At 65.8% G+C, this 57,671-nt stretch carries 49 protein-coding genes and 1 pseudogene (1 of these 50 running past the window's edge); 32 read left to right on the top strand and 18 right to left on the bottom strand.

Translation table 11 applies throughout. The features are described 5' to 3' along the window. On the top strand, positions 1-1,127 hold the 3' portion of the coding sequence (locus A5753_RS03050; protein ID WP_067123286.1) for a cytochrome P450. 37 nt of this gene lie to the left of the window's left edge; only the last 1,127 of its 1,164 coding nucleotides appear in the window; the start codon falls outside the window, past its left edge; the stop codon is at positions 1,125-1,127. Between the two features lie 41 nt (positions 1,128-1,168). Here A5753_RS03050 and eccCa read toward each other — a convergent pair whose 3' ends face one another. Together eccCa and eccB are read right to left on the bottom strand one after the other, a co-directional pair. Next, complete coding sequence (gene eccCa / locus A5753_RS03045; protein ID WP_067123284.1) at positions 1,169-5,335, bottom strand: type VII secretion protein EccCa; 4,167 nt, start codon at positions 5,333-5,335, stop codon at positions 1,169-1,171. Beyond that, positions 5,332-6,849, bottom strand: coding sequence for a type VII secretion protein EccB (gene eccB, locus A5753_RS03040; protein ID WP_067123281.1), 1,518 nt, complete (start codon positions 6,847-6,849; stop codon positions 5,332-5,334). The genes eccCa and eccB overlap by 4 nt, the downstream gene beginning before the upstream one ends. Before the next feature lie 425 nt (positions 6,850-7,274). On the opposite strand from eccB, the gene malQ reads away from it, so the two are divergent. The 5 genes from malQ (at position 7,275) to A5753_RS03015 (ending at position 13,244) form a co-directional block, all read left to right on the top strand. Then, complete coding sequence (gene malQ / locus A5753_RS03035) at positions 7,275-9,431, top strand: 4-alpha-glucanotransferase (protein WP_067123279.1); 2,157 nt, start codon at positions 7,275-7,277, stop codon at positions 9,429-9,431. 35 nt (positions 9,432-9,466) lie between these two features. Continuing rightward, positions 9,467-10,348, top strand: a complete 882-nt coding sequence (locus A5753_RS03030; protein ID WP_067123276.1) for an LLM class F420-dependent oxidoreductase — start codon at positions 9,467-9,469, stop codon at positions 10,346-10,348. Continuing rightward, positions 10,345-10,815, top strand: coding sequence for a nuclear transport factor 2 family protein (locus A5753_RS03025; protein ID WP_067123273.1), 471 nt, complete (start codon positions 10,345-10,347; stop codon positions 10,813-10,815). The genes A5753_RS03030 and A5753_RS03025 overlap by 4 nt, the downstream gene beginning before the upstream one ends. Positions 10,816-11,121: 306 nt before the next feature. Further along, entirely contained in the window at positions 11,122-12,867 is a 1,746-nt protein-coding gene (locus A5753_RS03020; RefSeq protein ID WP_067123270.1) for a molybdopterin-dependent oxidoreductase, read from the top strand. 101 nt (positions 12,868-12,968) lie between these two features. Then, positions 12,969-13,244: a hypothetical protein gene (locus tag A5753_RS03015; protein ID WP_067123267.1), complete on the top strand. Its 276-nt coding sequence runs from the start codon at positions 12,969-12,971 to the stop codon at positions 13,242-13,244. A gap of 8 nt (positions 13,245-13,252) precedes the next feature. Here A5753_RS03015 and A5753_RS03010 read toward each other — a convergent pair whose 3' ends face one another. Together A5753_RS03010 and A5753_RS03005 are read right to left on the bottom strand one after the other, a co-directional pair. After that, complete coding sequence (locus A5753_RS03010) at positions 13,253-13,681, bottom strand: SRPBCC family protein (protein ID WP_082971147.1); 429 nt, start codon at positions 13,679-13,681, stop codon at positions 13,253-13,255. 81 nt (positions 13,682-13,762) lie between these two features. Further along, positions 13,763-14,320, bottom strand: coding sequence for a hypothetical protein (locus A5753_RS03005; protein ID WP_067123264.1), 558 nt, complete (start codon positions 14,318-14,320; stop codon positions 13,763-13,765). 227 nt (positions 14,321-14,547) lie between these two features. On the opposite strand from A5753_RS03005, the gene A5753_RS03000 reads away from it, so the two are divergent. Beyond that, complete coding sequence (locus A5753_RS03000; RefSeq protein WP_067123261.1) at positions 14,548-16,377, top strand: DUF4407 domain-containing protein; 1,830 nt, start codon at positions 14,548-14,550, stop codon at positions 16,375-16,377. A gap of 110 nt (positions 16,378-16,487) precedes the next feature. Here the strand turns inward: A5753_RS03000 and A5753_RS02995 are convergent, their stop codons facing one another. Together A5753_RS02995 and A5753_RS02990 are read right to left on the bottom strand one after the other, a co-directional pair. Then, positions 16,488-16,775 carry an ANTAR domain-containing protein gene (locus A5753_RS02995; protein ID WP_067123258.1) on the bottom strand — a complete coding sequence of 96 codons (288 nt, stop codon included), beginning with the start codon at positions 16,773-16,775 and terminating at the stop codon, positions 16,488-16,490. Between the two features lie 271 nt (positions 16,776-17,046). Continuing rightward, positions 17,047-18,303 carry a CaiB/BaiF CoA-transferase family protein gene (locus A5753_RS02990; protein WP_197694565.1) on the bottom strand — a complete coding sequence of 419 codons (1,257 nt, stop codon included), beginning with the start codon at positions 18,301-18,303 and terminating at the stop codon, positions 17,047-17,049. A 259-nt stretch (positions 18,304-18,562) separates the two neighbouring features. Between A5753_RS02990 and A5753_RS02985 the strand changes: the two genes are divergently transcribed. From A5753_RS02985 to A5753_RS02950, 8 genes are read left to right on the top strand one after another with little or no spacing between them, the layout of a single operon-like run. Beyond that, positions 18,563-19,426: a mycofactocin-coupled SDR family oxidoreductase gene (locus tag A5753_RS02985; protein ID WP_067123252.1), complete on the top strand. Its 864-nt coding sequence runs from the start codon at positions 18,563-18,565 to the stop codon at positions 19,424-19,426. Positions 19,427-19,469: 43 nt separating this feature from the next. Further along, entirely contained in the window at positions 19,470-20,450 is a 981-nt protein-coding gene (locus A5753_RS02980) for a thiamine pyrophosphate-dependent dehydrogenase E1 component subunit alpha (RefSeq protein WP_067123249.1), read from the top strand. 10 nt (positions 20,451-20,460) lie between these two features. Next, a complete protein-coding gene (locus tag A5753_RS02975; protein ID WP_067123245.1) occupies positions 20,461-21,459 on the top strand; it encodes an alpha-ketoacid dehydrogenase subunit beta in 999 nt (332 codons plus the stop codon). Beyond that, on the top strand, positions 21,452-21,688 hold the full coding sequence (locus A5753_RS02970) for a biotin/lipoyl-containing protein (protein WP_067123242.1): 237 nt from the start codon (positions 21,452-21,454) through the stop codon (positions 21,686-21,688). Before A5753_RS02975 ends, A5753_RS02970 begins: the two co-directional genes overlap by 8 nt. Before the next feature lie 19 nt (positions 21,689-21,707). Continuing rightward, positions 21,708-22,580 (top strand): enoyl-CoA hydratase-related protein, encoded by an 873-nt coding sequence (locus tag A5753_RS02965; protein WP_067123238.1) that lies wholly within the window; start codon positions 21,708-21,710, stop codon positions 22,578-22,580. 8 nt (positions 22,581-22,588) lie between these two features. Then, on the top strand, positions 22,589-24,118 hold the full coding sequence (locus A5753_RS02960) for an acyl-CoA synthetase (protein ID WP_067123236.1): 1,530 nt from the start codon (positions 22,589-22,591) through the stop codon (positions 24,116-24,118). A 21-nt stretch (positions 24,119-24,139) separates the two neighbouring features. After that, positions 24,140-25,546, top strand: a complete 1,407-nt coding sequence (locus A5753_RS02955) for an aromatic ring-hydroxylating dioxygenase subunit alpha (protein ID WP_369829286.1) — start codon at positions 24,140-24,142, stop codon at positions 25,544-25,546. Further along, positions 25,543-27,243: an FAD-binding protein gene (locus tag A5753_RS02950; RefSeq protein ID WP_067123230.1), complete on the top strand. Its 1,701-nt coding sequence runs from the start codon at positions 25,543-25,545 to the stop codon at positions 27,241-27,243. The genes A5753_RS02955 and A5753_RS02950 overlap by 4 nt, the downstream gene beginning before the upstream one ends. Positions 27,244-27,274: 31 nt before the next feature. On the opposite strand, the gene A5753_RS02945 is transcribed toward A5753_RS02950, so the two are convergent. Continuing rightward, complete coding sequence (locus tag A5753_RS02945) at positions 27,275-28,123, bottom strand: enoyl-CoA hydratase-related protein (protein WP_067123325.1); 849 nt, start codon at positions 28,121-28,123, stop codon at positions 27,275-27,277. A 115-nt stretch (positions 28,124-28,238) separates the two neighbouring features. Here A5753_RS02945 and A5753_RS02940 point away from each other — a divergent pair, with 115 nt between their 5' ends. The 4 genes from A5753_RS02940 (at position 28,239) to A5753_RS02925 (ending at position 31,865) form a co-directional block, all read left to right on the top strand. Further along, positions 28,239-29,072 (top strand): SH3-like domain-containing protein, encoded by an 834-nt coding sequence (locus A5753_RS02940; RefSeq protein WP_067123323.1) that lies wholly within the window; start codon positions 28,239-28,241, stop codon positions 29,070-29,072. Positions 29,073-29,091: 19 nt separating this feature from the next. Beyond that, on the top strand, positions 29,092-29,796 hold the full coding sequence (scnC, locus tag A5753_RS02935; RefSeq protein WP_067123321.1) for a thiocyanate hydrolase subunit gamma: 705 nt from the start codon (positions 29,092-29,094) through the stop codon (positions 29,794-29,796). A gap of 7 nt (positions 29,797-29,803) precedes the next feature. Beyond that, positions 29,804-30,175, top strand: a complete 372-nt coding sequence (locus A5753_RS02930; RefSeq protein ID WP_067123227.1) for a thiocyanate hydrolase — start codon at positions 29,804-29,806, stop codon at positions 30,173-30,175. Positions 30,176-30,491: 316 nt separating this feature from the next. Next, positions 30,492-31,865: a DEAD/DEAH box helicase gene (locus A5753_RS02925; protein ID WP_067123224.1), complete on the top strand. Its 1,374-nt coding sequence runs from the start codon at positions 30,492-30,494 to the stop codon at positions 31,863-31,865. 6 nt (positions 31,866-31,871) lie between these two features. Here the strand turns inward: A5753_RS02925 and A5753_RS02920 are convergent, their stop codons facing one another. Continuing rightward, positions 31,872-32,417 carry a class I SAM-dependent methyltransferase gene (locus A5753_RS02920; protein WP_067123221.1) on the bottom strand — a complete coding sequence of 182 codons (546 nt, stop codon included), beginning with the start codon at positions 32,415-32,417 and terminating at the stop codon, positions 31,872-31,874. A gap of 150 nt (positions 32,418-32,567) precedes the next feature. On the opposite strand from A5753_RS02920, the gene A5753_RS02915 reads away from it, so the two are divergent. Next, the gene (locus A5753_RS02915) at positions 32,568-33,164 is read left to right on the top strand and encodes a TetR/AcrR family transcriptional regulator (protein ID WP_067123218.1); all 597 of its coding nucleotides are present in this window, start codon (positions 32,568-32,570) and stop codon (positions 33,162-33,164) included. A gap of 31 nt (positions 33,165-33,195) precedes the next feature. Here the strand turns inward: A5753_RS02915 and A5753_RS02910 are convergent, their stop codons facing one another. Next, positions 33,196-34,962 (bottom strand): amidohydrolase family protein, encoded by a 1,767-nt coding sequence (locus A5753_RS02910; RefSeq protein WP_067123216.1) that lies wholly within the window; start codon positions 34,960-34,962, stop codon positions 33,196-33,198. Positions 34,963-35,140: 178 nt separating this feature from the next. Here A5753_RS02910 and A5753_RS02905 point away from each other — a divergent pair, with 178 nt between their 5' ends. Next, positions 35,141-35,812, top strand: a complete 672-nt coding sequence (locus tag A5753_RS02905) for a TetR/AcrR family transcriptional regulator (RefSeq protein WP_067123213.1) — start codon at positions 35,141-35,143, stop codon at positions 35,810-35,812. A 191-nt stretch (positions 35,813-36,003) separates the two neighbouring features. Continuing rightward, positions 36,004-36,639: a cutinase family protein gene (locus A5753_RS02900; RefSeq protein ID WP_082971146.1), complete on the top strand. Its 636-nt coding sequence runs from the start codon at positions 36,004-36,006 to the stop codon at positions 36,637-36,639. A 60-nt stretch (positions 36,640-36,699) separates the two neighbouring features. On the opposite strand, the gene A5753_RS02895 is transcribed toward A5753_RS02900, so the two are convergent. Beyond that, positions 36,700-37,587: an SDR family NAD(P)-dependent oxidoreductase gene (locus A5753_RS02895; RefSeq protein WP_067123317.1), complete on the bottom strand. Its 888-nt coding sequence runs from the start codon at positions 37,585-37,587 to the stop codon at positions 36,700-36,702. A 711-nt stretch (positions 37,588-38,298) separates the two neighbouring features. Between A5753_RS02895 and A5753_RS02890 the strand changes: the two genes are divergently transcribed. The 3 genes from A5753_RS02890 to A5753_RS02880 all read left to right on the top strand — a co-directional run bounded on the left by A5753_RS02890 (position 38,299) and on the right by A5753_RS02880 (position 40,362). Further along, a complete protein-coding gene (locus A5753_RS02890; protein WP_067123209.1) occupies positions 38,299-39,108 on the top strand; it encodes a SigB/SigF/SigG family RNA polymerase sigma factor in 810 nt (269 codons plus the stop codon). 116 nt (positions 39,109-39,224) lie between these two features. Beyond that, positions 39,225-39,842, top strand: coding sequence for a hypothetical protein (locus A5753_RS02885; RefSeq protein WP_067123206.1), 618 nt, complete (start codon positions 39,225-39,227; stop codon positions 39,840-39,842). A gap of 28 nt (positions 39,843-39,870) precedes the next feature. Further along, positions 39,871-40,362: a DUF2231 domain-containing protein gene (locus A5753_RS02880; RefSeq protein WP_067123203.1), complete on the top strand. Its 492-nt coding sequence runs from the start codon at positions 39,871-39,873 to the stop codon at positions 40,360-40,362. A 69-nt stretch (positions 40,363-40,431) separates the two neighbouring features. Here the strand turns inward: A5753_RS02880 and A5753_RS02875 are convergent, their stop codons facing one another. After that, positions 40,432-40,908: a nitroreductase family deazaflavin-dependent oxidoreductase gene (locus A5753_RS02875; RefSeq protein WP_067123200.1), complete on the bottom strand. Its 477-nt coding sequence runs from the start codon at positions 40,906-40,908 to the stop codon at positions 40,432-40,434. Between the two features lie 136 nt (positions 40,909-41,044). On the opposite strand from A5753_RS02875, the gene A5753_RS02870 reads away from it, so the two are divergent. The 7 genes from A5753_RS02870 to A5753_RS23565 all read left to right on the top strand — a co-directional run bounded on the left by A5753_RS02870 (position 41,045) and on the right by A5753_RS23565 (position 49,062). Beyond that, a complete protein-coding gene (locus A5753_RS02870) occupies positions 41,045-41,767 on the top strand; it encodes a TetR/AcrR family transcriptional regulator (protein WP_067123196.1) in 723 nt (240 codons plus the stop codon). Next, complete coding sequence (locus A5753_RS02865) at positions 41,764-42,987, top strand: cytochrome P450 (RefSeq protein ID WP_067123194.1); 1,224 nt, start codon at positions 41,764-41,766, stop codon at positions 42,985-42,987. Before A5753_RS02870 ends, A5753_RS02865 begins: the two co-directional genes overlap by 4 nt. Continuing rightward, a complete protein-coding gene (locus A5753_RS02860) occupies positions 42,981-43,940 on the top strand; it encodes an SDR family oxidoreductase (RefSeq protein ID WP_067123193.1) in 960 nt (319 codons plus the stop codon). The genes A5753_RS02865 and A5753_RS02860 overlap by 7 nt, the downstream gene beginning before the upstream one ends. Further along, on the top strand, positions 43,940-45,112 hold the full coding sequence (locus A5753_RS02855) for an amidohydrolase family protein (protein WP_067123315.1): 1,173 nt from the start codon (positions 43,940-43,942) through the stop codon (positions 45,110-45,112). The genes A5753_RS02860 and A5753_RS02855 overlap by 1 nt, the downstream gene beginning before the upstream one ends. Further along, positions 45,109-46,344, top strand: a complete 1,236-nt coding sequence (locus A5753_RS02850) for a Xaa-Pro peptidase family protein (RefSeq protein WP_067123190.1) — start codon at positions 45,109-45,111, stop codon at positions 46,342-46,344. Before A5753_RS02855 ends, A5753_RS02850 begins: the two co-directional genes overlap by 4 nt. After that, positions 46,334-47,452, top strand: a complete 1,119-nt coding sequence (locus A5753_RS02845; protein ID WP_067123187.1) for a Xaa-Pro peptidase family protein — start codon at positions 46,334-46,336, stop codon at positions 47,450-47,452. The genes A5753_RS02850 and A5753_RS02845 overlap by 11 nt, the downstream gene beginning before the upstream one ends. Before the next feature lie 125 nt (positions 47,453-47,577). Beyond that, positions 47,578-49,062, top strand: coding sequence for an HNH endonuclease signature motif containing protein (locus tag A5753_RS23565; RefSeq protein ID WP_156655905.1), 1,485 nt, complete (start codon positions 47,578-47,580; stop codon positions 49,060-49,062). Here the strand turns inward: A5753_RS23565 and A5753_RS24700 are convergent. The 7 genes and pseudogenes from A5753_RS24700 to A5753_RS02805 form a co-directional block, all read right to left on the bottom strand. Then, positions 48,962-50,215 (bottom strand): annotated as a pseudogene (locus A5753_RS24700) (hypothetical protein); the annotation flags it as partial. The gene A5753_RS23565 and the pseudogene A5753_RS24700 sit on opposite strands and share 101 nt — an antisense overlap. A 19-nt stretch (positions 50,216-50,234) precedes the next feature. Beyond that, the gene (locus A5753_RS02830; protein ID WP_067123181.1) at positions 50,235-50,996 is read right to left on the bottom strand and encodes an SDR family NAD(P)-dependent oxidoreductase; all 762 of its coding nucleotides are present in this window, start codon (positions 50,994-50,996) and stop codon (positions 50,235-50,237) included. Then, entirely contained in the window at positions 50,993-53,344 is a 2,352-nt protein-coding gene (locus A5753_RS02825) for a CaiB/BaiF CoA-transferase family protein (RefSeq protein WP_067123178.1), read from the bottom strand. The genes A5753_RS02830 and A5753_RS02825 overlap by 4 nt, the downstream gene beginning before the upstream one ends. Positions 53,345-53,363: 19 nt before the next feature. Continuing rightward, positions 53,364-54,332 (bottom strand): enoyl-CoA hydratase/isomerase family protein, encoded by a 969-nt coding sequence (locus tag A5753_RS02820; RefSeq protein WP_067123175.1) that lies wholly within the window; start codon positions 54,330-54,332, stop codon positions 53,364-53,366. A 34-nt stretch (positions 54,333-54,366) separates the two neighbouring features. After that, positions 54,367-55,203, bottom strand: coding sequence for a mycofactocin-coupled SDR family oxidoreductase (locus A5753_RS02815; RefSeq protein ID WP_067123173.1), 837 nt, complete (start codon positions 55,201-55,203; stop codon positions 54,367-54,369). Next, a complete protein-coding gene (locus tag A5753_RS02810) occupies positions 55,200-56,405 on the bottom strand; it encodes a cytochrome P450 (protein ID WP_067123170.1) in 1,206 nt (401 codons plus the stop codon). The genes A5753_RS02815 and A5753_RS02810 overlap by 4 nt, the downstream gene beginning before the upstream one ends. A gap of 243 nt (positions 56,406-56,648) precedes the next feature. Further along, a complete protein-coding gene (locus A5753_RS02805; protein WP_067123167.1) occupies positions 56,649-57,329 on the bottom strand; it encodes a TetR/AcrR family transcriptional regulator in 681 nt (226 codons plus the stop codon). Positions 57,330-57,671: the final 342 nt, after the last annotated feature.

Genomic DNA, 57,671 nt, shown 5'->3' with positions numbered 1-57,671 from the left:
GGCTTGATTTCGCGACGCTACCGATGACCGCTGACCGGGGGCTCGGGTGGAAGACGCTGCGCGACGCCGGACCGGTGGTGTTCATGAACGGCCACTACTACATAACCCGGCGTGAAGATGTGCTGGCCGCGCTGCGCAACACCAAGGCGTTCTCATCGACGGTGCTGCAGCCCCCCGGCCACCCACTGCCGGTGCTGCCATTGGCTTTTGATCCGCCGCAGCACACCCGCTATCGCCAGATCCTGCAGCCGTACTTCAGCCCGCACGCGTTGAGCAAGTCGCGTCCGGTGCTGGTGCGCCACGCCAGTGACATGATCGCGGCGCTGGCCGGCCGGGGCGAGTGCGAGGTGATGGCGGACTTCGCCAACCTCTACCCCTTCCAGGTGTTCCTGGACCTTTACGGTCTGCCACTGGAAGATCGGGATCGTCTCATCGATTGGAAAGACGCCGTCGTCAGCGACAAACCGTTCATCACCCGGACCGACATCGAGAAGTCCGAGCAGTTGCTGGCGTACTTGGCCGACGCCATCGCGCAGCGCCGGCAGAACCCGGGGTCTGACATGTTGTCGCAAGTGATGACCGGCGCGGGTAGCTTCACCGACGTCGAATTGCTGGGCATGAGTCACCTGCTGATCCTGGCGGGCCTGGACACGGTGACGGCGGCCATCGGATTCTCGTTGTATGAATTGGCGCGCAGACCGCAGCTGCGCAAGGAACTGCGCGACAACCCGAAGCAGATCAGGGTTTTCATCGAGGAGATCGTCCGGCTCGAACCGTCGGCGCCGGTGGCACCGCGGATCACCACCGAATTCGTCGAGGTCGGCGGCATGACGCTGCCGCCGGGCACCTCGGTGCGGCTGTGCATGGCCGCGGTCAACCGCGACGACAGTGACCCGATGTCCAGCAACGAACTCAACATGGATGGAAAAGTCCACCGGCACTGGGGTTTTGGCGGTGGGCCACACCGCTGCCTGGGTTCTCACCTGGCGCGCATCGAACTGACTGTGGTCGTCGAGGAATGGCTGACCCAGATCCCGGACTTCGAACTGCCCGAGGACTACTCCCCCGTGATCAATTACCCCTCAAAGAGTTTCGCGCTCAAGGAATTGCCGCTGCGCTGGGACTGAATCCCGGTCTACCCGGTCAGCCCGGCGCAGCGGCTCTAGCCCTACTTGCGCAATTCGGTCGCCGCGACCTGAACGAACACGCCGGTGTCCTCGGCCATCAGCAGGCCTCGACCGCGAGGCAGCGGACCACCCTTCATCTTGCCGCGGATGAATCCCTCGTCGGGGTCGGCGTCCATCACCAGCAGCGGTGCGTTCGCCTGCGCCAGCGCCCGCAACATCGGATCGCTGCCGGCCGAAGACCAACCCCCGAACGTGCGCGTGACGATCACGTGCAGGCCGACGTCGGCGGCCCGCGTCACCCAGGGCGCGGCCTTGTGCAGCGGCGAGTCGAAGCCTGCCGGCAGCTGCTGGATGTCGTCGACGATCAAGAAGATCTCCGGCCCGCTCCACCAGTTCCGCGCCAACAACTCCTCGGCGGACAACCCGGGCGGCGGCTCGCGGCCGGCCAGAACGGCGGCCAGCTCGCCCATCATCGCCTGCACACCGTCGAGGTTGTAGGCGAACTTCTCCACGTAGTCGGAGCCAAGCGTGGTCAACAGCTGGCGACGCGGGTCCACCAGCCACACCTGGGCCGAGGGTTGCCCCGCCGCAGGCGTCGGTGCGCTGGTCGCCCCGGGCGCGTATAGCCGCCCGATCTCGGACATGATGGTGGCCAATGTCGTGGTACGCCCACATTCGCGACGCCCGGTCACCATCAGGTGCGCGTTCTCGGCAAAGTTGAGATAGACGGGCGACAGGTCCAATTCCGAGATGGCCCAAGCGATTCCGCCCGCGCCGACGCCCTGGCGGGTGTCCTGCGCGGCGAGCTCGCGAAGCTGTTCCACCCCGAACCTCGCCGGCAGCCGGCGCACCGGTGGTGCCTGACCGCTCGTGATCCGGCTGACGGCTTCCACGACGCTGTCGGATTCGAACCGGTTCTCAGGCGTGCCGGCCAGCGCGGGACGCGCGACGAGGGTGTGCAGACCGGATTGGGGGTCGGCGTCGAGGCGGACGTAGTTGACCGCGACCATGCCGCGACCGGGTTTGACCGGAACGTCTTTGGCGAACCGGGACCGCACCAGCTTGGCGTCTTCCACGGCGGCCAGCCGCAGCTCGACCCGGGAGCCGAAACCGCTGCGCACCGGTGGCCGCAGCTCCGATTCGCGATCGGCGGTGACCACCACGTGCACCCCGAACGAGGGGCCCTGGTTGATGATCACGTTCACCTGCTCGATCAGCACCTCGTTTTCCTCGGCCAGCGCCCGGTAGTTGTCGACCACCAGGTAGACATCGCCGAACCCGTCGTTGGGGACCGGACCGGGCTCGTTTCCGAACTTGCGCCGGCGGAACACCTCCATCGAGGCGATCCCGTACTCGAGGAAGCTGCGCTTGCGCTCCCGCACCAGGGCCAGCAATTCGGCCACCGTGCGGCGAACGCCGTAGGGGTCGGTCGGACCGGCCACCTCACCGACGTGGGGCAGGCGGGCGACCGTGGTCAGCGCGGTGCTGCTGTAGGCCAGGCAGTAGAACTGGATCTGCTCGGGAGTGTGGGTCAGCGCCGCCGAACAGATCAGCGTCTGCAGCGCGGTGGTTTTACCGGAACCACCGGCACCCAGAATCAGCACGTTGGCACCGGGCCCAGACGTGTCGACCGTCCACGGCGGCTGGTCGTGCTTGAAGGGGCGGTCGATGATGCCGATCGGGAAAACCAGGTCCCGCGCGGTGCCGTAGTCCTGCTGCCAGGGGCGGCCGAGGAACCGGTTGACCAGTTCGTCGATTGCGACGGGCTGGTTCAGCGGCGGCTGCCACAGCCGGTACGGCTGGAAGTCGATCTTGCGCAGCTGGTCGATGATGACCGTACCCACCTTGGGCGTCCGGATCCCTTCGGCGTCCTCGTCCTCGGCCGCCTCGATCGGAAGCGGCTCGCCGTCGGCTTCGATGGCGGGAACGGCGACATCTGGCCCCCCGACGCTGACTTCCAGCGGGGTGAACGAGGTGGTGAATAGTTGCGGACGGATGTAGTCGATGCTGTGCACCAGCGCTGGCGCTTCCTCTCCGTCGTCGGTGAGGCCGCGCGGAAAGTAGTCCCGCCACAGGAATTCGGCCTGGAATCGGGTGATGTCTTCCAGGCTGCGGCGAAAGTAGCCCAGACCGGCTTGGGCGGGCAGGTTCACCGCGTTCGGCACACCCGCCGCCTGGGCGGCACCGGCGGTACGCGCCTTCAGCACCAGCCGGTAACCCATGTTCTCCATGAGCTTTTCGGCGCGGCTTTCGATGGTCTGCGACGCCATCATCAGGTGGATCCAGTAGGCGCGGCCCTGACGGCCGATCGAGTCGAGGACGTCGACCGCCGTCGGCATGATGCGGAACCATTCGTAGAACTCGTCGATGACGACCACCAGCATCGGCAGCGGCGCCATGTCCTGACCGCGCGCCCGCATCCGGCTGCGCACCGAGTTGTATTCCTTGGCGTCGTCGACGCCGGCGCTGTCGCAGATCGCCTTACGACGGGCGATCTCACCCCACAGCGCGTCCAGGAAGCGCTCCATCAGCGCCTGGTCTTCTTCCAGGTCGGTGATGATCCGGGACACGTGCGGAACCCCGGCGAACGGCTTGACCGCCGATCCACCTTTGAGGTCGGCCAGCACGAACTGCAGCTCTTCTGGCGGGTGGCTGAGCATCAACGATTCGATCACCGTCCGCACCAGGGTCGATTTACCCGAACCCGTCGTACCGGACATGACGCCGTGCGGGCCATCGCCGCCCTCGTCCAGCGACTTCATGTCCAAGAACAGCAGCTCGCCGTTATCGGAGCGAACACCGAACGGCGCCCGCAGCCGCGACCTGCCCATCGAGTCGTTGCGGCTACCCCACAGCGCCTCGAAGTCGATGCGGCCCGGATCGTCAATTCCGTAGTAAGCCATGATGTCTCGGGCGCCGATGTGCGCCACCCGCTGGCCGATTTCCTCGTACGCCTCGGCGAGCCGCCAGCGCGCCAGCTTCTGCGAGAACTCTTCCGCCTCGGCGGTGCTGATGTGGTCGGTGAGGGCGAAGAACCAGGGCTTCTCGTCGATGACCATCCAGGTGTCACGGTCGCGGGGCAGCGCCTCGATCACACCCTTCTTGTCGAACCGCAGCGTGCGCTCCGGGACGGCGGTCCACATCGCCGAGCCGGTGAGGTCGAAGAACGTCACGCCGTCGACGCCTTCGCCGCTGATCACGTACTCCCATTGCGGGTCAACGACATCGGCGATGATCACGGTGTGCGGCGTCGGAGTCTGCGCCGACGAACTGGCGTGCCGGGGCGTGAAAGAGCCACGGCCAGCGAACAATTCGGCCTGCTCGGCGGCGAACTCGCGCACCGAGCTGTAGACCATCCGCGCGTTGCCCGCGGCGTCCTGGCGGCGGGGGTCACCGAAGTGCGGCAGCCACTTCACCCAATCCCATTCGTCCAGGTTCGAACTCACCACGATCATGCGCATGTGGTCGGGCCCGTGCGAGAACGCCAGCTGACAGATGATCGCCCGCATCAGTCCCGCCGCCTGCTCGCGATCTCCGGCCAGCGAGTACCAGGGCTCGACCAGCACCGAGATCATCTTCGGCAGGTTGTAGACGACGCTTTGATAGCGACCGAACTCCTGAAGCGCCTTACCGGTCACCGGCTCGAGCTCGATGTCGGTCGGCATATTCTGCGGCTCACCCCAGGTCACCTCGGGCCGCGTCATACCGACGCCGACGCGGACCACACCGAAGTTCAAGTCTTTGCCGTCGGGCTTGCGTTCCCACATCCGCGACGACCCGACCGCGGCGGCCAAGGTGGTGGGCGCCGGGTGGAACCAGCGGTAGTTGGCGTCCATGCTGTCGGCCGACTCGTGCGCGGTCTCCCGCAGCATGTCCAGCATCAGCATGAACTGGGCGCGCATCGAGTCCAGCTTGGGCCGGCTCATCTGCTGCTGGCCGCCGAACCGGCCGCCGAACATCATCATCGCGACGCCGCCGATCATGAAGATCGGGAAGATCGATCCCGCGCCACCGAACACGTGGGAGCCGCTGGCAAAGGTCATGCCGACCATGCCGATCAGCAGGCCGACCACCACGACGCCGACAACCACGATCCACCACGGCTTGCCCTCCGGTGGCGGGATGCTCAGCGGCGTCGGAAGGACGATGTTCTCCGGCTTGATTACCGGAGGCTTCTCCGGCGTCGGCCGGGCAAATCCACGTTTCACTTCGGTACCGCCAACTCTCCTGGGGACATATCCATCGGTAGCGTGTCGTGCTCCACCAGCGCATCCGCTCGCGACAACGTCGGCCCCTGCGGAAGCAGCCGCAGCGCCACCCACGGCGCCAGGCCCGGTTTCGTCTTCAAGCCCAACGCTTCTCGGACCTCACGGGTGTCGTCGACCCCGAAGCGGGCACCGGCATCCGTGAGCCACCACAGCGATTCGGTCGTCTTGGCGCCGGGGTCGTTCCCGGTGACCGCCACGAAGTTCGCATAGTCGGGTCCAAAGAAGACCTGGTCCGCTTCGCGTCCGGTGGTGTCCGCCTTGACCAGCGACACCACCCTGTTGGCGTCCTTCGACACGACCGGGATGGTCGCGCCGGAGATGACCTGGACGCGGGCCCGGTTTTCACCGGAGGTCTTCTGCCACCACCAGCAGGTCGCCGGGTTCTCGCGGATGTCCATCACATTCAGCGGCGCGTCGGGGTAGGACGACAAATCCAGCTTGTTGACCACCGGCATCTTCGCCAGCGCGGACGGTTCGACGGTCACCGGCTTGGTGTTGCCTGGTCCGGCGTTCTGCAGGATCTGGGCCACCAGCGGCGGCAGCGTCTGCACACCGTCGGCCAACACCAATGAATACTGTTGCGGCCCACTGATTTGCGGGGTGACGATCACCGTCCCGATCGGACCGGGCGCGTTCGGGAACGATGCCCCGGCGCCGGCATTCTGGATCTGCGGCACCGTCAGTTCCGGACCCACCGGCAGCGCGTCGTACAGGGCGCGGCTCATCGGCTTCGCCATGCTGACCTGCTCCGGGGTGAGTCCCAGCGGCAGCAGCACCGATCGGTTCGACCCGTCGATGCGTGAGCGCCGTCCGTCCCGGATCACCCAGGCGTCACCGCCGTAATTCAGCACCACCGCGTCCGACCCGGTCAGCACCCGCCGGTGGTTGCCCAGATCGGGATTGCCGTCGATCACCGTCACCGTCACACCCGATGGTGCCCCGGCGCCGGTCGAATTTGCCACGGTGTCGCAGACCAACCAGGACGACGCGGCGGGAGTGCTCGGGTGGAAGCTCGACGGTGCGCCCGGAATGCCCACCATCGGACCGCGCGGCAGCGTGGCGATCTGGTTGTGCTTGACCAGATGCGGGTTGTCGGGGCGACCGGTGATCAGGCGGGCCGACGCCAAATTCAAGGCCGGGTACAACTTCTCGCCCACGCGGACGTAGAGCGCGCCCGAGTCGCGGTCGGCGATGATCGGCGACTCGTTGATCTGGCCGGCCGGGCTGATGAACGAGTAAAGCAGCGCGCCCAGGCAGATCACCAGCGCGGCCGAGATCGATGCCACGATGGCCAGGTTCTGACGCCGGCCGGGCTCGACCTCCATGCGGACGCGCCACCGGGTCAGTGCCATCGCGGTCCGGCGCGCAAGGAACTGGTAGCCGGTCACCTGGGTCCGGGTCGACAACCCGAGGCCGTACCCCGACCCGCGCTGCCCGCGACTCTCTTCCGCCACTTAGATTCACCATCCGGTCTGCTGATGCGTCTGAATACTGTCCCTGCTGAACTGATCCAGCGCGAATTACATGACAACGGTAAGGCACCTGCACGGACCTCGCCACGCGGCGCCGAAGCCATCCCCTTCTACATCTCTTTATGCACCCGTATCCGGCGGCGCCCACCGCGCCGGAGCCCCAGCGAGGGAGGCCGCGCCATACGCCGCTGAGCTGGCAGTTTCTTCTCCCCCGGAAAGCTCACCGGATCCTTTTCGGTCTCCTCGGAGCATCGTAGTGGCCACGCGGCCTCTCGTCCTGTCGAGCGCGGGGCGCCGTTGCCCGCAGAAGACATTTATGAACTCCAGGCCACCGCCCAGCAAAGATTGCGCTGACTTGCGCCGGGTCCGAGTCGCCGGCTCGCGAATCCTGGCAGCAAGATGACGCTATGACTGAACTCGCGCCGTCGCTGATCGAACTCGCCCGGAGATACGGCATCGCGACGGATTACGAGGACTGGACGGGCCGCCGCGTGCGGGTTTCCGAGACCACGTTGAAAGCCGTTTTGGGTTCCCTCGGCGTCGCGGCCGATACCGAGCAGGAGCGCAACGTCGCGCTGACCGCGAAATTGCGGTCGCACTGGGCGCGCCGGCTGCCGGCGACCATCGTCGGGCGTACCGGTGAGCCGATCCGGTTCTGGGCGCATGTCACCCACGGCGAGCCCGCCGTGGTGTGGCTGCAGCTCGAAGACGGCACGGTGCGCGCCGATGTCGAACAGGTCGACAACTTCACCCCGCCGTTCGACCTGGACGGCCTTTGGGTCGGCGAGGCCAGTTTCCTGCTGCCCACCCATCTGCCGCTGGGCTATCACCGGGTACACCTGCGTTCCGGCGACTCCGAGACCAGCACCGCGCTGATCGTGACGCCGGACTGGCTCGGGCTGCCCGACCGGCTCGGCGCCCGCCGCGCGTGGGGCCTGGCCGCCCAGCTCTACAGCGTGCGGTCGCGGCAGTCGTGGGGGGTCGGTGATCTGACCGATCTGACCGACCTGGCGGTGTGGTCGGCATCGCGCCACGGCGCCGACTATCTCTTGGTCAATCCCCTGCATGCGGCCGCCCCGACCAAGCCGATGGAACCTTCGCCGTACCTGCCGACCTCGCGGCGCTTCGTCAATCCGATTTATCTTCACGTTGAGGCGATCCCCGAATTCGGCGGCCTGACGAAGCGCAGCCGGGTCCGCCGCCTGCGCTCCGAGGTCCAACAGCACGCCGGCCGCGCCGATGCCATCGACCGCGACAGCTCGTGGGCCGCGAAGCGGGCGGCACTCAAGCTGCTGCACTCAGAACCGCGGTCGGCAGGGCGGGAGCTGTCCTACGCCGCGTTCCGCGACCGGGAGGGCCGCCCGCTGGACGACTTCGCCACCTGGTGCGCGCTGGCCGAAAAGTACGGCGCCGACTGGCATTCCTGGCCCGAGGCGCTACAGCACCCGGACGCGTCCGGTGTCGCGGACTTCGTCAAAAAGCATTCGGACACAATCGATTTCCACCGATGGCTGCAATGGCAACTCGACGAGCAGCTTGCCGCGGCGCAGTCGCAGGCGATCCGGGCCGGCATGTCGTTAGGCATCATGCACGACCTGGCCGTCGGCGTGCACCCCAATGGCGCAGACGCCTGGGCGCTGCAGGACGTGATGGCGCTGGGCGTGACCGCTGGCGCGCCACCGGATGAGTTCAACCAGCTCGGCCAGGACTGGTCCCAGCCGCCGTGGCGCCCAGACCGGTTGGACGAGCATGAATATCGGCCTTTTCGCGCGCTGATCCGTGCCGTGTTGCGGCATGCCGGCGGGGTGCGCATCGACCACATCATCGGATTGTTCCGGCTCTGGTGGATCCCGCGAGGCAGCTCACCCACCGAAGGCACCTACGTTCGGTACGACCACGAAGCAATGATCGGCATCGTCGCATTGGAAGCGCACCGGGCCGGCGCGGTCGTCGTCGGCGAGGATCTCGGCACCGTCGAGCCGTGGGTGCGCGACTATCTTTTGCTACGGGGGTTGCTGGGCACCTCGATCCTCTGGTTCGAGTTGGACCGCGACGGTAACGGCGGCCCGCTTCCGGCCGAGCGTTGGCGCGAGTACTGCCTGTCCTCGGTCACCACGCACGATCTGCCTCCGACCGCCGGCTATCTGGCGGGTGATCATGTGCGACTGCGTGATTCGCTGGGACTGTTGACCCGTCCGGTGGAAGAGGAGCTCGAGTCCGACCGGACCGAGCTGGCGGCGTGGATGGCCGAGCTGCGGCGGGTGGGGTTGCTCGAGGATGGCGAAGACGAACCCGAGCAGGTCGTGGTGGCCCTGTACCGCTATCTGGGCAGGACGCCGTCGCGGCTGCTGGGCGTGGCACTGACCGACGCCGTTGGTGACCGCCGGACCCAGAACCAGCCCGGCACCACCGACGAATACCCCAACTGGCGGGTGCCGCTGACCGGTCCCGACGGGCGCGCGGTGATGCTCGAGGACGTGTTCAGCGATCGCCGCACCGCCACGCTCGCCGAAGCGGTGCGGGGCGCGATCGCGCCCGTCGCCGCGGAAAGCGCGGCCCGCTAGCCGTCCCGGCTGGGCCCTTGTTAGCTTCGAAAACCATGAAGGTCTCAGTCGTGGCCCCGGTCGGCGACGGTGTCACCGCGGACCCCGACTGGATGGTGGCCTTCGCGCGCCAGCTGGAAGCGTGCGGGTTCGAATCGATCGTCGCTGTCGAGCACACCGTGTTGCTCACCCGCTACGACAGCGTCTACCCCTACGACAATTCGGGTCGTGTCGGCTTGGCGCCGGACTGCCCCATCCCGGATCCGCTTGACCTGCTTGCGTTTCTGGCCGGCCACACCAGTCGCCTGGGACTGGCCACCGGCGTGCTGGTGCTGCCCAACCACCACCCGGTGGTGCTGGCCAAGCGGGCCGCCACGGTCGACGCCTTGTCGGGTGGCAGGCTGCGCCTATGTGTGGGTGTGGGCTGGCTGAAGGAGGAGCTGGCCGCCTGCGACGTGGACTTCGAGAGCCGGGGCCGGCGGGCGGACGAGCAGCTGGCCGTCCTGCGGGAGTTGTGGGCGCAGCGACCCGGCGGAGCGTCCTTCAGGGGCGAGTTCTTCGACTTCGAGAATGTCATGTGCTACCCGAAACCCGTTGCAGCGGACCGTTTCCCGATTCACGTCGGTGGGCACAGCCGAGCCGCCGCGCGCCGCGCCGGACGCCTTGGCGACGGCTTTCAGCCGCTGGGGGTGAGCGGGCCCCGGCTCGCGTCGCTGATCGCGCTCATGCGTGACGAGGCATCGTCGGCCCACCGTGATCCGGCGGCGCTCGAGGTGTCGTTGGGCCACGCGGTCACCAAGATCGACGCCGAGCGCGCGGCCGCCCTCGTCGAACAGGGTGCCGACCGTCTGGTGCTGGCCATGCCGCCGACCACCGATATCGAGCACGCGAAGGACCTGTTGTCGGCGTGTGCGCAACGGCTGTCCTTGAGCGCATGACACTTTCGGCCGAACAGCGGGCCGCGCTGAGCGATCTGGTGCACCGGTACGCCGCCTACGTCGATGACCACGAATTCACCGCTGTTGCAGGGCTTTTCACTGACGATGCCGATCTGATGCTGCCCGCGCCGCCGACCGACCTGCGGCCGATCCAGTCGCACCGCGGCCGCCAACCCATCACCATTGCGGTCGCGGCCGTCGCCGCGGTCGTCCGCACCGAGCACGCGATCATCGGTGAGGTGTACGACGCGGTCGCGCGGCCCGGCGCCGCCCGCGGGCGGATCGCGGCCGTCGCGCACCACTGGAACGAGCGTGACGGTGAACTGGTGGACGTGGCGTGGCACCTGCGCTATGACGACGAGTATTTGCTGACCGACGCGGGCTGGCGGATCAGCCGCAGGGCATTGACGGTCAACGCCATCGAGACCCGCCCGGTGCGCCGGCTGCTGCCGCACGACCCTGCCTAGCGTGTTGGCAGCAAGTTATGCGCACACTCACAGCAAAACTCACCGGTGCGTATCTGCGGCGCAAATCGCCGTTTTCTTTGGGTAGGTGCGGCAAGCGCCGCCGAGAGCCCGCGGGATTCTGAGCGCGCCGCGCGCTACCTGGCCATTCCTGCCCGCACGGGCGCCGCGACCATGGCCTGCGTTCCCGACCTACTCCAATTAGTCCAGGTCGATTCGTGTAATTTCGGCCGCGTGACGAACACCGTTGATTCCGCGGGGACCGGTGGAGGGCGGGCAGCGCAGGGCGGCTCGGTATCGGCCCTGGCAGTGGGCACGCCGCTGACGTCCATCCCGGACTACCGCAACGAGATACACACCGCCGAAGACGTCATCGACGTGGAGCACTACGGTGGCGGCTTCGATCTCACCCGGCGGGCCACCGCTCCCAAGCTGCGAGTCGGCCGCGACAAGTGGTTCAACCTCCTGTGGCTCATTCCCATCGGCTTTGCGCTCCTGGTTGCGGCGGTGGCCATCGGCAAAGGGCTGTACAACATGCCCTCGGTGCAGGAGTTCATTCATCGTTATCCCGGGGCTGACATCCCCGCGAAGGTGCCGGGCGTGCCGGCCTGGCTGGGCTGGACGCACTTTTTCAACCTGTTCATGATGATGTTCATCATCAGGACCGGCATCCAGATCCTGTGTGACCACCCTCGGCTGTACTTCAGCCGCAACGCCACCCCCGGCAAGGACGAGTGGCTGCGCGTGGGGCCTCCGGTGCCGGACGACGAGCTGTGGACCGCCAACGCCGACACCGTCGCCCTGCCCCCGCAATTGGGATTGCCCGGGTTCCGGCACTCCATCGGCCTGGCCCGCTGGTGGCATCTCGGCATGGACGTGCTGTGGCTGGTCAACGGCCTGGTCTTCTACGTTTTGTTGTTCGTCACCGGGCAGTGGCGGCACATCGTGCCGACCAGCTGGGACGTGTTCCCCAATGCGCTTTCGGTGGCGATTCAATACCTATCCGTGGAGCACTGGCCCGCTGACAACGGCTGGGTCGCCTACAACGGCATGCAGGTGCTGGCGTACTTCACCACCGTTTTCATCGCCGCGCCGGCCGCGCTGATCACCGGCCTGGGCATGTCGCCAGCGCTGTCGCAGCGCGTCCATTGGCTCAGCAAGCGGTTGAGCATTCAGCACGCGCGTTCGCTGCATTTCCTGGTGCTGGTGTACTTCTTGTTCTTCATCATCGTGCACGTCACGCTGGTGTTCGCGACCAGCGCCCTGAAGAACCTCAACCACATGTTCGCCGCCCGCGACGACAACAGCTGGATGGGCTTTTGGATCTTCGCGGCGGCCATGGTGGTGACGGCCGTCGCCTGGGTGTGGGCAACTCCGTTCACCATCAAGCACCCCCGGGTGGTTCAGCGGGTCGGATACGCACTCGTGGGACCGTTCCAGCGGGTGCTCGAGCGGCTGGATCCCAAGCCCGGCGCCTTCACCGAAAAAGACATCTCGCCGCACCACTGGCGCAACGGCCGCCTGCCGGAGACCGTCGAGTACAAGGAACTCGAGCGGGATGACTTCAAGGACTGGCGGCTGAAGGTCTACGGTCTGGTCGAGCACCCGATGGAATTCTCGCTCGAGGATTTGATGGCGCTGCCCTACCACGAACAGATCAGCCAGCACTTCTGCATCCAGGCGTGGTCAGGCGTCGCCAAATGGGGTGGCGTGCAGATGAAGACGATCATGGACATCGTCAAACCGCTTCCCGAAGCGAAATGGGCGGTCTTCTATTCGATGGGTCTGGGCGCCACTGGCGGCATCTACTACAACGCCCATCACATCGGCCAGATGGACCACCACATGACGATGCTGGCCTACAACATGAACGACCAGCAGCTGCCCTACATGCACGGCAGACCGCTGCGGCTGCGCAACGAATTGCAGCACGGCTTCAAATTGGTGAAGTGGATCAAAGGCATCGAGTTCGTCGCCGACTACCACGACATCGGCAGCGGTTATGGCGGCTACAGCGAAGACCACAAGTACTTCGGGCGTCACCAAACTCTCTGAGCCGCGGCTGCACTCACCTACGCCAAGTCGTTTGTCCCAACGGCCTTTCGGGTAGCTCCAACACATCGGTCGTAACGGATGTGACAGCAGAGGAGACGCCAATGAGGCACAGCCCCGTCGACCACGATCGGACCGCTGACCGCGACGTCCACCGATCGGCCGAGGCGCGGACACCCGGGCTCCTCGTCGTCGCGGCGGCCGCACTGGCGTTCGCGGTGTGCGTGACCAACTTCGCCCTTGGCGAGGCCCACGCGGGAGTTGTTTCCGCCATCATCTCCATGCTCGCGTTCGGGGCCGGCCTGTCCTGGCTTGCGATGGACGGCAGGCGAAGCCGCGATGCCGAGCGGAACTGGGTCCTCGGCCGGCGACTCCGATGACGCAGCGGCTAACGCAGTGAGGCGAGGTTGTCCACGGACTTCTGCACATCGGAGCGCAGAACGCGGGCGACCAAACCCCCGACCGGCCCACTGAGTAACCCGCCGCCGAGGTCGGCGGTGAGGCGAAACGTCGAGCCGGGGTGATCATCGGTGACCGTCATCGCCACCGTGAGGCGGATACCGCCGCGCCCGCGTCCCTGCAGCTCGATCGCTTTAGGCTCGTCGTAGCGGGTGACCTTCCAGTGGATGACGTTGCGGAAGCCCTTGACCTTGACGCATGACGAGACGCAGGTGCCCTCCTCGATCGTGTCGGGCACGGGCCCCCGCCACCCCGCGAAAATCGTCATCCACTCGTCGAATCGATCCAGGTCGGACGCCAGCTTCCAAGCGGCTTCCGGTTCCACCTGCGACGACACCGAGACATTTACGCGAGCCAACGTCTTCCTCCCTGGCGATCAGAACGCACAACCTTGGCTGGGTACCCCGACGCCGTCGCGCGTATTCCTGTGCCGGCCCGCTCAGGGCCAGACCTGCTCCAGCTGCTGGGACACGTCGATGATCTGGGCCGCCTGCGACTGCGGCGCGTCGATCTCGGTGGCGACATATTGCGCGATGAATCGCCGGATCTCGCCGTCGACGCCGGCCAGGATTCGCAGCACCTCGCCACGGATCGACTTGGACGAGACGTTGACGGTGATATCGGAAGGCCGCGGTTTGGCGACGTCGACGATCAGCAACAGGGGTTCGGCCGCTCGCGCGGTCGCGCGCAATTGAATATCCCCGGAGACCATGAAGCGCTGCTTGTCGAGCCATAGGTCGACCAGCAGGTCGATGGAGAGCGGAATGTGGATGACGAAGGTGATGCTGTCGCCCAGCCGGCGCGTCACCCGGGGCTCTTGAATTTTGACGTTGGCACTGACTTTGGCGATCCGTCCCGGCCCCTGCGCGATCGGCTCCATGGCGAACTCGGTGCCGGCGATGTCGGCGAGTGCGGCGGCGACCCGCTCCGGAGTAACGGCGACCTCGAAGAACCTGCGGCCAAACTCTTCGTAGGTGACATAATCGTGATTCGTCATAGGCTTATACCGTCTCATGTCGCCTGCCGGAACGGTCGTTGATCTGCTCGCGTCGCTCGAATCCCGCGTCAGATGCCCTCTTCCAGGACCAGCAAAGCCGATCGACGCCCGGTGGGGCGATCTGCGTAATCCCGCAGGTTTGTGAAGCGCATCACAGGCGGGGCGCTTCGATTCGAAGTGTCGGGCGGTCGCCTGCGAGGCTTGATGGTGGAGGTGTTTTCAGTCTCATGCCCCAGGAAGTAAATGAACGGCGCACCGGCCTGGCCCAGGTGTCGGAGATCCTCATCTGGCTCGGCGGCGGACAGCGGCGCGAGCTGGGCGAGCGCCACGAGCGGTCTGCCCACGCCGTCGCCGGCGCGGTCGTGTTGTTGGGTGCGGTGCTGGCCTGGCTGATCGCGACCCTGGCGGTCAGCGAGTCGGCCGGCTGGCCGTTGCCGACCGTCGTGCCGCTGACCCTCGTCTTCGGCCTGCTGATCGGCGTCGTCGCCCGAGGCACGATCCCGGGGCCGCAACTGAGCCGCCCCGGTGTCGTGGGCCGCGCCGCGGTGGCGGCGACGGTAGGCGTCGTCGTCGGTGAACTTGCGGCACTGGTCATTCTGTCCAGCTCGATCGACCATCGTCTCGACGAACGAGCGTTGCGCACCGCCGAATCGGCACCCGCCGTCGCGCAGGCGTCAGCGTCCCTGCAGCAATCCAGGGCGGCCCGCTCGGAGCTCGACAACGCGGTCGTGCAGGCCCATGATCGCCAGGACAAAGCCTTGGTCGTCGCCCGCTGCGAATACCATCCCACGCCCGGCTGCCCGCAGACGCGGATCACCGGTGATCCCGGTGCCGGGCCGGAAACACGTACGGCCAACGAGCTTCTCGCGGATGCCCAACACGAATTGGACACCGCGCTGGCGACGCGGGACAGCCGCGCACCGGACCTGGACGCCAGGATTTCACGAGAAGAGCTAGCGCTGCGCAATGCACGCGACGGTGTCGTGACTAATGCAGGCCGCGGCCTTGGCGCACGTTGGGTCGCGATGAACGACCTCAGTTCCGCCGACGCTGGCGCGATGACCCTGCGACTGGTGACGATCGTGCTGTGCGTCCTGCTCTACGTGACGCCGGTGATCCTGGGTTTGTGGCGCGGTGAGACCACCCACGATCGGCGTGCATCCTCGCGTGCCGAGCGCGAACGAGCCGAACTCGAGGCGGAGACCGCGATCGCGGTCAAGCGCGCCGAGGTGCGCCGCGAGGCCGAAATCCTTTGGGCCGAGCATCAACTGACGCAGGCTCGGCTTGCCATTGAGGCGCAGACCGAGATCGATCGCGACCGGCAACGCCGCCGGGTCTCCGAGGCTTTGGACGCTGCGCGGCATGCGCCGTCGTACCGGGCCGTCGAGCCGGGTGACGACGACGTGTATCTGCCGATCGCCGCCGAAGCCGAGGCGGCCAGCCGGGCGATCACCCCAGTGCCCGCCTCGGAACCGGCCGCAGACATTGTCCACACCCCCGCTGTTCGGGAGAACCTGCCTGCTCCCCTGTCGCCGGCCGGCGAGGTCGAAGCTCACGAGCAACGGAATGCCCCGTTGATCCCGTCGATCCCGGACGCCACCAGGGCCGCGGCCCGCTGGATTCGCCCGCTGGTGCCGCCGTTCGTGGCGAAGGTGATCGACACCACCACTGCGCCACTGCGCACCGCTCGCCAGGCGTTCGAAGGCGTCCTCGAAGAAACCGAAGAGATCACGTTCACGCTCAAGCGCTCTCGAAAGGTGGCGGTCAGCTCGGAGGCATCGGACACGCAGCTGTCCGGGCACCCCGCGAGCACTGAAACAGGCTCGGCGAAATCGGAATTCGTGTCCTCATCACGGCAATCACCCGGCGGTCGAGCACACCGAAGCCTGCCGGGTCGCGAGTTCCATTCGTCCTTGCCGCCGCGGCGGTCCGGAGATGAGGCGGGACGGCTGTCGGTGGAATCCGCTGAGGGCCGTCGGCGGGCGCTGACGAAGCGGGACGGGCCCCCCGAGTTGGATTCGCCGGACGGTCCGCGCCAACTGCCGCCGCCGAAATAGCCTGCCGCTATCCAAAACCCAAAGCGCCAGCGTCCGAACTCTGTTGAGAGTGTTCAGTTGGAGCGGCCGGGCACCCCCTCGAAGCTCGGCCGCCCCAACGTCTTGGCGCCTCAGCAGGTCAGGGCGGCGGATTTGAACAGCGCACCCCACTCATGCCGGGCCGCGGACTGCGCGTCCACGAAGCTGGGAGTCTTCTCGCCGTCGCCCGCCAGGTGGACCAGTGCCCACGCCATGGCGAATACCGGTACCTTGTGCCGTATCGCGGCGCTGTGCAATTCGTCCAGGGCGGCGTCGGAAGGACACCGGCGAAGGCCGATGAGAATGCCCCGCGCGGTGTCGAGGATGCGACCGGAATTCGGGCCACAAGAAGTTTGGGCGGGGACCCAGTTCGTCGTCATGCTGTGTGATACCTCCTGCTGCGCCCTTGCGAAACCGCTACTCGCATAGCGGCAGGAATTTGTGCGGTACACTTCGTCGCGGCCGCAATCCCCAAAAGGCGCCCTGGCCAATGATTTGCGGATCCGCCGTGTTGTGCCAGTCCACCCTTGACATTGAGACCCGGCCGTGACCGTTTCGGAATCGGTTGCTCATCAAGAAATTCGCGACACGCGGTATCGAAAAAGGCTGTGAAGCAGCGCAATTAATTGCTGGTCGGATGCATCGGGTGTGCTAGAGAATCGCCTTGGCCGCCTTGGCCTTCGCGATGTCGTCCCAATCGATGTCGAGTTCCAACAGGATCTCCTCAGTATGCTGCCCGTGCTCCGGGGCACGCGCGGGGGTCGGTGGAGTCTCGTTGAATTGCACTGGCGCGGCAACGATTCGGTACTTCTCGCCTTGGTCGTCGACGTTGGTGACCACGTACCCGTTCGGTTCGACTTGCGGGTCGTTGAGGGTTTCGCGCGGGGTGGCCAGAGCGCCCCACACACCGGGCTCGTCCTCGAGCACCGCCTGCCAATGCGCAAGGTCGTGACGCGCGAAAGTATTCGCCAGCAGCTCGGTCGCCATCGCCGCATTGGCGATCAAGTTGCCGGACGGGACGAATCGCTCATCGTCGGCCAGTTCCGCCAGGCCCATGCGCCGACAGAAGCCCGCCCAGAATTTGTCGGGCTGTAAAAACACCAGCTGGATCCACCGCCCGTCTTTGGTCTTGTACCGGTTGACGAGCGGATTGATGGCCAGGCCCGGTGGGGCACCCGGAATGCCATCGATATCGAAGAAGTCGGCGGCCGAAATCGACGGCGCTATCGACCACATCGCCTGCGCCAGCAGCGAGGAGTCGACGATGGCCGGTTCGCCGGTGCGTTCCCGATGAAACAGCGCCGCGCACACCCCACCGGCCAGCGTTGCCCCGCCCTGCAAGTCACCGAAGCCGGGCCCCTGGACCGCGGGCGTCTCGCTGCCGAACGGCGTGAGTGTGTAGGCGACCCCGCCGCGCGCCAGATACGTCGCGGCGTCGAATCCGCCGCGATCGCGATCGGGACCGCGGACCCCCAGGCCGGTCCCGCGCGCGATGATGATCTTCGGGTTGAACGAGCGGATGTCCTCGACGGTCAGCCGGGCCCGTTCGAGCGCGCCGGGCAGCCAATTGGTCAAGAACACATCCGCACTGGCCAACAGCCGGCCGAACAGCGCGCGACCCGTTTCCGATTTGATGTCGATGGCGATGCTGCGCTTGCCGCGGTTGCCCAGCTCGAGAATGAAGTCGGCATCCGGGCGGGCCGCTTCCCGGGTGAACCCGCCGACGACCAGCGAGCGCCCGGGATCGCCCGTGGCGACGCCTTCCACCTTGATGACGTCAGCACCCCAGTCCGACAGGGCGGCACCGGCAGAGGGCACGTAGGTCCACGAGGCCAATTCGACAATTCGCACACCTTGAAGGACTCCTTCGTGCACGCCAGACATCGCCAACTCCCTCGTCGGGGCCATTCCTTGCTATTTTAGATATTCTAGCTAGTCTTGGGCGTAGTGATAGCCCATCTGCAGGTCAGCGCAGTTTTTCGTGGAAGAGATGCGATGGAGCCGACGGAAGGTCTCAGCTCGACGCCCGCCGCGGTGACCGCGTGCCGTAATCCGGTGCGGAGGGGCGAGCAGTCGATTCATTCCCGCCGCAATCTCAGCCGATGCAGCGAATGGCGTTGGGCCCCAATGCGGGTCGTGGTGTAGACACACGGACGAAGGACGGGCGATGGGCAGGGTAACGGGCAAGGTGGCCGTGATCAGTGGCGCCGCGCGCGGTCAGGGCCGCTCCCACGCGCGAATGCTGGCCGCCGAAGGCGCGGACATCATTGCCGTGGACCTCTGCACGGACATCGACACCAATGAGTATCCCCTGGCCCGCCCCGAGGACCTGGATGAAACGGCGCGGCTGGTGGAAAAGGAGGGGCAGCGCGCCTACACCGCGATCGCCGACGTCCGCGACCGCGTCGCCCTGTCCGCGGCCATCGACGAAGGCGTCGCCGAGTTCGGCCACCTCGATGTCGTGGTGGCCAACGCCGGGATCTGCCCACTGACCGCGGGCCTGCCACCGAAGGCCTTCGCCGACGCGGTGGACGTGGATTTGGTCGGCGTGCTCAACCTCGTCCATGCCAGCCTCAAGCACCTCGAGGCCGGCGCGTCGATCGTGGTGATCGGTTCCAACGCCGCCTTCATGTCGTCGATGAACACCACCGGCATCGACGGCGGCCCCGGCGGAGCCGGGTATGCCTTCGCGAAACTGGCTGCCGCGCACTACGTCAACGACTTCGCCCTGGCGCTCGCCCCGTTCTCCATCCGGATGAACGCGGTGCATCCGACGAACGTCAACACCGACATGTTGCACAGCCCGCCGATGTACCGTGCCTTCCGGCCCGACCTGAAGGAGCCGACCCGCGAGGACGCCGAACCCATCTTTCCCTTCGTCCAGGCGATGCCGATCCCCTACGTCGAGCCCGAGGACATCAGCGAGGCGGTGCTGTTCCTCGCATCCGACGCCGCCCGCTATATCACCGGCCAGCAACTCCGGGTGGACGGCGGCGGTTTCCTCAAGGTCAAGCCGTGGTCGGGCGCATGACGGCAGTGTCACCGATCGGGTTGCACCACAACGGGACTGCGCGATGACCGACGAGCACTCGATGCAACGGCACCTGTACGCGCTCATGGTGCTGATGAAGGCGGCCGACGACCGGCTGTCCAAAGGGATCAGCACCGGCGAGTTCATGTGCGTGTACTGGCCGTCGCGCGGCCAGGAGGCGATCGCCGCCGCGATGGGTGTCGCGCTGCGGCCCGACGATCAGCTGGTGACCACCTATCGCGGATTGCATGACCTCATCGGCAAGGGAGTGCCGCTGGAGGAGATCTACGGTGAAATGATGGGCCGGACGGTCGGCGCGAGCCGGGGCAAGGGCGGCACCATGCATATCGCCAAACCCGAGGCCGGCGTGATGCTTTCGACCGGCATCGTCGGAGCCGGACCGCCGGTGGCCGTTGGGCTGGCGCTGGCCGCCAAGCGCAAGGGGCTCGACCGCGTCACCGTCGTCAGCTTCGGTGACGGTGCCACCAACACCGGTTCCTTCCATGAGGCGGCCAACATGGCCGCGCTCTGGGACCTGCCCATCGTTTTGGTCTGCCAGAACAACCTGTACGCCGAGATGACAGCAACCCGCGACACCATGAAACTCGAGCGGGTGGCCGACCGGGCCGCCGGTTACGGGATGCCGGGGGTGCGCGTCGACGGTAACGACCCGCTGGCGGTGAAGGCCGCACTCGACGCGGCGCTGCAGCGGGCCCGCGGCGGCACCGGGCCCACCCTCATCGAGTGCGTGACATTCCGCTTCCGCGGCCACTATTTCGGCGACCGGATGCCGTACATACCTCCCGAACAACTCGAAGCGGCGATGGCCGCAGACCCGGTGCCACGCTTCCGGCGCCACCTTGCCGGCACCGGCGTGTGTGGCGAAGACGAACTCGCCCGCATCGACGACGAGGCACTGGCGACGGTGGAATCAGCCCTGCAGGCGGTGATGAGCGCGGATCCACCGACGGCGGACGAACTCGACCGAGACGTGTACGCGACGGCAATCCGGTTCCCGGTCTGAGGATTTGGCGATGGGCGACACAGAGATGACGATGCGCGAGGCGCTGAACCTCGCGCTGGATCAGGCGCTCGCGGCCGACGAACGGGTATTCCTGCTCGGTGAAGACATCGCCGACCCCGGCGCGTCCGGTCCGACAGCGGGGCTGTCCACCAAGTACGGCCACGAACGCGTTCTCGACACCCCGATCTCGGAGGCCGCGATCCTGGGCGCGGCCATCGGTGCCGCCATCGACGGGTTGCTGCCGGTCGCCGAGATCATGATCATGGATTTCATCGGCATCGCGGCGGACCAGCTGATCAACAACGCCGCGAAACTGCGGTTCATGACCGCCGGGCGCACGTCGGCGCCGATCACCGTTCGCACCCAGGTCTACGCGGGGCTGGCCACCGGCGCGACGCATTCGCAGAGCCTGGAGGCGTGGTTCATGCACATCCCCGGCATGAAGGTGATCGTGCCGTCCACCCCGCGCGACGGGAAAGGCCTGCTGACATCGGCGATCTTCGACCCCGACCCCTGCCTGTTCGTCGAAACCATTCGGTTGCAGGGCAAGAAGGGACCCGTCCCCACCGACGCCGGCTTCTCCATCCCGCTGGGACAGGCCGACATCAAGCGGTCCGGCACCGATGTGAGTCTGATCGGCTACGGGCGCTGCGTGCACGACGCCCTCGCCGCCGCGGACACGCTGGCCGAGCGGGGCGTCAGCGCCGAGGTCATCGACCTGCGCACGCTGGTGCCACTGGACGTCGAAACGATCGTCGAGTCCGTCCGGCGGACCCGCCGAGCCGTCATCGTGCACGACGCGGTCCAATTCGCTGGTCCAGGAGCCGAAGTCGCCGCAATCCTGTCCACCGAGTTGTTCGGTGAACTCGCCGCGCCCATCGAGCGCGTCGCCGCGCGGTTCGTGCCCAACCCGGCCGCGGCGGCGCTCGAAGCACAGGTATATCCGTCGTCGGCGCGCATCGTGGAAGCGGCCCAACGCACGTGTGCAGGAGCGAACGTGCATGGCTGACTTCATCATTCGCATCCCCCGCGTCTCGGTGGCGGTCTCCGAAGCCGAACTCACCGGACTGCTCGTGGGCGCCGGTGAGCACGTCGAGGCGGGCACGCCGATCTACGTGATCGCCACCGAGAAGGTGGAACAGGAGATCGAAGCGGGAGCGTCCGGCACTGTCAGCTGGACGGGCCAGGTCGGGACCACCTACGACATCGGCGCCGAAATCGGCGTGATCACGTCATAACGAGGAGAGGTAAAGCCTGATGGATCTCAACGAGACCCGCGAGAGAATCATCTACGAGAAAGAGGGCCCGATCGCCCGCGTCACGCTGAACTGGCCGGAGAAGGCCAACGCCCAGGACCAGAAGCTGGCCGAAGAGGTCGACGCCGCGCTGTTGGACGCCGATCGCGACTACGACATCAAAGTGCTGATCATGAAGGCCAACGGCAAGGGCTTCTGCTCGGGACACGCCATCGGCAACAACGCCGTCGACTACCCGTCGTTCGTCGAGGGCGCCAAAGTGATGGGCACGCCGTGGAAACCGCAGACGGACCTCTTCGTCAAGCCGATCCTGAACCTGTGGGAATTCTCCAAACCGACCATCGCGCAGGTGCACGGGTATTGCGTGGGCGGCGGCACCCACTACGGGCTGACGACCGATATCGTCATCGCATCGGAGGATGCGTACTTCTCCTACCCGCCCCTGCAGGGTTTCGGCATGCCATCCGGTGAATGCTCCATCGAGCCTTGGGTGTTCATGAACTGGCGGCGCGCGGCGTATTACCTGTACCTCGCCGAGGTGATCGATGCCAAGAAGGCTCTCGACGTCGGGCTGGTCAATGAGGTCGTCCCACGCGACCAACTCGACGCCCGGGTCGAGGCCATCGCCCGCCACATCGCCCAGGCGCCGATGACGACCCTGCTGGCCACCAAGGCCAACCTGAAGCGCGCCTGGGAACTGATGGGCATGCGGGTGCACTGGCAGAGCTCCAACGATCTCGTCGCGCTCGCCTCCATCAGCAAGGATGTGCAGGAGCTGATCCAGACGGTGTTCAAGGACAAGGTGCTGCCCTCCGAGCAGGCCCGCCGCCAGGCCGCGGCCGCCGCCCAGACCGACGGCGCCGCAACAACTTAGGACCGCTGGTGAACATCGCCGATCACGCGATCGCAGCCGCACAGTCGCCGGCGCTGATCACCGACGGCGGCACGATCTCGTTCGGCGAACTGTATGCGCGCAGCCAACGGGTGGCCGCCGCGTTGCATGACGCGGGGCTGCGCCGCGGCGATGGCGTGGCGCTGATGCTGCCCAACCGGCCGGAGTTCTTCGAAATCACCTGGGGCGCCCAGCTTTCCGGGCTCTACTACACCGCGGTCAACACCCACTTCATCCCCGACGAAGCCAGCTACGTCATCGACGACTCGGACGCCAAGGCCGTGTTCGTCGATGCCTCGATGCCCGAACTGGCCGCGCACATCCGCGATGCCAACGCCGCCCTGGTCGCGCATCTCTGCGTCGGCGGTCCCCTGTCGGGCTGGCGATCCTACGAAGACGCTTTGGCGGCGGCGGGCGGCGCTCCACCGGTTTCGGACGGATCGGAGATGCTCTATTCGTCCGGCACCACCGGACGACCCAAGGCGGTGCGACGGCCGCTTCCCGTCGACGGCAACGGGTCCTGGGCACAGTCGGTGCTCGAGATGGCGCTGATCCACAAATACGGCATGACCTCCTCGAGTGTGTACCTGTCCCCCGCGCCGCTGTATCACGCGGCGGGGGTGAACTACACCATGGCGGCCAACCGGGTAGGCGCTGCGTCGATCCTCATGCGCAGGTTCGACGCCGAGGCCGTGTTGCGTCTGATCGAGACCCACCGGGTGACCCACGCGCAGTTCGTGCCGACGATGTTCGTGCGGATGCTCAAGTTGCCCGTGGCGGTTCGCGAACGCTACGACGTGTCCAGCCTGCGGTGCGTCATTCACGCGGCCGCGCCCTGCCCGGTCGATGTCAAGCACCGGATGATGGAGTGGTTCGGACCCATCATTCACGAATACTACGGCGGCACCGAGGGATTCGCGGGGACGACGATCGGTCCGCAGGAATGGCTCGCCCATCCTGGCTCCGTGGGGATTCCGATGGCCCCGGTGCACGTGCTCGGCGAGGACGGGCAAGAACTTCCCGTTGGCGAATGCGGCGAGCTGTACTTCGAGGGTGGGCCCGACTTCGAATACTTCAAGGACCCCGCCAAGACCGCATCGGTGTACAACGACCGCGGGTGGCGATCGCTCGGCGACATGGGCTACGTCGACCGCGACGGGTTCCTGTATCTCACCGACCGCTCGACTTTCATGATCGTCTCGGGCGGGGTCAACATCTACCCGCAAGAGGTGGAGAATCTGCTCGTCATGCATCCGAAGCTGGTCGACGCCGCGGTATTCGGGGTTCCCAACGACGAATTCGGCGAAGAGGTCAAGGCCGTGGTGCAGCCGGCCGACGGCGTGGTGCCCGGACCCGAGCTCGAGGCCGAACTCGTCGACTACTGCCGGACTCACCTGGCCGGCTACAAGTGCCCGCGCACCGTCGAATTCGACTCCCTGCCGCGCGACCCGAACGGAAAGCTGTACAAGAGACGCATCCGCGACCGCTACTGGCAGGGGCGAGTATCGCGGATCTTGTGATGTGACACAAGGGATGACGAGATGGCTATAGGAATGGGCAACGAGATCTCCAACGCGCAACCGCCGCGCCGGGCGGGGGTCAACTGGACGCCGCTACCGGTGCCGTGGGCGGTCCAGACCGTCGATCGAATCCCCAAGCAGCGCTACTACGATCCGGCGTTCTTCGCGCTGGAGGCGGAGATGTTCTGGCCACGGGTGTGGCAGATGGCCTGCCGGCTCGAGGAGATCCCCAGAGCCGGCGATTTCGTCGAATACGAAATCCTCGACGAGTCGATCATCGTCGTCCGGGTGGACGACCACAACGTGCGGGCCTACCACAACGCCTGCCGCCACCGCGGGGTGAAGTTGGTGGAAGGCAACGGGAATCGGCGAACCTTCGTGTGCCCATTTCACGGCTGGTGCTGGGGCATCGATGGCCGCAACACGTTCGTCCTGCGACCCGAAGCGTTCGCGGACGAGAACATGGGCAAAGACGACCTGGAGTTGGTCTCCGTGCGCTGTGAGCTCTGGGGTGGTTGCGCGTGGATCAATTTGGACGACGACGCACCGCCGTTGCGTGACTGGATGGAGCCGTTCGCGTCGACCTACGATGCGTGGCAGGTGGATTCGCTGCGCGTGGAGTGGTGGCAATCGTGCCGGCTGCCGGTGAATTGGAAGTTGGCGACGGCGGCGTTCATGGAGGGCTACCACGTCCCGCAGACCCACCCGCAGCTGCTGCCGTCCGCGCAGACCGGCGAGCCTTCCGCGGCAGTGCATCCCGTCGTCGCAAGCAGCCTGTATTTCATGCGCACCCTCGGCGACGGCATGGGCGGTATGACGCATGAAAACGACATCCGCATCGCCGAGGGCCTGCAGAACATCGAGTTGCCTGCCGACCCGGCCGGGGCGATGGCGGTGTGGCGCAGCGCCCTCAACGATGCCGTCGTCAACTGGCACCGCGCCCGTGGCAGCGGCATGCCCGACCTCAACGACCTGGACCGGCGCGGAATCACCGACGCGATCGGATTCGCCTTCCCGCACCACTTCATCCTGCCGACCTACAGCAGCGCATCCTCGTATCGCATTCGCCCGCTGGGTCCCGAGGAGACGCTGTTCGAGATCTGGTCGCTCACCCGTTATCCGGCGGATGCGTCGGCCGGCAAACCCATACCTCCGGAACCCATGGCTCCCGATGATCCGCGCTGGCCGCCCATCCCCGCCCAGGATTTCTCCAATCTACCGAGACAACAGAAAGGCCTGCACTCCAAGGGCTTTGAATTCATGCGGTTGTCCGACCAGATCGAGGGACTGATCTCGAACTTCGAACGGGTCATCGACGGTTTCCTGGCCGGCCTTCCGTACGACACCCTGCTGCCCGCCATCCAGAAGACGAACACCACCATCGATGTACCGATCGCCGATCTCGGGTTCGGCTCGGAGGCACCATGAGCACCCGATGGGACCGCTCCGCGGACCTGGTCATCGCGGGCAGCGGCGGGGGCGGCATGGTCGCCGGGCTGGCCGCACTGGACTGCGGACTCGAACCGCTGATCGTCGAAAAGCAGCCATTGGTCGGCGGTTCGACAGGGCTGTCGGGCGGCATCGTCTGGCTGCCGAACAACCCGCTGATGCGGGTCGACCGCATCGCGGACTCGCACGAGGACGGCCTGGCTTATCTGGCCGACGTGGTCGGTGACATCGGCGCCCCATCTTCGCCCGAGCGCCGCGAGATGTTCCTGACGGCGGGCTTCGAAATGATCAACTTCCTCACCCGCAAAGGGATCCAACTGATCCGGTGTGCGGGCTGGAGCGACTACTACCCGAACCACAAGGGCGGCAACGCCTCCGGCCGCGCCGTCGAGGGAATTCCCTTTGACGCCGCGAAGCTCGGCACCTGGAGCGACAAGGTGCAGCCGCCGCTGGCCAGGAACTACGGATACGTGGTGCTGACCAACGAGTTACGGTCCGTCCAGTATTTCAACCGCGCGCCACGCGCCTTCGCCGTCGCAGCGCAAGTATTCCTGCGCACCGCGATGGCGCGGGTCAGGCGACGTCAAATCCTCACCAACGGCGCATCGCTGATCGCACAAATGCTCAAGGCGCTGATCGATCTCAGCGACGGCAATCCCCCGCTGTGGACTGATGCGGCGATGACGGATCTGGTCGTCGATGACGGCCGAGTGGTCGGCGTGCGTCTTGTCCGCGACGGGAAGCCGTTGAATGTCGAGGCCCGCAAGGGGGTGCTGTTGGCCGCGGGCGGGTTCGGCCACAACGCAGAAATGCGCCGCCGCTACAGCGGTGACCAGCCCAACGAAGGGAAGTGGTCGATCGCCAACGCCGGCGACACCGGTGAGGTGCTCGAGGCGGCGATGCGGCTTGGCGCCAAGACTGACCTGTTGGACGAGGCCTGGTGGCTGCCTTCGGTTTTCATCGCCAACGGCGGTGCCGTCGCCGCGTCCCTGGGATCCGGGCGCCAGCGTCCGGGGGCCATCTATGTCGACTCGACCGCCCGGAGGTTCTGTAACGAGTCCAACTCCTACGTCGAGGTCGGCAAAGCGATGTATGCGAACAAGGCCGTGCCGTGCTGGATGATCTTCGACGAGGGGTATGTGCGCAGGTACGTCACGAGCGCCAATCCGCTGAAGCGAAACCAGCCGCTGCCCCCCGAGCTGATCGAGTCCGGCGCCGTCAAGCGGGCCGCCACGCTTACCGACCTCGCCCGCGAAATCGACCTTCCCGCCGACGAACTGGTGAGCACGGTCCAGCGATTCAACCGGTTCGCGACCAAGGGGCTGGATCCCGATTTCGGCCGCGGCCAGTCGGCCTACAACGACTGCCTGGGCGACCCCGGGTATCGTCCGAACGCCGCCATCGGACCCCTTGACACCGCACCGTATTACGCCACCAGGGTGCTGCCCGCCGATGTCGGGACGTGCGGCGGCGTCGTCACCAACGAGCACGCCCAGGTGCTCGACGAACAGGATCGAGTGATCGAGGGCTTGTACGCCACCGGCAACACCACCGCGACCGTGATGGGGCGGACGTATCCCGGCGCCGGGGCGAGCATCGCCAGTTCCATGGTGTTCGGTTACGTCGCCGCGCGCCATGCGGCAGGGCGCAGGATCGCGGGCGAGATGGGCCGCTAGGCGGGCACTCCCGCCGAGCATGAACCTCATTTCACGTTGGCGGGCAATCCTTCTCGTCGCGGTCGACGAAGTCCCGCGGCTTCATGCCCGACTGCATCAACTCCGCCCGGCGCGCCTGCACGTCGGACGCCGCACCGACCATGTTCGTCAAGATGTGACTGACCTGCAGATGCACCCGCATGCCCATCAATTCCCACGCGCGCTTCACGTTGTTCTTGACCGCCATCAGCGTAGTCAACGGGATTTGGGCGATCCTGCGCGCCATCTCCTCCACGGTGTCCTCGAGGTCGTCGCGCGGCACCACCTTGTTGAGCAGGCCCCAATCGAGGGCCTGCTGCGCGGACAGGGTCGGCGCCAGCAGCAGCCAGTCCATGGTGCGATGCCAATTCATCAACAGCCACGGCTCGATCATCGTGTGCCCGCCGGGCTCGCCGAGGCTTTGAGCCAGTGGCATCTGGAAATACGCGTCCTCGGAGGCGACGCAGAAGTCGGTCAGCAAGCCGAGATAGATCCCGCCACCCATGCAATAACCGTGGATTTGCGAGATCGTCGGCTTGGGGAACTCCCACAGGTACAGCGTGGGCCACAAAAACAAATCAGCGGTGCCCTTGTAAAGGTCCTCGAATGTGTCCCCGAAATCTGGGTACGGGTTTTCGTCCGGACCCCAGCGCGCCACATGGCCGCCGCAAAACCCCTTGCCGTTCGCCTTGAGAATGACGACCTTGATGTCCTTGTCACGGTCGGCCTCGTGCAGGCAGCCGTCGACCTCGCCGACCAGGACGGCGTCCTTGGTGTTGGCCTTGTCCACCCGATTCAGAATGATCCGCGCAATCGGCGGTTCGCGCTCATAAATGACCGCTTCCAGGACGCGCCGCTCCATCATGGTGACACTACCGGAGATCTATTCTCCGAATTCGCTTTGCGGTTGCGCAATGTCCGCGCGGGGAGTGAAGTGTATGGAGGCGCTGGCCCATTCCATGACGAATGGAGTTGTGATGACTACTCCGTCGGATCGAGCGGCACAGCTGGACCTGGTGGCCCGGCTGCAATCCTCCTACCCCGAACTCCCGGACGCTCCCACACCGGATCTCATTGACCACGAACGCTTCAACGCCTATGTCAAGACTCCCCACGACGTCGGCGGTGAGCCGGACGCTCCCATCGAATTCGAGAACAAGCAGTATGAGATTTGGGAGCACAACACCTACGTCATGTGTGAGGTGCTCGGCTGGCGTGGGATCTGGGTGTCCGAGGAGCGGCGGCGGATGGGCAACGTCGACCTAGGCCGCACCATCTACCTCGGACTCCCCTACTACGGCCGGTGGTTGCTGGCGGTCGCGCGCGTCCTCGCCGAAAAACATCACATCGGCCTCAGTGAATTGGCCGAACGCATGGCCGAGGTCAAGACCCGCTACGAGAAAGGCATGACACCTCTGGAGGCCAGGCCCAAGTCCGAAGGCGACCCCGCCGCGGTCACTCGCAACCGGCACCACCGGCACGCTGTCGGCAAGGGTGATCCACAGGTGTACGCCGGGCAGGCCGGCACGCCAAAATTCAACGTCGGCGACAAGGTCGTGGTGCGCGAGCTGCCCGTGTTGCTCTACACCCGCACGCAGGAGTATGTGCGCGGCGCGACGGGCGAGGTCGCGGTCGTTTCATACGAAAGCCCCGCCGCCGAGGACGAGACCTGGGACGGGGCTGACCAACAACCCGAGTGGTTCTACATCGTCCGGTTCACCCTCTCCGAGTTATGGCATGGCTACACCGGACCCGACAACGACACGTTGCAGACCGAGATCCCCGAACGGTGGCTCGCATCGGCCGAATAGCGCCGGAAAGGACATGAGCATGACGGCCCACGAGCACGACCACGAGCGCACCGCCGCCCCCATGGTGGACGAAATCACCGATTTCGAAGTCCTAGAGATCGCGCTTCGCGAATTGTGCATCGAGAAGGGCATTTTCACCGCCGAGGATCATCGCCGCTTCACGGAATTCGCCGAACAGATAGGCCCTACTCCCGCGGCGCGCCTGGTGGCCAGGGCCTGGCTCGACCCCGACTTCAAGGAGTTGGTGCGCTCGGATGCGCTCGCCGCCAGCAAGGAGGTCGGCGTCGACTGGCTGGAACCGACCGGATTCGGAACGCCGAGCGACTTCACCGCCTTGCATGTGCTGGAAGACACTCCGACGTTGCATCATGTCATCGTCTGCACGTTGTGCTCGTGCTACCCGCGCCCGATTCTGGGCAATTCGCCGGAGTGGTACCGCACGCCGAACTATCGCCGTCGCATCGTGCGCTGGCCGCGACAGGTGCTCGCGGAATTCGGCCTGATCCTTCCGGAAGACGTCGAGATCCGGGTGGAGGATTCCAACCAGAAGCATCGCTTCATGGTGATGCCCGTTCGTCCGGACGGAACGCAGGGTTGGACCGAAGACCAGCTCGTCGAGATCATCACGCGCGATTGCCTGATCGGCGTTGCGTTGCCCAAGCCGGGAGTGACGACCAACGTCATCACGCAGACGCGTCCGGCCGTCCACCCCGTAGAGCAGTGAGACACCGATGAGCACCGCGCACCCCCCGCCCCCCATCGGGGACTCCACTGTGGCACCGCTGGCGAAAATCGTTCAACGCAACCAGGTCTGGAGCCGCATGGCGGCCGAACACGGGGTCGACAACCCGGTACCGCCCTGGCAGACGAGCCTAAACGGAATTTGCGATGCAATTGACCATAGTCGGTGCGGCGCAAAGGTTCTCGGTTTCGTCGACCTGCGCGACGATGAGGACGCGCTGTCAGCGACCGTCTACTCAGAACTGCCCTATCCTGAGAACCGACTGGTTGCGTTGGCCCACTCGCTCGTTGCGCGCGGTGTCATCGCTGAATCCGAACTCGAGGATAGGCTGGCCGCCGTACGGGCCAGGCTGGAATCCTGAGCGAGCTCCACTGCGGCGCACATCACACCGGAGTTCCCGCGCGGTTTCTCGTGGTTGTGCGCGGGGTGCGCTATGCTCACAGCAACGTTGGCTTCAAAGCCTGATGTCAACTACGTCGTGGAACGCTTCTTCATCCCACTGGTGCTGCCCCGAATTCGGGCTCAACCACCACGTTCAGATGATCCGTGCACCCGCACTAGCTTGTCTCGCGGCGATCGATTTTGCCCTCCGGCAATCTCGCCAACTTGTGCCGAAAACCGCTCGCGACGACCGCGTTGCCGGTCCGGCATGACCGATGCCTGAAAGGCACCGAAAAGTGACTACCGACAAAACCTTTGCCGACCTCGGCGTGCGCGCTTCGCTGGTCGATGCGCTCGCCCAGCGCGGCATCACCCACCCGTTTCCGATCCAGGTCGAGACCCTGCCCGACACGCTCGCCGGGCGCGACGTGCTCGGTCGCGGAAAGACCGGCAGTGGCAAGACGCTAGCCTTCTCGATCCCGCTGGTCAGCCGCCTGTCGGACGCAACCCGGCGCCCCTCACGGCCATCGGGGTTGGTGCTCGCGCCGACCCGAGAGTTAGCGACGCAGATCACAGCGACGCTGGAGCCGTTGGCGACGGCCTGCGGCCTGCGGATCACCACGATCTTCGGCGGCGTATCGCAAGGCCGTCAGGTCGCCGCCCTCAAGTCCGGGGTGGACATCGTGGTCGCCTGTCCGGGCCGGCTCGAGGACCTGATGAAGCAGCGACTGGTCAGCCTCGACGCGGTCGAAATCACCGTCATCGACGAAGCCGACCACATGGCCGATCTCGGCTTCCTGCCCGGCGTCACCCGCATCCTGGCCGCCACTCCGAATGGCGGTCAGCGGCTGCTCTTTTCGGCGACCCTGGACAACGGCGTCGACAAACTCGTCAAGCGGTTCCTCCGCAACGAGGTGCTGCACTCGGTCGACGAGGCCAACTCACCGGTATCCGAGATGACCCATCACGTATTCCACGTCGCCAATGCCGATGCCAAGAAAGAGGTTGTGCACCGGCTCGCAACCGGCACTGGACGCCGGATCCTGTTCATGCGCACCAAGCATCAAGCGCGCAAGCTCGCCAGGCAGCTCACCGAATCGGGCGTTCCGTCGGTTGACTTGCACGGCAACCTGTCTCAGCCCGCGCGCGAGCGCAACCTCGCGATGTTCGCCTCTGGTGGCGCCCGGGTGCTGGTGGCAACCGACATCGCAGCGCGCGGGGTGCACGTCGACGAGGTCGAGCTAGTCGTGCACATCGACCCGCCCGCGGAGCACAAGTCCTATCTGCACCGGTCCGGGCGCACCGCGCGGGCGGGGAGCGCCGGCGACGTCGTCACCGTCGTGCTGCCCGAGCAGCGCCACGACACCCAGGCGTTGATGCGCAAGGCCGGCATCAAGGTCGCCCCTCAGCAAGTGACCGCGGCGTCGGCCGCGGTGCAAGCGCTCGTGGGCGAGGTCGCGCCCTACCAGGCCCCCGCACCCGTCCGGGCGCCCTCGCAGGCGCCTGCGCAGCATCGGGCCAACTCGGGCGGGCAGCGGCGCCGCCGGACCAGCAGGTCGCCGCGGACCAATCCCACCCCCACCGAATCGGCGATGTCGCACCGCACAGGGGCGCCTGGACGACGGCCGGATCGTCGCCGCTCGAGCCGAGCGCAAGGGAATGCCGGTTAGACCGCGTCATCGCCGGGCCAGCAGCCACGCCTGACCGCCACCTTCGTCAGCGTCGATCAAGTCCAGGCCGGCGAAGGCTGCGGGTAGCTCGCCGGCCGCGACGCGGAAGGCACCAGGGCTGGCCCCGACCTCACTGAGTGCGGTGACCGCCAGCAGCCCGCCCGGCGACAGTCGTTCGATGATCGCCCGGTCGAGGCGAGGGTCCCGGAACTTGCAGCAGACGATGACCTCGACCGGCGCCCCCGCCGGCAGGCCACCATCGAGATCGACGACGTCGAAACGACAGCGGTCGCCCACCCCGGCACATTGGGCCAGTTCGCGCGCGTGGCAGATGGCCACCGGGGAGACGTCCAGTCCCAGTACCTGCATGCCGCGCGCGGCCAGCCAGACCGCGCCGGTCCCCTGTCCGCAGGCCAGGTCGAGAGCCCTGCCGGCCGTGGGAAACAGATCCGCGTGGCCGGCAAATGCGGACGGCGGGGCAACCGAACTCAACGGTGGCGGCCCCTTCGCCGCGTACCGTTCGTCCCAGCTATGCCGGTCCGCTGCGCCCATGAGCGCCACTCTAGAACGACGCGCGTCCGATGACAGCCAGTCCCGTTTTAGACAGTTGTCTGTAAAAAGGGCACCCGCGTCCGCGCAGAGGCGGCCCGACCCGCGATGGACGCGGTTGTTGGCGCCGCGCCGCGTTCCTACACTGGACGGGTGTCTAAAGATGCGTCTTTCCCGGTCGTTGCCGGCAAATCAGCCGCGGCTCGCCGGTCGGATCGCCGACCCGGGCAGACCATTCGCAAGGTCCTCGATGCCGGATTGGCGGAGCTGCGGGAATCGTCGTACGCGAACCTCACGATGCGCGCAGTCGCGACTCGCGCCGGGGTATCGCCGGCCAGCGCCTACACCTACTTTCCCTCGAAAAGCGCGCTCGTCGCGGCCGTGTATCTGCGCTTCCTGCGCGACCTGCCACTACATACCGATGTCAACGACTCGACCAAGACCCGGGTCAGCGCCACGCTGCGGGACATGGCGGTCGTCGTCGCGGATGAGCCGGAGCTGACCGCCGCCTGTGGCGCCGCGCTGATGGCCGACGATCCGGCGGTCGCACCGCTTCGTGAACAAATCGGCGAGGAAGTGGCCAAGCGGATCGGTGCCGCGCTCGGTCCAGGCTGGCCCCGAGCCGTGAAATCCACGCTGCAGATGACCTTCTCCGGCGCGCTGATGACCGCTCGATTCATCAGCTTCGCCGAGATCTCCGGGCAACTCGACGAGGCGGTCAACCTCATCCTGGGTGCGTCAGTGGCATGAATGTCGCAGCACCCCAGCGCAATAGGTGCGGCTAACCGGTGTGGGCCGGATGTCGCGCCGGGCTGCCGGCCCGGAGGAATTCACCGAATCGCTGCCGGCCCAGCTCCGGCGATGCCTTGCCTGCGCCGAAGGCGAGTTTCCCCGACACCAGGACCGCCGTGACGGTGTCGTCGTTGCGGTTGACCATCCGCGACAACCCGCCGTAGGACTGGACCGGATGCTCGGCGTAGCGGTCGAGCGATTCGTCGAGCTTGTCGGGATTGATGACCACGATGTCGGCGCGGTCGCCGTCACGCAGCGTGCCGGCGTCGATCTCGTACCACGCACCGAGCTCACCGGTAAGCCGGTGCACGGCGCGCTCGATCGACATGAACAGCGTGCCTTGCCTCTCGGCGTCGCGCACGTGGCGCAACAGGCGCAGGCCCGAGTTGTAGAACGCCATGTTGCGCAAGTGCGCACCCGCGTCCGAGAACCCCATCTGCACGCCTGCGCTTTGGGCGAGCTTCTTGAGCATTTCGGGCCGGTGGTTGGAGATCGTGGTGCGCCAGCGCAGCTTGTCGCCGTGCTCGAGCACCAGATCGAGGAAGGCGTCGACCGGATGTAACCCGCCGCGATCCAGACCCACCTGCCCGAAGGACTTACCGACCACCGATTCGTCCGGGCACGCCACGATGTCGGCGTCGAAGAAGTCGCGATGCCACACCCTGGGTCCGTATTTCTGGTCGTAGTCCTTGCGAAACTGACGCCGGTAGTCTTCGTCGCGCATCAGCTCGTTGAGGGCGATCTCATCCTGCAGATGCAGCGCCGCTGCGCCCGAACCGAACTCTTCGAAGATCACCAGCGATATCCCGTCGGCGTAGACCTCGAACGGCACCGGCAGATGCTGCCAGCGGAAATCCGCGCCGAACGCATTGACCAAGCGGCCGAGCCACTCCATGAGGTAGATGACCGGTGGCAGCGACTTGACGTCAGCGGCCGACAGCAAGCTGGTCTTCAACCGCCGGCGTCCCGCCCCGAGCGAGGTGGCCAGTTGAGAAATTATCGACAACGGGTTCTTGATGTCGGGCCCCGACTGCAGAATCTTGTTGCGCCGCCGCAGGATTGCGTTCAGGCGCCGGAGCTCGCGCGGCTTGGCGTAGGTCGACGGCAGGGTGCGCGATCGACAGACCTCGCCGTCGAGCTTGTCGAACAGCAGTTGCTGCGATGACATGCCGACGAAGCCTTCGTCGAGAGCGTCTTCGAGCATCGCCTCCATCCGCGCCAGCTCCGCCGCCGACGGGCGGGTGTCCTTGCGCGTCGCCCGGTCCAACCCCATCGTCGCGGCGCGCATGTCGGAGTGACCGATGAACGCCGCGATGTTGGGGCCGAGGTTCAGCTGTTCGAGTGCGGCGACGTATTCCCTTGGACTGTTCCATGATCGGGCTTCGTCGAGGTGCTCGATGACATAGCGCCGCGGAATCGCCTCGACGCGGCCGAAGATGTCGCCCGCGTCGACGTTGTCCAGGTAGACAGTGGACAGCGAGCAGGAGCCCAGCATCACGGTCGTCACCCCGTGTCGCAGCGATTCGGAAAGCCCCGGCTCACAGAGTGTTTCGATGTCGTAGTGGGTGTGGATGTCGATGATGCCCGGAATGACCCACTGCCCGGTGGCGTCGATGACCTGGGCGCCCGTCGTGTCGAGTGGCCCCTGGGCGATGGTGACCACCCGCCCGTCCCGCACGCCGATGTTCCGTAGAGCCGACGGCGCGCCCGTCCCGTCGAACCAGCGCCCGTTCGCGATCACCGTGTCGTACTGCATCGGTCGGCCTCTCTGTCGCGCCGGAGCCTCCGGTTCGCGCAGTGATCATACATAGTATGCATACTGTCTGCCGGGCAACGGGCGCACGACGCGGTGGTCAGCCAGCAACGATGGCGCCGCGGAGACGATATGATCCGGCTGTGGGGTTCGCCGGCTACGGGTTTGCCACCCGGTAATCATGCGCAGTCACGGTTGGGCAGGAAACACGCCGTCATCCGATGCGGAGGCGATCGAACGCATCCTCGACGCCGCCGACAAGATCATCGACGAGCGGGGCTCGGCGATGCGGATCGCGGATGTGGCGCGGGCCCTGGGGGTCACCCGACAGACCGTCTATCGATACTTCCCCGGAACGCAGGCACTGTTAGTGGCATCGGCGATGCGCTCGGCCGACGGCTTCCTCGATCGGATGGCGGCCCACCTGCAGGGCGTCACCGACCCGGTGGTTGCCATCACCGAGGGAATGGCTTTCGCCATCGAAGAACTGGCCTCGGACAATCAGGTCGAATTCGTGCTGAACCAGCGCCACCGCGGCGGCCAGAAGGTTTCGATCATCTCCGATACCGCGCTGGCGTTCGGTCGTTCGATGCTTCATCGCTACGACATCGATTGGGAGCGCTACGGTTTCGACGAGGCGGGCCTGGATGAGCTGAACGAATTCTCGCTGCGGGTTCTGCATTCCTTCCTGGCCGACCCGGGTCGGCCGCCGCGTAGCGGCGCCGACCTGCGCCGCTACCTCACCCGGTGGATCGGGCCGGCGATCGCCTATCCGCAACTGGTCCGAGCTATGGACGCACTGGGCGCCCCCGAGCCACCGGCAACACGCCGGCGCTCTTCGAGAGCCTCCTGATCCGGGGACGCAGGACCGGCCCACCTGACCATACATAGTTGTCGATATGTCCCGGTTGTTGGCCGCGCGATTCATTGACGGAGGTCTTCGTCACATTCGGTCGGCAGGCGCCCGCACGACGCGCGCTCTCCGATGTCCTGTGGCACGATCGCGATGTGCAGGCGCATCCTCTCGCTGTATTGACTTGTGCTGTGCTGTCGCCGATTTGGGCTCAGCTCATCGGTCCGGTCGCGACGGCGTCAGCGGAACCATGCCGCGACGTCGAGGTGGTGTTCGCCCGAGGCACCACCGAACCACCCGGTGTCGGACGCATCGGGCAGAACTTCGTCGACACCTTGCGCTCGCACGTCGGCGGTAAGTCGGTAGGCGTGTATCCGGTCAACTACCCGGCCACCACCGACTTCCCCACGGCCGCCGACGGCATCAGCGACGCCGGCAATCATGTCGAGCAAATGGCGGCGAATTGCCCCCGCACCAAGATGGTGCTGGGCGGTTACTCGCAGGGCGCCGCGGTGATGGGCTTCGTCACCGAAAGCGCCGTCCCGGACGGCGTGCACCTGGTGCGGTCGCTGCAGCCGATGCCGGCCGAAGTGGCCAACCACGTGGCCGCGGTGGCGCTGTTCGGCAAGCCTTCGGGCCAGTTCATGAGCATCATCAATCAGCCACCGGTGAACATCGGACCGCTGTATTCGGCGAAAACGCTCGAATTGTGTGTCCCCGGCGATCCAGTTTGTTCCGGCGCAGGCAACCCTGCCGCGCATCGCCAATACGTCGAGGCGGGGATGGTTGACCAAGCGGCCGACTTCGCCGCCAATCGGCTCTCGTAACGCTCTGTCAGCTGACAGGCAGCCGGGCCCGCTCGGACTCGAGCTTGCACGGCCGCCTCGTCACTGGGTCGTGCCACCGATCATGTGGTGGACGTCGTGCACCGACCATGGCCCGGCGTGGTGATGGTCGCGGTAGCCCAGTAGTCGTGGCGTTTGGCGATCGAAGCTACCCACGAAACCGCCTGCGGCCACAAAGATTCGACCGGTCACCTCACGCGACAAATCGCTCGCGAGATAGGCGTAGACCGGCGCGACGAACTCGGGCGGAGCGCTGTCGAGTGACGCCCGCATGGTCACCTCGTCGAGCAGGCCGCGGCGGTGCAGGTCTTCGATGTGTTGTTCGTATTCGGCACCGGTGGACAGCCGTGTCCTGGCACCGGGACACACTATGTTGGCCCGCACGCCGTACGGCTTCAGTTCGGCGGCAATGGCCATTGTCAGGCCGTTGACGGCACCCTTACCCGCCGGATATCCCGTCCCGCCGTAGTCACCGAGAAACGCCACAGAACCGGTGTTGATGATGGTGCCGTGCCCCTGGGCGGCCAGCACCGGAGCGGCCACCCGGCAGGTGTGAAAGGCGGTGCCCAGGTGGCCATTGATCAGGCCGTCGAACTCCTCCGGGGTGATCGTGAGGATGGATGAACCCGCGGGTTCGGCGATGCCGGCGCAATTGATCAGAGCGTCCAGCCGGCCGAATGTGCTCAGACATGCGTCGACGAGCGCGCGGGCGACATGTTCTTCGTGCGCGGCTCCGACCACCGCGGTGGCCCGCCCGCCCGAGGCCGTGATCGCCGCGGCCGTCTCCTGCACGGCCTGCTCCTCACGCCCGTTGACGACCACACCGGCGCCCAGGCTGCCCAGCAGCTCGGCGACTGCCCGCCCGATGCCGCGGCTGCCGCCTGATACCACCACGCCGCGCCCGGCCAGCGGAACCTCGGTGCCGCTCATCGCCCGCTCGCGGACCGGATACGCCGAGGACCGCATAAAGCGTTGCGCGCGAATTGGTCTCGCCATCGGAGATGGCCGAACTCGCCGATCGAGGTCACGAACATTAGGCGAACAGTACCCAGCCGAATCCGAAATGAGAATCATCGCTCGCGGTGCGAGACCACGCGGACCGCAGCGCGTCGAGCAAATTTCAGCGACCAGAAAATTCGGTGAGATGCGTTTGCCACATCGCCGGCCACCTCGTCGTTGGGTGCCAGAAGGCCCCCGACGTCCCAGCTGGACGACCGTGCGGTACGTCGAAGAGGACCGTGGCTCGCGGCCCGCGGCTTGCTGGCGCCCGGCTTGTACACCGTAGAAACTGTTCAAAAAGTATCTAAATCTGTCGCCCCAAGCGATCGCCGAGCGGGGCGCAGGGGCGTATAGTCTCCAATGAAGTCCGTTATGGACGCGTCGCCGTTTAGCTAAAAGCGGTCCAGTCAGCCGCACGGCTACTGAGCTTGGTATGGCTCCGGCGGAATCAGCCTCAGCCGCCTCCCGCTCCTTCGTGCGTTGGCGATTCGACAGTCCGGCGGATCGAGATGCAGTGGGGGCGAGAAATGCGCATAGCTGCAACCTCCCAGTGCACACGACTCAGGAGAGAGTCAGCATGAAATCTTGTTCTCGCGCAACTGTTTACACGATTCGTCGAGTGACCTTGGGGTGCGCCAAGCGATGACCCATGTCATTTCTGCAACGCGTCCGGCCCCGCCACCCAGAACCAAGACCGACGATTCTTACGACGATGTCGTCGAGATGTTCTTGGTGCTGCAGCAATTGCCCGCCGAATCGCACGAGTACGCCTCCCAGCGCGAACGCATCGTGTCCCGATGCTTGCCGCTAGCGGACCACGTCGCCAGTCACTTCGCCCGTCGGGGCGAAGGTCTCGAGGACCTGATCCAGGTCGCTCGACTGGGGTTGATGAACGCCGTCAACCGATTCGACCCCGCGAAAGGACCCAGCTTCATCGGATTCGCCGTACCCACCATGATGGGCGAAGTCCGGCGTTACTTCCGCGACTACAGCTGGGGAATGCGCGTCCCGCGGCGGCTCCGCGAGCTGCACGTTCAAATCAGCAGGGCGACCGCGGACCTGTCCCAGCAACTCGGGCGCGCGCCCTCCGCCGGCGAGCTGTCGCAAATGCTCGAGGTTTCGCGCGAGGAGATCGTCGAATGCCTCGTCGCGGGCGACGCCTATCGACTCGACTCCCTCGACGCGCCGCTTGGCGCGGATAGCTCGGGAACGCCTCGTTCGGTCGCCGACTCGGTCGGCGACATCGATCCTCAGATCGAACACATCACCAACCGCGAAGCCCTCCGGGTGTTGGTTGCCACCCTCCCGCAGCGTGAACGCGAGGTGTTGCGGATGCGGTTCTTCGAATCCATGACACAGAGTCAGATCGCGGAGCGGATCGGCGTGTCGCAGATGCAGGTATCGCGCATCCTGGCGAACACGCTGAGCTCACTGCGCGATCAACTCGAATAGGCGGCAGTTCCCTCAGGCGCTGCGCGGCATACCCTGCCGCGCGGCCCTGTACTGTGCGACTGAAAAGGACAGCCCGGACTTTGTCGCCAGTAAGGCCTGGAAGGGAGCTCGATGCGATGAGGATGTCACGAACCGTGATCGCGGGTGTCGCAGCGACGACGGCACTGGCGGTGTCGATGTCCGGGTGCGGCAGCAACAAGCCGCAGTCGTCACCATCGAAGTCGGGTTCTGCCACCTCGGCAACCTCGGTCTCCGGCTCCGCGCCGGCGTCATCGGCGCAGGCGAATGAGTACGCCAAGCTGCTCATCCAGGCAAGTGACATCAACGCCCCGGTCCCCTTCACCGCTGCGCCCCCGACGGGCAATCCCAACGGCCGACCGGGCGTCGCGACCACCTTCAAAGACGACGACGGCAGCCACGCGATCAAGGTGACCATCCAGGTCTACGAAGACCCCGATGAGGCCACGAATGCGTTGAACACCGCGAAGGGCGAACAGGGCGGCGTGATCAAGGTCGACACCACGCAACCGTCGACCATCGGAAGTGGCGGAACGATGTTGATGGGCAACACCCCGGATCGCAGCAAGGGAGTGGTGTTCCTGCTGTTCACCGAGGGCAAGGCGCTCGCCACGCTGGAGTTCGACGGTCCTCCGGACACGCTGGCCCCGCCGGAGTTCGTCAATGACGTCGGCCAAAAGCAAGATGCGGCCATCAAGAAGGGGCTCGGCGGCTAGGCGTCCGCCACCACCATCGGGGGACGCTATGAACGTCATCAACGGTATGCCGGCTCACGCCCTTCTGCTGCATTTCGTATTGGTGCTGGTGCCATTGACCGCGCTGCTCGAGATCGTTTGCGGGCTGTGGCCGGCGGCCCGGCGCGGGCAACTGATGTGGCTCACGCTGCTCCTGGCCGCCGTCACCATGGTGTTGACCCCGATCACCATCAACGCCGGCGGATGGCTCTACGACTTGAAGAAAAATCCCAGCCCGATCCTGCGGGAACACGCCGAGCGGGGCAGCCTGATGTCCTATTTCTCCGCCGCGCTGCTGGTTGCCGCGGTCGTGCTGGTCATCGTGGGCGTGATCGAACGCCGATCCGGCAAGATCGGCGCCGCGACGCGGACACTCGTCGCGATTGTGGTTCTGGCGGTGGCGATCTCGTCGATGGTCCAGATCTACCGTGTGGGAGACGCCGGCGCGCAATCGGTCTGGGGCACGGCGATTGCGCACCTGACGAAGACCAACGCCGGCTGACGATTCCGTTCGCCGCAAAGCCTTCGACGGGTGCAGGGCGGCTAACGCGGCGGTTAAACGGGCGGGCCATCACGCGGTCGGCGTGAGAAGAAAGAGCCGGAACCGACGCCGGCCCGCGCATTTTTGGGCGAGCCGATAATTTGGCCAGGCCGCCATCGCCTTGTCCCACGCTTCGTCTCGCTCCGTGCCCGTGAGCAATTGCACCGTCGCCACGAACCGGTGGCCGTGACGGCGCACGGTGACCCGTTGTGCCGCTTTCAGGTTCGCCGACCAGGATGGGTGTCGCGCACGACCCCAGTTCGATCCGACCAATAGCAGGCCCTCGTCGACGGGGACATACTGCACGGTCGCGCTGCGGGCTAGACCGGTCTTGCAGCCCGAGCTGGTGATCCGCACGTTCGGCAGGCCGGCAAGATCCAACGCGCCGAGCCGTCCGCTGGTCAGGAAGCGAAGCACGGCTTCGAGCCACTCCACGACCTGGTGTCCGTTCAGAATCAGCAAGCGGTAGGCCGTCGGGTTGCGGAGCCACCGTTGCAGCGGATGCATGGGATTGACTGTATTCCCGGGGTATCGAATCAAGGCTTCACCACGATGAATTGCCGTTGACGAACCGGCGCTGCGGTGGCCACTCTTGTCCGGTCGGCGCGAGACAAATAAATTGCTTGATTTAACGCGGCTCGGGGTGTTCACTGAGGCGATGACTGCCGAGCGGGTTGCTCGTTCCGACCGGTCGACGGGCACCCGAGAGGCCATCTTGTCGGCCGCCGAAGTGCTTTTCGCCGAACGCGGAATGTACGCCGTGTCCAACCGGCAGATCAGCGAAGCCGCGGGCCAGGGCAACAACGCCGCGGCGTGTTACCACTTCGGCACCAGGGTCGACCTGCTCCGCGCGATCGAAAGCAAACATCGCGAGCCGATCGAGAAGCTACGTGCCCAGATGCTCTCCGCCATCGACGATTCGACCGAACTACGGGACTGGGTCGGCGCGTTGGTGCGCCCGTTGACCGATCATCTGTCCGCACTGGGCACACCGACCTGGTACGCGCGGTTCGCCGCGCAGGCCATGGCCGATCCGACCTACCGTGATGTGGTCACCAAAGACGCACTCGCGTCGCCGCTGCTGGTGCAGACGCTCGACGGCATCAACCGCTGCCTGCCGGAGCTGCCCAAGCGAGTGCGCGCCGAACGGATGGTGATGGTGCGCAACCTGCTCATGCACACCTGCGCGGAACATGAAGGCGCACTGGCAGAGCACGGACCGCGGTCGCGGTCGGCGTGGCCGGTGGCCGGCGAAGGGCTGATCGACGCGATCGTCGGCCTGTGGCGCGCGCCGGTCCACGTGGGCCCGGCCGCTGAGCAACCGGAACAGACAACCGCGCAGGGCAACAACCGAGGAGCACGATGACCGAAGGATCCACCGCCACCGACATCCCGGAGTTTCCCATGACACGGGCGCCTGGCTGCCCGTTCGCCCCGCCTCCGAAGGTGTTGGAGCTCAACGCAGACAAGCAGCTGAGCAGGGTCCGGATCTGGGACGACAGCACCCCATGGCTCATCCACGGCTACGAGGCGATCCGCGCGCTGTTCACCGATTCCCGCACCAGCGTCGATGACCGGTTGCCCGGCTATCCGCACTGGAATGAAGGCATGCTCGCGACGGTGCACAAGCGGCCGCGCTCGGTGTTCACCTCCGACGCCGAAGAGCACACTCGGTTCCGCCGGATGTTGTCGAAACCGTTCACATTCAAGCGGGTTGAAGCGTTGCGGCCCGCGGTGCAGCAGATCACCGACGACCACATCGACGCACTGCTGGCGGGCCCGAAGCCGGGTGACATCGTCGGCACCCTGTCGTTGCCGGTCCCCTCCCTGGTGATCAGCGAGCTGCTGGGCGTTCCCTACGAGGACGCGGAATTCTTTCAGACACAAGCCCAGCGGGGCATGGGTCGCTACGCGACCGAGGAGGACACCGCCCAGGGCGCCGCCTCGCTGGCGAAGTATCTGGCCAATCTGGTTCGGACGAAGATGCAAAACCCTTCAGAGGATTTGGTGTCCGACCTGGCCGAGCGGGTCAACGCCGAAGAGATCAGCGTGCGAGAGGCCGCGCAATTGGCCACCGGCGTGCTGATCGCGGGCCACGAGACCACCGCGAACATGATCAGCCTGAGTATCGCGGCGCTGCTCGACCATCGCGATCAGCGCGAACTGCTGCGCGCCACCGATGATCCGAAGGTCGTCGCCACCGCGGTCGAAGAGCTGATGCGCTACCTGAGCATCATCCAGACCGGTCAGCGCCGAATCGCCGTCGAGGACATCGAGATTGGTGGCGAAACGATCCGCGCTGGCGACGGCATCATCTTAGACGTCGCCCCGGCCAACTGGGATGACCGCCAGTTCCCCAACCCGGGCCGGTTGGACCTACTCCGCGACGACGGGCCGCACGTCGGATTCGGATACGGCCGCCACCAGTGTGTGGGTCAGCAGCTGGCCCGCATGGAATTGCAAATAGTCTTGCCCACCCTGCTGCAACGCGTTCCGACGCTACAGCTTGCCGTGCCCCTGGATGACCTTCCGTTCAAACATGACGCGCTGGCCTACGGCCTCTACGAGCTGCCCGTGACATGGTGAAGCCCCAACTGTCGCTGGACGTTCCAGATCTGCGTGGCAGATTGGCCGTAGTGACCGGGGCCAACAGCGGTCTGGGGTTCGGCCTGGCGAAGCGGCTATCGGGCGCGGGTGCCGATGTGGTGATGGCGGTTCGCGACCCGACCAAGGGCGAACGGGCGATCGCCGACATCCGTCGCGACACACCCCAGGCCAAGCTCAGCATCAGGCAACTCGACCTGTCCTCGCTGTCCAGCGTGGCCGCCATGGCCGAGGAATTGAGCGCAGAAGGACGCCCGATCGACATCCTGATCAACAACGCGGGCGTCATGACGCCCCCGCAACGGCAAGAGACGAACGATGGCTTCGAATTGCAGTTTGGGACAAACCATCTGGGGCATTTCGCGTTGACCGGCCGACTGCTGGGTCTGTTGCGGGCGGCGCATTCCGCGCGTGTCGTGACCGTCAGCAGCATCGCCGCGACCCAGCCCGACCTCAACTTCGGCGACGTCAACGCGCAACGCGGATATAAGCCGATGCACGCATACGGCGTCGCCAAATTGGCGCAGTTGATGTTCGCCGTCGAACTGGACCGACGCAGCCGCCTGGGCGGGTGGGGCGTGATGTCCAACGCCGCGCACCCCGGCCTTTCCAAAACAAACCTGCTCAGCGGCGCCTCGTACGGCCGCACCAAACCGACGTTGCAGGCCCGGATCACGCGGCTGACCTGGCGGCTGCTGCCATTCATGTGGCTCGACATCGACGAGGGAATCAAGCCGACCCTCTACGCCGCGGTATCCCCCGAGGCGCACGGCGCGAAATACTACGGACCTCGCGGTTTCTACGAAACGGTCAGGGGTGGAGTCACTTTCGCAGGTGTGCCGGGGCTGGCCCGCAGCGAATCCGACATGCGACAGCTGTGGCAACTCTCCGAACAACTCACCGGTGTCGGCTATCCCGAGACGAAGGGACGATGATGTCCAGCCCAGGCCAAACCCTCTACCCCGACGGCGTCATCGGTGCGCCCAAGGACCGCCGCGGTCACGCGGCGGATTTCAGCACCGGCCTTCCGGCCGGCACCGAGGTGTTCTCCGCCGACAACCACATCTCCGTGGCCGACGACATCTTCTACGAAGGCTTCCCCGCAGAGCTGAGGGATCAAGCGCCCCGGATCTGGTATGAGGACGGCGCATACCTGCTGGGGCCGCCCGGACAATCAATGGTGGTCGGCGACTTCAGCGCTGTGCTCATGCAATACGACGACCTGGCCGGTGCGGCCACCAACAGCGTCGAGGCCCGGGTTCGTGAGCTCGCCGAGGACGGTGTCGACAAGGAACTGGCCTTCCCCAACGCGGTGCTCGCGCTGTTCCACCACCCCGACCACGATATTCGCGAGCGGATCTTTCGCGTCTACAACGAGCACATCGCCGAGGTTCAGGAACGCTCGGGCGGCCACTGTTACGGGGTCGGGTTGATCAACTGGTGGGATGCAGCCGGCGCCCGACGCACGCTGACGGAGCTGAAAGCGCTGGGACTCACGACGTTTCTGATGCCGATCAGCCCGGGCAACGACCGCCACGGTCAGCCCATCGACTATTCGAGCACAGTGATGGATGCGGTGTGGGACGAGATAGAAGCAGCCGGGTTGCCCGTGACCCACCACATCGGCGAGAGTCAGCCCAAATGTCCGAGCGAGGTCAACAGTGTCGCGGTCGCCATGATGGTCAACATCGACTCGTTCCGGGAGATGTTTTCCAAGTACATCTTCGGCGGCATCCTGGACCGGCACCCGCGGCTGCGGATCGGCTGGTTCGAAGGCGGAATCGCCTGGGTGCCAACCGCGCTGCAAGACGCCGAGCACGTGCTGGCCTCCTATCGGCACATGCTGGCACACCAACCCGAGCGTGGCGTCCGCGACTACTGGGACACGCACATGTGCGCGTCGTTCATGGTCGATCCCCTGGGCCTGCGCCAGATCGACGCGATCGGAATAGACAAGGTGATGTGGTCATCCGATTACCCGCACAACGAAAGCACTTTCGGCTATTCGGAGAGGTCGCTGGCCGCGGTGGTCGACGCCGTGGGCCCCGAGGATGCCGTTCGAGTTGTCGGCGGCAACATCAAAGAGTTCCTGGGAATCAACACATGACGAACTCACTGAGTTCCCACGCGTCGGTGCTCGACATCCCCGATGAGCCGGACTGGGCCCGTATGCACATCGAGACCGGAGCGCGGCTTCGGTCCGCGATGGCCGAATACGGCGTCGACGCGCTGATTTTGCTGATGAACGGCTACGTCGGATATGCGACGGGTGCCAGCTGGCCGCTGCTGGACGCGGGGCTGTCGCACGTGGAGCGCCCGGTTGCCGTGGTGCTCGCCGAGGATGTGCATCCGCACCTGTTCATGCCGTTTCGGAGCGGGGCGTCCGCGGATTATCCCGTGCCAGACGATCATTTGCACGGCCCCGCCTATCTCGAATCCGACTATGGTGTCCGGGATTTCGCGCGGGCCCTGGCCGGTATCGTCCGGCCCGGGGCACACATTGCCGTCGATGAACTCACCGGTGCCATGCGGCGGGCAGCCACCACGCTGTTCCCCGCGGGGCCCCCGACGGATGCGGCGATCGTGCTCGGCGCCGCCCAATTGGTGAAGACCCGCGACGAGTTATCCTGTCTGCGCAGGGCGGCCCGCATCACCGAAGAGGCGATCGTCGATGTGCAGAAGGCGCTGAGGCCCGGCGTGCGACAGATCGATCTTTCGGCCACCTTCGTCCGTCACGCGTTCGAGCTTGGCGCCACCACGAACATGCTGGAGGCCATCTGGCAGGTGATGCCGACTTCCCGGGAGGCCGGGGTGTGGACGACGCACGGTGATCTCGCGCTGCCGTTGCTCCCGACCGATCGGGAACTGGCCGCCGGCGACGTGTTATGGACCGATATCAGCATCACCTATCACGGCTATTGCTCGGACTTCGGGCGCACCTGGATCGTCGGCGAATCGCCCACGCCGAGACAGCGAGACCAATTCCGGCAGTGGCGCACGATTTTGGATGCCGTGCTCGCGGTCACAAGAGCCGGCGTGACGTCAGGCGATTTGGCGCGCGCGGCGATAGCGGCCAACGGCGGCCGCAAACCGTGGTTGCCGCACTTCTACCTGGGCCACGGCATCGGCACCTATCCCGCCGAAGCTCCGATGATCGGAACGGATCTCGGCGAGGAGTTCGATGACAACTTCGTCTTTCCGCCAGGCATGGTTCTGGTGCTGGAACCCGTGGTGTGGGAGGACGGCACCGGAGGCTATCGCAGTGAGGAGATCGTGGTGATCACCGAGGACGGCTACGCGCCGATCACCGACTACCCCTATACCCCTTATGGCGACTGAAGTTCTGCCCGACGCGCCCGCGTTGCGTTCGGGCCGTCGCGAACGGGCGCTGGCACAGATGGCCGAACACCAGCTGGACATCCTGGTCCTCGGCCGGCAGGCCAACATCCGGTACGTCACCGGCGCCCCGCAGCTGTGGATCGCCGGCACCCGGCCCTTCGGGCCGATGTGTGTGCTGGTGCGCGCCACCGGAGACATCTACCTGAACAGCACCGACGACGAAGGCGTTCCGGAGGAGATCGGCCACGATCACCTGTACGGGCTGGCCTGGAACCCGATGACGCTCATCGACGTCCTGAAAAAAGTCGACGGCGCCGAGGCGGCGCGACGGGTCGGAACCGATGCGATCACACCGACTTTCGCGGCGCTGCTGCCCCAGGCGTTTCCCAATGCCGAGCTCGTCGACGCCGAGCCCGCGATGCGTGCCGCGCGGCGCATCAAGACGCCCGGTGAAATCGCGGCGATGGACCAGGCGTTGCGTGTCGCCGAGCACGGACTGGCGACAGCGCTGGGCGCATTGTCGCCGGGAGTTTCGGAGCGGACGCTCGCCGGGGTGATGATGGAGGCGATGGCCGCGGGCGGGGTAAGCACGCCGGCTACCCAGGACGCCGCGTGGGTGACGTCGCGAGAACAGCCGTGGCGGCGCGCTGCCGCGCACCAAGTCGGACCGGACGACCTCGTTGCCTTCGCCGCCGGTGCGCTGGCGAATGGCTATGTCGCCGAAGTCGGCCGATCCTGGCCGGCCGGCGATACCACCGCCGGGCAGGCCCGCGCGCTCTTCGAGCGCTCGGATGGCTTGTACGACAACATGCTTGCCGCGTGTCGCGCCGGCGTGGACACTCGCGATCTACTTGCCGCATACGACGCGTCGGGTGAACCGATCCCGCCGATGCCGGTCGCGCACGGACTGGGGTTGGGGTTCGACCCGCCCGTGGTGTCCGAAACGCTCTCGGCCGCGGGCGAACACGAACGACTCGAGGCCGGAATGGTGTTGGCGATCACCGGGTATGTGTGGCAGCAGGGCGTCGGCGCGGTGTTTCGTCGAGACACCGTGCACATCACCGACCATGGCGTCGAGGTACTCACCACCAGCCCGTCTTGGGGATAGCGCGGCTAAGCTAGCGATACTGCCGTTTCGTGAATACGTGTGCTTTGAATTCCCTTGCGCCACTGCAGTTTCAACAGTCATATCGCGTCGTTTTTTGTCGGTACGCCTTCGTAAAATCTGAAGGCATGGGTTCGACCAGTCGTGCAGAGATCGTCGAGGTATTCGACGCGCTCGAAAGTGACTTAGATCGTGCCTGCGCATTGTCGTTCGATGCTCTGACCAATCGAGAACGGCTGGCAATGTTAGAACGCTGCGAGAAGCTGCGCCGACGCATGCCGGCGGTGGAGCATCCGCTGATCAACTCTCTCGCCCGTGAGGCCACCGCACAAGAGTTGAGCGGCACGCTGCCGCATGCGATTGCAGAGGCGACACTGATCAGCCGCGCCGAGGCATCCCGCCGCGTCCGAGAAGCCGCCGACTTGGGTCCGCGAGGGGGACTGACCGGCGAAGCGCTGGCGCCGATGTTGGCCGCCACCGCGGCCGCGCAACGAGACGGCACGCTCGGGCCCGGTCAAGTCGCAGTCATTCGCAAGTTCCACCACCAGTTGCCCGGCTGGATAGATGCTGCCACCCGCGAGCAGGCGGAGGCCAAACTCGCCACCGAAGGCACCCAGTATCGGCCCGAACAGCGTGACAAGCTGGCCACCATCTTGGCCGACTGCCTCAACCCCGACGGCAACTTCAGCGACGAGGACCGCGCCCGGCAGCGCGGCCTGATCCTGGGTAATCAGCAAGCCGACGGCATGTTGCAGCTGCGCGGCTGGCTTACTCCTGAGGCGCGTGCCACTTTCGAAGCCGTCTCGGCGAAATTTGCCGCTCCGGGAATGTGCAATCCCCTGGACGACACCCCGTGCGTGGACAGTGCACCCAGTGAGGAAGCCATCGAAAAGGATTCCCGGAGCAGCGCCCAGCGTAACCACGACGCGTCGAACGCGGCGCTCAGGGGGTTACTCGCCTCCGGAAAGCTAGGTCAGTACAACGGCTTACCGGCCTCGATTATCGTAACCACGACGCTCGGCGAGCTCGAGTCCGCCGCCGGGCATGGCTTGACCGGTGGAGGCACCATCCTGCCGATGAGCGACGTGATCCGCCTGGCCCGGCACGCGCATCACTACTTGGCGATCTTCGATAAGGGTAAAGCCCTGGCGCTGTATCACACTAAACGCCTGGCCTCACCGGGACAGCGAATCATCCTGTACGCCAAGGACCGCGGCTGCTCGGCGCCCGGATGCACCACACCCGGCTACTACTGCGAAGTTCACCACGTCACCGACTGGTCCACGTGCCACAGCACTGACGTCAACAACGTCACTTTTGCCTGCGGGCCACAGCACCGCCTGCTGCGACCCCGCGGCTGGACCACCCGCAAGAACGCCGGGGGTGACACCGAATGGCTCCCGCCCTCGCATCTGGACCGTGGACGGCCCCGCGTCAACGTGTTTCACCATCCCGAAAAGCTGCTGCAGGACCGAGACGACGATGCGCCTCAAGCGACACGGCCCCCTCGGCCAACGCCTCGTCAAGCAGGTCGCCCAGCGGGTTTCGCTGCCAGAGCAGCAGCAGGTTCGACAGCATCTGCAGGGGGGCGCGCACGCGCTCATCTTCCCTGATCCGTGGGTCCGTCCGGCTGGTCGGTGCGACGTCGAATCGTTTGCGTATCAATGCCGGTACGTCCAGCAGCCAGGCCACGCCCATCACCGCCGCATACAACAACGTGTGCCGGCGCAGTCGGTCCGGCTCCAGGCGCGGACCGCCACAACGCTCGAATTCCGCGACGAACAGTTCCAACAAGTCGTCGAGGTGGCGATCCCACATCTCGTTCTCGGCGCCGGACATCGCCCCCCACAGGGCCATGCCCAGGTTCATCTGGCTGACGCATCCCCAGTCCATCAGCCCGCAGCGCAGAGTGCCGTCGCCGTCCCGCCAGAACCAAGCGTTGTCGACATTGGCGTTCCAATGGCACAGCGCGACGTAATCACCGTCGGCGACCAAGTGATCCGCGACCGCGTCTTCGAACAGGGCCAACCGAGGCGCCTCGTCGGCCAAACGTGCCAGAAACTCAGATGAGCCCACGCCAGCAGGCAACAGACTGGGCCGTGTTCTGGCGAATTCGGCCAGCTGCTGCACCCGTCGTTGCAGCCGGTCGACAGACAGCGGCGGTCGTTCTCCGACCGTTGCGGCCTGCACATCCAGCGGAAAGTGCGCGGTCTGTGCCGCGGGCAGCCGGCCGGACCGGTGCGTTCCGGCAAGCCGCGCCAGTGCGGTCAGGAGCGCGCGGTAGTGCTCCAACGGCGCGGGCATCTCGTAGTCGAGGCACTTGTGGTATTGGCGTTCGATCCCGTTGGCACCGAACTTGATTCGTTCGGTGATCAAGATCCCGCTGCCGCTACGACCGTGATAGTCGGCGAATTGCGGATCGGGCACCGCGATGGGGAATTGCGGGGCCCGTGCCAACGACGCGAACCGGACCTCGGACTCCATCTGGGTCTTTCCGCGGTCTCGCACCGAATCGTCGAGATCGCGGGAGAACTTGACGAACAACTCGGTGTGCAGATCCGCGGTGGGCCGGTCGTATTCGACCGACAGCATAACCTTGCGTCCCGTGCTACCGCCGCTGATCTCCCGGAAGTCGCTGATCCTCGCGACGCTGTTCTCCCGCAGCACACCGGAGGCCCGAAACGCGTTGGTCAGGAAGGATGCTCCCCCGCTGAGCAATGCCGCGGGGTCAGCCGGGAACGGTAAGCCACAATGATCGCCGATCACCCAATCCAAGGCCACGCCGCTACCAGGTCTGCTCGGCCGAGCGCACCAACATGTGATTGACCGCGACCCTGCGGTCACGGGTCACCATGAACAACACGGCATCCGCAATATCTTCGGGCCGCAGCATGACCATGCCGGCCGTCTGGCGTTCGAACGCCTCGCGCGACGTTTCGGCGAGGTGGCTGAAGATTTCGGTGTCGACGGTTCCGGGGCCTACCACCCCGACCCGGACCCGCTTGCCGAGAACCTCTTGGCGAAGGCTCTCGCTGAAGGCGTTCACGCCAAATTTGGTCAGCGAATACACCGCGGTGTTCGGCCGGGCCACCCAACCGGCGGTGGAACTGATGGTCACGAGGTCGGCCACACCGCGCGGCGAGTCGGCAGCCGCGTCGATCAGGTGGGGAAGCGCCGCGCGAGTGGCGTACAGGACACCCTGTACGTTGACGGACACCATCTGGTCCCAGTCCCGCAGCGACGCCTCGGCCGCGGGCGCCGATTGCATCATGCCGGCGTTGTTGACCACGATGTCAAGGCGCCCCAGCTCGGCAACGGTGCGCTGCACAGCGGCCGCCACCTGTTCGGCATCGGTCACGTCGGCGGCCACCACCAGCGCTGTGCCCCCGGCGGATTCGATCTCAGACCTCAGCGCCGCCAACCGGTCCGCCCGGCGTGCGAGCAGAGCCACCGCGGCTCCCTGGGCCGCCAGCGCTCGAGCCGTTGCCGCGCCGATGCCGCTACTGGCGCCGGTGACCAGCGCCGCTGTGCGCGCCAGTGTTGTCATGTTCCGCCCATCGGTTGCTTGCCAAGTAGCTCGTGTAGAACGTAGTCGGTGTGCTCGCCCAGGTCCGGCGCGCCGCGCTCGATCCGGGCCGGGCGTCGGACCATCCGCCAGGACGGCCCCAGCACCGGCCGCTGGCCTTCCCGGTGATCCGTGACGAAGCGGTACAGCTCGCGGTCCCACAGCCGTTGATCGGCAAGCACATCCACCGACGTGGCGCTCTTGGCGGCCGGCACCCCGGCCGCGCGCAGTCGCTCGGCGAGCCGCCCTGCGTCCCGGGCCCGAGTGAGCCGGGCGAGATCCGCGTCGAGCGCTTCGGCATGCCGGTGCCGCGCAGCGTCGGTGGCGTAGCGGGGCTCGTCCGCCAACGTCGCGGCGCCGAGTGTCTCGCACAACCCGCGCCATTCGGCGTCATCCGCGACGGCGACCGTGATCCACGCGCCGTCGGCACACGGGTAGCAGCCATGCGGGCACATGTCCGGGTGGCCGTTGCCGCTGGGGCCCAGAGGCCGCCCGGTCAGCGCTTGCTCGAGCAGGCAGTCACCGATCATCGAGGAGAGGGTCTCCACCGCCGACACGTCGACGAATTGACCTGCGCCGCTGAGCTCCCGGTGCAGCAATGCCACCACAGCGGCATATGCGGCGGCGGCGCCCACCGTCGAGTCGCCGTAGCGCATGCTCGTCCCCAGCGGTGGCCCGCCGGGATAGCCGACCAGCGAGGCGGGGCCGGCCAGCGCGGCAAAGCATGGCGCGTAACCGGTCTGGTGACCCAGTGGCCCGTCGTTGCCCCACATCTTGATCGACACGGAGATGATGTCGGGCTTGATCTCGGTGAGCTGTTGATACGCCAGGCCCTGACGTTCCATGGCGCCGGGACGCAGGTTGTTGATGACGATGTCGCTGCGGGCGATCAGCTCGCGCAGCCGCACCATCCCCTCTGTCGACTTGATATCGAGGTCCACACTGAGGATTTCGGGGTTGATGCTCAGGAAGTACGGCGCGTGGTTGATGTCGGTGCCACCGTATGCGCGCATCTCCTCGGGGCTGTCGGCCGTCTCGACCTTGATGACTTCGGCGCCCAGCATCGCCAGCAGCTTCCCGGCGTACGGACCGGCCCACACTTTGGTGAGCTCGACGATGCGCACGCCTTCCAGCGGCCCGCCCCGCGGGTTCTTGGGTGGCTTCAGTTGCGCCGCCCTGAGCGGCGGTCGTGGGCGCGGGGCATCGATGCTTCCCATGACCGACAGGGTGTGCTCACCGAGAAGTGGTGCAGCACGGGCGATTCGGGCGGGCGTTGCGCTGAATGCATACGGGACGGTCGGATACTCCGCGTCGCCCAGTACCGGATGGCGAACCTGTTGGAAGAAGCCGCGATGACGATACTGTGGCGAATGATGCAGGTCCGCAGCGCCATTGACGGGTACGAGCGGCACGCCGAGCCGCTGCGCCCTTTCCGACGCCTCCTCTTTGGGCAGGCCGGCTACCCACGAGGCGAAGCCCCGCTGAAAGGCGGCGACCTTCTCGGCGGTAACGGAGAACTCCAGCCAGTCGTCCTCGAAACCGTCGAGCCATTCGGCGTGGCCCATCAGGGTTTTCACCCCGGCCCAGTGGGACCGGCTGGTCATGTACAGGTAGACGAAGCCATCCGCGCAGGCGAAAAACGCCGCCGGTCCGGCCTGATCGTAATCATCGCGTGCACCGTCGGCCGGCACCTCGCCGGTGACGAAGCGGCCCAGGATGCAATCGGCGCGTGAGACCAGCACGGCCTGCTGGGAGACGTCGATCGACTCGCCCTGGCCGGTGTGCAGGCGCCCGCACAGCGATGACACGACACACAACGCCGCCTCCAGCCCAGCTTCGTAGTCGACCAGAAAGCGCCCCGGTCCCTGCAGCGGGGGCTTGCCCGGGTCCGGGTGGCTCGGAGTGTGATATCCCCACCCGCTGGCGTGAAACACGTTGATGCTGCGGGCATGGTCGAATTCGGCGGCAACCCCGTGACCGTACGGGGTGATGGAGCAGAAGACCACCGACGGATGGCGCGCGGACCAGTCCATCGACCGGCCTTCAATGACGGCGTCGGCGGTGTCGATCAGCTGGTGCAGCCGCTCGACGTCGGCCGCCGAGCCGAGATCGAGAACGACGGAGTCCTTGTTGGTGTTGAGGTAGGCGAACAGCGCGCTGCCTTCGCACCCGTCGGCGAGGACGGGCGCCATCGCGCGGGTCGCGCTGCCGCCCTTCGGCGCCTCGATCTTGATGACCTCGGCGCCGAAGTCGGCCAGCAGTTTTCCGCAGTACTCCCCCGCAACGGATTCGGCTAACTCGACGACCCTGATACCCGTCAGTGCGGACATGCACGCCCCGCCAAAACGGTCAGGGCTTCGCGCGACCCGAGCGGCTCAGGCGCCACTCCGGCGGGAAGTTCAAGTCGTTGTCCTTGACCACATTGTTGAGGCCCTTGTTGAAAGTGCCTTCGGTGAGGTCGACCTCTTCCGCGTCGTTTTGGATCATCGGCAGCATGCCCTCGACCATGCCGGTCAGCAGGCTGCCGAAGTACTCGCCCTTGTGCTGCTTGTACAGCTCGAGGAACGTCTTCTGGACCGCGACCGTGTCGGTCGGGCGCGACTTCGAGCACGCCAGCGCGTATTTCTCGGTCTCGGCCTCCAGCTTGTCGCGGGGCACCACACTGTTGACGAAGCCGCAGTCGTACATTTCCTTCGCGCTGAACGGCCTTCCGGTGAACAGCATCTCGGAGAACTTACGCAGGCCCATCGTCTCGGCCCACCACCACAGGCGTGGTCCCCAGCCCACGTATCGGAAGGCCGGGTGGCCGAAGAGCGCGTCGTCGCTAGCGATCACCAGGTCGGCGTCGCCCGCCTGATAGAAGTGCCACCCGTAGCAGTAGCCCTTGGCCTCGATGATGCTGATCTTCCGAAGCTCCTGCAGCGGACGGTTTCCCGCGCGGGCCTTGGCATAAAAGTCGGTGACAGTCGACAGATAACGGTAGGAACCACCCGGTGGGTACTTGACGTCGTCGTCGTTGATTGCGAGCTCGTGATGCAGTGGCAGGCCCGGGTTCTCCAGCATCGGACGCTGCTCGGGCAGGTCGCCGCCGCTGCCGAAATCTTCTCCCTCGCCGCGGATCACCACCACCTTGACTTCGTCGTCCACGTTGCATTTGTGGATGAGGTCCGCGTAGTTCTGCCGCATGCCTAAACTGGTGGCGTTCTGCGCGTCGGGACGGTCGAACGTGATGTAGGCGATCCGGTTCTTCTTGTCCTTTTCGAACTTGATGTACTGCTCGGCTTCCTTCTTCAGCTTTTCGTAGTCATATTCGGGCATGGGCTTCTTCTTTCACTTGGTTCTTACTTATTGCCTATTTGAGCAATGCGCCCGCATCGACTGGCAGCGAAACGCCGGTGATGTAACGAGATTCGTCAGAGGCGAGAAACAGGACGGCGTTGCTGATGTCGACGGCTTCCACCCACGGCACCGGCATCGTGTGGGTCATCTGCGAGAACGGCGCGAAATCCTCCGGCCCCGGATTCTCCAGATCCGGTCGAAACAGCCGGAAAGTGATGTCATTCATGGTCATCGGCGTATTGACCTGACTGGGATGGACCGAGTTCACGCGAATGCTGTGCTGACCCAGCTCGACCGCGAACGCCCGCATCAGGCCCAGGACACCGTGTTTGGCGGCGATGTAGTGGCCGGTGTACGCCATAGCCTTATGCGACCCGACCGAACCGGTCAGCACGATGGAGCCACCGCGTCCGCCGGCGAGGATATGCGGCACACCGGCTTTCACGGTGTGCCAGACGCCGGACAGGTTTACATCGATCATGTCCTGCCAGATCTGCTCGCCGATCTTGTGCAGCTTGTTGCCGAAGGTGCCGATTCCCGCGTTGGCGACGATGATGTCGAGCCGCCCGAGCTGTTCGACCCCGTCGTCCACGGCGGCCTTCAGCCCGTCGTAGTCGCGGACGTCCACCTGGGCGGTCACGATGCGCCGGTCGAGGTTCTTCACCAGATCCGCGGTCTCGGCGAGGTCTTCGGGCGTCGAATGCGGATAAGCCAGGTTGTCGATCGGGCCGCAGACATCGATCGCGATGATGTCGGCGCCCTCTTGCGCCAGACGGACGGCGTGACTGCGGCCCTGACCGCGCGCGGCACCGCTGATGAAAGCGACCTTGCCCTCGACTCGGCCGGTCATCGTGACACCTGCGCCGGCATACACTCCCAGCCCCGCACCGTGGAGGTTGGACTGAGGATGGCAGCGCTCAGGTCGACCTCCCACTCGGGGAATCGTTTCAGGATCTCTTCCAGGGCGATGCGGCCTTCCAGACGTGCCAGCGCCGAGCCCAGGCAGAAGTGCGTTCCCATGCTGAAGGTGAGGTGCGGGCGGATCGTGCGGTGAATGTTGAATTCGTTTGCGTCGGGCCCGAACTGGGCCTCGTCGCGGCACGCCGAACCGATCAGCATCATCATCACGCTGCCCTCGGGCACGGTCTGCTCGTGCACGGATACGTCGCGGGTCACGTAACGGGACACGTGCGGTGCCGGCGGTTCGTACCGCAGTAATTCCTCGATGGCCTGCGGGATGAGCGTCGGGTTCTCGACGAGGTCCCGGCGCTGATCGGGGTGTTCGGCGAGAACCTTTCCGGACCAACCGATCAGCCGGGTAGTCGTTTCGTTGCCGGCCCCGGCGACGACGTTGAGGTAGACGAGGATCTCCTCGCGAGACAGCCGCCTGATGGAGCCGGTTTCGTCCACGAATTCGACGTTGAGCAGCTCGGTCATGATGTCGTCGGACGGGTGGTCGGCGCGCCAGTCGATGTAGGCCTCGAACTGCTCGCCCACCGACAGCCCCTCCTCGGCGGCGTTCATGGGCTTGCCGGCTTCGGTACGCAGTTGCGCGTTGCCCCGGTCCCGGATGTACTCCTGATCTTCCTCGGGGATGCCCAGCAACATGCTGATGACCTTCATCGGCATCTGCGCACCCAGGTCGGTGACGAAGTCGAAACGATCCGAGCCAACCAGCGGATCCAGGCACTGTGCGCAGAAGTCCCGGATCATCGGCTCGAGCGCGGCGATCCTGCGCGGGGTGAACATGCGCGACAGCAGTTTGCGGTGCACGTCGTGAATAGGCGGATCCTCGAAGATCAACATGCCCGACGGGATTTCGAGGTTGGCCCTGATCAGTTCCAGGATCGCGCCCCGCGCCGAGCTGAATGTCTCGTGGTCGACGAGCGCCTTGCTGACATCGGCATAGCGGCTCAGGGCGTAGAAATCGTATTCGGCGTTGTAGTAAAGCGGCGCCTCCTCGCGCAATCGTGCGAACATGGGATACGGGTCGGCGATCAGCCCGACATCGTATGGATCGAAACGAACATGGCTATCGGTGCTCGCCGTCACGAAATCCCTCCTACCACTGCAGTTTTAGATGCCCGCAATTCCTGCACCAGGGCTCGCGCTGCCAGCGTCGCAGCGCTGGGTTCGGTTGGGGCAATTTGTACACTCCGCTTAATTGCGTTGCTCTGATATGTGCACAAGCTCCGCTGAAAACGGCGCATGAACGTCGGGCTACTCTATTCTCGTAGAGAACCATACAGCGGGTGCTCTGGCAAGAGCCAGAGACACCGTGTCCGCCCGGCGCTCTCACGCGGACCCGTGGGCCCCGCGGCGCAACACCCGAAGGCCGCCGGTCTGGGTGAGCCGTCCCTTTGCCGAACTCTTCAAGATCCCAGCCGCGATCGCCGACAAGATTCCGTCGAGCTGTTCGGGGCTGTCGATGATCCGGTCGCCGTGCGCGAACCGCTGCAGCAGGCCATTGATGAACGTCAGCGTGACGTTGCTCAGATCCTCGACGACGGCCGGATCCAGCTCCGCGCCGTGCGGCATCAGCTGCACCAGGATTTCCCGGTGCAGTTTGGTGAACTCGTCGGTGGCCTGCTGCAGAATCGCGGCCAGCGCGGGGTCGCGGGTGGCCTGCATGGTCAGCTCGTATCGGGCTCTGGTCCGGTACAACTGCGGATCGCTGCCGGCCTGGATGACCACTTGTGACAAGCGCGAGGGCGCGCGATCTTCACCGGAATCGGAACTGTCCGCAATGGCCTGCAGCTCGGCGAGGTCGAGCTCGGCCGAGCGTTCGGCGGCCGCGCGCAACAACGCCGATCGCGTGCGGAAATAGAACGAGGTCGTACCGTCCGGCACCCCGGCCTTGCGGTCGACCTTCAGGTGGCTTAATCCCTTGGCCCCGTCATCGGCCAATAACCGAATCGCCGCATCGCATAGGTCGCGGCGGCGTTCGGCAGGGTTGGGTTTGCGTCGCTTATCCATGATTCTGGTAAACAAGGACCCTACTCTATATTCGTAGTGTCAGTAAAGACCGCAGCGTCGTACCGTGCGCACACAGGCCTGGCCCCGCCCGCCATGCCAGCCCATTGGGGCTCAACACACCAAAGAAATTGCCGTGCAAGAGTTCACGTCGAGCGTGGAATCAATGATCCTGCGAGTAGAGTGCATCGAAGATGATTCACCGTCGTTTTAGCGCGCGCAGTGCCGCCGCCTGGCTTGGGTCCGTCGCTCTGCTCGCCGCAATGATGTGCGGCTGCCAGCAGGCGCATAAGTCCGCGCCGTCCAGCTCGTCGACCACCGCCCCACCCAGCACGACTGCTCCGC

Source organism: Mycobacterium sp. 852002-51971_SCH5477799-a (assembly GCF_001667145.1).
In the GTDB taxonomy this organism is placed as follows: domain Bacteria; phylum Actinomycetota; class Actinomycetes; order Mycobacteriales; family Mycobacteriaceae; genus Mycobacterium.
This window is presented reverse-complemented; position numbering and strand designations above follow the sequence as displayed.

Coding starts and splice junctions, on each gene's coding strand:
- malQ (WP_067123279.1), top strand. CDS start 7,275: ATGACTGAACTCGCGCCGTCGCTGATCGAACTCGCCCGGAGATACGGC.
- A5753_RS03030 (WP_067123276.1), top strand. CDS start 9,467: ATGAAGGTCTCAGTCGTGGCCCCGGTCGGCGACGGTGTCACCGCGGAC.
- A5753_RS03025 (WP_067123273.1), top strand. CDS start 10,345: ATGACACTTTCGGCCGAACAGCGGGCCGCGCTGAGCGATCTGGTGCAC.
- A5753_RS03015 (WP_067123267.1), top strand. CDS start 12,969: ATGAGGCACAGCCCCGTCGACCACGATCGGACCGCTGACCGCGACGTC.
- A5753_RS03005 (WP_067123264.1), bottom strand. CDS start 14,320: ATGACGAATCACGATTATGTCACCTACGAAGAGTTTGGCCGCAGGTTC.
- A5753_RS03000 (WP_067123261.1), top strand. CDS start 14,548: ATGCCCCAGGAAGTAAATGAACGGCGCACCGGCCTGGCCCAGGTGTCG.
- A5753_RS02995 (WP_067123258.1), bottom strand. CDS start 16,775: ATGACGACGAACTGGGTCCCCGCCCAAACTTCTTGTGGCCCGAATTCC.
- A5753_RS02990 (WP_197694565.1), bottom strand. CDS start 18,303: ATGGCCCCGACGAGGGAGTTGGCGATGTCTGGCGTGCACGAAGGAGTC.
- A5753_RS02985 (WP_067123252.1), top strand. CDS start 18,563: ATGGGCAGGGTAACGGGCAAGGTGGCCGTGATCAGTGGCGCCGCGCGC.
- A5753_RS02980 (WP_067123249.1), top strand. CDS start 19,470: ATGACCGACGAGCACTCGATGCAACGGCACCTGTACGCGCTCATGGTG.
- A5753_RS02975 (WP_067123245.1), top strand. CDS start 20,461: ATGGGCGACACAGAGATGACGATGCGCGAGGCGCTGAACCTCGCGCTG.
- A5753_RS02970 (WP_067123242.1), top strand. CDS start 21,452: ATGGCTGACTTCATCATTCGCATCCCCCGCGTCTCGGTGGCGGTCTCC.
- A5753_RS02965 (WP_067123238.1), top strand. CDS start 21,708: ATGGATCTCAACGAGACCCGCGAGAGAATCATCTACGAGAAAGAGGGC.
- A5753_RS02955 (WP_369829286.1), top strand. CDS start 24,140: ATGGCTATAGGAATGGGCAACGAGATCTCCAACGCGCAACCGCCGCGC.
- A5753_RS02950 (WP_067123230.1), top strand. CDS start 25,543: ATGAGCACCCGATGGGACCGCTCCGCGGACCTGGTCATCGCGGGCAGC.
- A5753_RS02945 (WP_067123325.1), bottom strand. CDS start 28,123: ATGGAGCGGCGCGTCCTGGAAGCGGTCATTTATGAGCGCGAACCGCCG.
- A5753_RS02940 (WP_067123323.1), top strand. CDS start 28,239: ATGACTACTCCGTCGGATCGAGCGGCACAGCTGGACCTGGTGGCCCGG.
- scnC (WP_067123321.1), top strand. CDS start 29,092: ATGACGGCCCACGAGCACGACCACGAGCGCACCGCCGCCCCCATGGTG.
- A5753_RS02930 (WP_067123227.1), top strand. CDS start 29,804: ATGAGCACCGCGCACCCCCCGCCCCCCATCGGGGACTCCACTGTGGCA.
- A5753_RS02920 (WP_067123221.1), bottom strand. CDS start 32,417: ATGGGCGCAGCGGACCGGCATAGCTGGGACGAACGGTACGCGGCGAAG.
- A5753_RS02910 (WP_067123216.1), bottom strand. CDS start 34,962: ATGCAGTACGACACGGTGATCGCGAACGGGCGCTGGTTCGACGGGACG.
- A5753_RS02905 (WP_067123213.1), top strand. CDS start 35,141: ATGCGCAGTCACGGTTGGGCAGGAAACACGCCGTCATCCGATGCGGAG.
- A5753_RS02895 (WP_067123317.1), bottom strand. CDS start 37,587: ATGAGCGGCACCGAGGTTCCGCTGGCCGGGCGCGGCGTGGTGGTATCA.
- A5753_RS02890 (WP_067123209.1), top strand. CDS start 38,299: ATGACCCATGTCATTTCTGCAACGCGTCCGGCCCCGCCACCCAGAACC.
- A5753_RS02885 (WP_067123206.1), top strand. CDS start 39,225: ATGAGGATGTCACGAACCGTGATCGCGGGTGTCGCAGCGACGACGGCA.
- A5753_RS02880 (WP_067123203.1), top strand. CDS start 39,871: ATGAACGTCATCAACGGTATGCCGGCTCACGCCCTTCTGCTGCATTTC.
- A5753_RS02875 (WP_067123200.1), bottom strand. CDS start 40,908: ATGCATCCGCTGCAACGGTGGCTCCGCAACCCGACGGCCTACCGCTTG.
- A5753_RS02865 (WP_067123194.1), top strand. CDS start 41,764: ATGACCGAAGGATCCACCGCCACCGACATCCCGGAGTTTCCCATGACA.
- A5753_RS02860 (WP_067123193.1), top strand. CDS start 42,981: ATGGTGAAGCCCCAACTGTCGCTGGACGTTCCAGATCTGCGTGGCAGA.
- A5753_RS02855 (WP_067123315.1), top strand. CDS start 43,940: ATGTCCAGCCCAGGCCAAACCCTCTACCCCGACGGCGTCATCGGTGCG.
- A5753_RS02850 (WP_067123190.1), top strand. CDS start 45,109: ATGACGAACTCACTGAGTTCCCACGCGTCGGTGCTCGACATCCCCGAT.
- A5753_RS02845 (WP_067123187.1), top strand. CDS start 46,334: ATGGCGACTGAAGTTCTGCCCGACGCGCCCGCGTTGCGTTCGGGCCGT.
- A5753_RS23565 (WP_156655905.1), top strand. CDS start 47,578: ATGGGTTCGACCAGTCGTGCAGAGATCGTCGAGGTATTCGACGCGCTC.
- A5753_RS02830 (WP_067123181.1), bottom strand. CDS start 50,996: ATGACAACACTGGCGCGCACAGCGGCGCTGGTCACCGGCGCCAGTAGC.
- A5753_RS02825 (WP_067123178.1), bottom strand. CDS start 53,344: ATGTCCGCACTGACGGGTATCAGGGTCGTCGAGTTAGCCGAATCCGTT.
- A5753_RS02820 (WP_067123175.1), bottom strand. CDS start 54,332: ATGCCCGAATATGACTACGAAAAGCTGAAGAAGGAAGCCGAGCAGTAC.
- A5753_RS02815 (WP_067123173.1), bottom strand. CDS start 55,203: ATGACCGGCCGAGTCGAGGGCAAGGTCGCTTTCATCAGCGGTGCCGCG.
- A5753_RS02805 (WP_067123167.1), bottom strand. CDS start 57,329: ATGGATAAGCGACGCAAACCCAACCCTGCCGAACGCCGCCGCGACCTA.